The following is a 57671-nucleotide window of genomic DNA, read 5'->3' as shown; positions in this document are numbered from 1 at the left end:
ATTGCCATAATTATATCCCCTTATATTTTTATTCGTTAGCTTCTGTATCAGCTTCTGCCGAAGCTTCTTCCATTTGTTCGCCTTGTTTTCCTTCTAAAATAGCGTTAGCCATTGTTGAAGCGATCAATGATACGGCTCTGATAGCATCGTCATTTCCCGGTATTGGGTAATCGATTTCGTCAGGGTCACAGTTTGTATCAACGATAGCAACGATCGGAATATTAAGCTTTTTAGCTTCAGCTATAGCAATTCTTTCTTTCTTAGGGTCGATTACGAATAATGCTGATGGAAGTTTTTCCATGTGTTTGATACCGCCTAAGAATTTTTCAAGTTTATCTCTTTGGTTTTTAAGTAAAATAACTTCTTTTTTAGGAAGGACATCAAATGTTCCGTCTTGTTCCATTTCGTTTAATTCATGAAGTCTTTTAATTCTTTTTGAAATTGTTTGGAAGTTTGTCAGTGTACCACCTAACCATCTTTGGTTGATGAAGTGACTTCCGCATTTTGTAGCTTCTGTTTTAACAGCATCCTGAGCTTGTTTTTTTGTTCCGATGAATAAGATTTCTCCGCCTTCTTCCGCGATACTTCTTACGAATTTACAAGCGTCATCCACTAAACCTACGGTTTGCTGTAAGTCGATGATGTAGATACCGTTTCTTTCCGTGAAGATGAATTTTTTCATCTTAGGGTTCCATCTTCTTGTTTGATGTCCGAATTGAACACCTGCTTCTAATAATTGTTTCATTTGAATGTAACTCATTCTTTTTCCTCCTTGGTTTTTCCTTGACGTGCTTTATTCTCACCTTTCGGCACCAAAGAATTTCAGGCACATCTGTGATTTTTTGTTAACCTTGTATATAATAGCATAAGAAAATTTTATATTCAAGGAATTTTTAATATTTTTTACCAAAAAACCTTTATTTATCAAGGTTTTCTAATGTTTTGCTTTTATTTATCTTAGTTATTATATTTGCTCTTTTATTATATTTTAAATCAAGTGAAATTTTATGATATATTTCGGTAATATAGTGTTTACAAAAAAATATATAAAATGTAGATTTTTGATTTACGCATCTCTAAGAAATGCGACGAAAAATGCAAAAACAAAAAAGATAGTTGTTATGTTTCAATCCCTGCACCCCTGTGTGGGGTGCGCCCCCGACTTTACAGCATTTTCATGCTGAACTTTTAGTTTCAATCCACGCATCCCGTGTGGGGTGCGACTTAAATCCAATTTGTCCTGAAATATGAGGTACGTTTCAACCCACGCATCATAACACATTGGTACAACTATTTATTATTTAGCAATGTTTTTTTCTTAATTACATTTCAATTTATATACAACATGATATTATTGATGGGACCTCACAATTATTAATTATAAATATAGAGTTTTATTGCAATATTAAAAACCAAATGCGAGCAGTATCTATTAAATATGTAACTTTTCACGACTCAATAAAATGCCGCCGCGATGATATGCAAGTGTAACTTTTGCATCCCTTTTAGCAACTGCTTTAGCCTCCGCGGCTTGAGCGGAGATTTTTTCGTCCTTTTTTATCTTTAAAAAAGGACATATTACCTTTTACTTATCCGTCCTGCGTAAAAATTCAAAGAATGCAAATATAATGGATATGACCGTAAGAACTGCAACTATCAATTCCGATACGTTATTCGCATATTCCGCGCTTGCGGGGCTAATAACGCCCAAAATCAAAAAATATGTACACCACACGACGCCCTGTGCCAATAGAAACAAAACGATGTATTTAAGTATATTTGAAATTTTCTCTAAAATCTTCTTGGTTGCTTCTATTTTTTCTTGTGTATAAGACTTTATTATTTTTGACTTTATCGCTCCTCCTATAAAACCTATTGTGATACCGACGGAAACAGCCAAGCTTAGATTAAAAAGTATGTTCATATGATTTCTTCTTTCTTTTTTTCTTATTCTACCACATTTTGTTGAAAAGCTTTTATATATTTAAAGCATTAATATTATAAGTCTTAAAATTTTTTATTGTTCACAATTATTTGCATTGTCGAAATATGAAAAATAATGTATAATATAACTAAGTTATAATACTTAAGGAAGAAGAGCTGCGAACCCTAAGCTCACATTTTTTAATAATTTGTAAATCCTTTTAAATAGCGGGGTTAAAAAAAGTAATTTTAAATATTATATTTTATTAAGTGTCTGTAATAGGCTATTTGAAAGGATTTGTAGAGTCGCACCTCGTAAGGGGTGCGTGGATTGAAACATACCATTTCCTATATTATTTAATAATTCTTCCCGTCGCACCTCGTAAGGGGTGCGTGGATTAAATAACAATATGTACTTTTGAAAACAAAAGTACCAAAATTTCCGCTCCAGCCGCGGAGGCTAAAGCTGTCGCTAAAAGGGATGCAAAAGTTAAACTTGAATATCATCGCGGCGGCATTTTATTGAGTTGTGAATAGTTACATATTTAATAGATACTGTTCATATTTGATTTTTAACATTGCAATAAAACTTTATGTCCAGAATGAATAAGTATAAAGTCGCACTAATATATTGTGCGTGGGTTGAAACGATTGTTTCACAATTCCCGATACATATGACAAAGTCGCACCTCTCAGGAGATGCATGGATAAAACTAAATTAGTAACACCTTTAAGGTGTTATTTTTATGTTTTGATGATATTGAATTATTTTGATATTTAAATCATTCGTTATCTTTATTTTTACAAACCGGATTAATTTGAATTTATCTTCATATTAAACTTTTATTCTCATAATATTTATTATGAAAAAAAATAAATCTTTAAAAATCATTATTATAATATTAAGTATTATTTTTATGGGGCTTCTTATATTTACATTTGTTTTCGATACGAATACTTTTAACGTAGCCAATATAAGCGATAATCTACCGCCGAATATAAATGAGCTATTAAAAAAGGATTATGGCAAAAGTAATTACCGCTTGTCAAAAGGGGGAGTGAGTATTGATATAGAAAGGGTATTGAATGAAAAGTATTTCATAACATACTCTTGGATGAGCGGAAATCAAAGCTCGTTTTATATAGTCTTCCTTGTTGAAAATGAAAATAAAAACCCTATAAGTAACCACAAAGTCAATAATTTAAAAGTCATCGACAACATGGGTATGGAATATAAGCCTACCGCATTTTTCTTCGACGACTATCCCGTCGATGAACCTTTAAAGTATAAGGAAACTTTGAATGTGAAATTCCTGCCTTTCAACGATAACGTTAAAAGCATAACCGTTACTTTCAATTATGCAGGAAACGATTATAAGTTTAAAAATATCCCAATTTAAAAAGAGCCCTCAGGCTCTTTTTTTGTAAACTAAAAACACCTTTTAAAAAGGTGCTTTCAGTAAAATTAAAATAAACAAAATATAATATTTACAAGTATATTATATGCAAAATTACATCCCTCTATACTGTAAAGCTTCACTAATATGTGAAGAACTTATATTTTCACATCCATCCAAGTCCGCAATAGTCCTTGCGAGCTTGAGTATCCTATGATATCCTCTCGCCGATAAATTTAAATTATCGAAGGCCATTTTCATCAGTTTTTCCTCTTCTTCTCCGATTTTACACCACTTTTCAATCATACTCGGTGTAAGCATTGAGTTGAAGAGTACATTTGTTCCTTTATATCTTTCAAGCTGTATCTCTCTTGCTCTGTTTACTCTTTTCCTTATTTCTTTGCTGCTTTCGGATTTTTTGCTGTTTATCCTCAGCTTTTCATAATCCTGCCTTGGCACTTTTACTTGTATATCTATCCTGTCAAGAAGCGGTCCGGAAATCTTATTTTTATATTTTTCTTTTTGAAAATCCGAACAGGTACATTCTATTTTGCTGTCTCCAAGATATCCGCACGGACACGGATTCATGCTTGCAAGGAGCATAAAGTCCGCAGGATAAGTAAGGGAAGCATATACTCTCGATATATTTACTATCCCATCTTCAAGAGGCTGGCGAAGGACTTCCAAAGCTTTTTTTTGAAACTCCGGAAATTCATCGAGGAACAATACTCCCAGATGAGCAAGGCTCACTTCTCCGGGATTTGGTATCCTTCCGCCTCCTATTAAAGATACGTCGGAAATCGTGTGGTGTGGGCTTCTGAATGGTCTTGAAGCTATCAGCGGCGTATCTTTTTTCAAAAGTCCGGATACCGAATACACTTTCGTTACCTCCAAACTTTCTTCCAGTGTCATTTTGGGTAGGATAGTCGAAAATCTTTTTGCAAGCATCGTTTTCCCGCTTCCCGGAGGACCGACCATGAGCATGTTATGTGCTCCCGCTGCCGCGATCTCCATTGCTCTTTTTACGCTTTCCTGTCCTTTTACATCAGAAAAATCCAAGTCACTTTCTATTTCATGATTTTTTAAAAAGTCGTCTTTATCTGTTGTTATATATTCTAAATCCTTTCTGCCGTTTACATGGTTTATCACTTCCATCAGTTTCTCGGCAGGGTATATTTTCATTTCGTCAATGATTGAGGCTTCTTTTGCGTTCTCTTTGGGCAGTATTATATTGGTTATCCCGTTTTTCTTTGCTTCCATTACCATAGGGAGCACTCCGTCGACTCCGCGAAGGGTTCCGTCCAAAGAAAGTTCTCCGAGGAATAAATACTTATTTAAATCTATCTTTGAGAATATCTGAGTAGATGACATAAGTATCCCCACCGCCATCGGCAGATCGTAGTAGGTCCCTTCTTTTCTTATCCCTGCGGGAGCAAGATTGACTGTTATCTTTCCCATAGGGATTTGAAATGAATTGTTCTTTATTGCGGAAAATACTCTTTCCTTAGATTCTTTTACCGCTATATCTCCAAGTCCCACGACAGAGATAGACGGAAGTGCTTTATTTAATATATCTATTTCTACGCTTACTATTATGCCGTCAATTCCTACGATACTTCCCGAAAATAATTTGCTGAACATTATCTTGACCCCTGTTTGTCCTTTTTTTATATAATAATAGAACATTCGTTCTTCGTCAAGGGGTTAGTCGAAAGTGGTCACTTTTTAGTCACAAACATAGAAAAATGTCGAAAAAAATAGGATAAAAACAAGTAAAAATCTTATAAAAAATAAAAACTCTTACTTAACAAGAGTTTTTAAAGTATATTTATTTTATAGGATTTTTATATATGAATTAAATAATTATAGAGTTTGATATTAAATTTTATATAAGTATCATATTGAATTAATTATGATCTTGATTACACACTTATTTTATATTACTTAAAATTTTATTATAAAAAATAAATCTGAATTTGATTGTTATTTGAAAAGTAATATTTAGATAAAATAGATTTTGATTTGACTTTTATTAAAAAAAATATGAAAGTCATTCTTTATAGTGAAATTATTAAGACATATTATAAACTTATCTTTTACATAAAGGGAAGATAGCTAATTATATTATGATATGTAAAATCCTTTTTATATAAAATAAAAAAGACACCTTAAAGGTGTCTTAAATATATTCTAAATTATTCAGCTACATCTACAACAGTTACGTCTTTATATGTTCCGCATGCTTTACATACTCTGTGTGGAGCCTTTACTTCTCCGCATTTAGGACATACGCTTGCTGTAGGCATTTCAAGTTTATAACTGTTAGCTCTTTTTTTATCTCTTCTTGCTTTTGAAATTTTTCTCTTTGGTACTGCCATGATTATTCACCTCCTAGTTTTCACCTTCGCCCTTTAATAGTTTTTCCAGTGCCGCAAATTTGGGATTTATCTGATTATCCTTACAATTACAGCTTTCTTTGTTTAGGTTTATACCACATTCTGGACAAAGGCCTAAACAATCATCTTTACATAAAACTTTATTTGGCATATTTAATAAAATTTGTTCTTTAACAGTTTCCTCAAGGTCTATACCTTCTTTATCACTGCTCTCGATTTCTTTTATATCATACTGCTTGACTAAAGTAAACTCTTCTTCCTTTTTTATATCGATAAGACATCTGTCGCACTCTCCGGTATAGTAATAATTTACTTTAGCACCGAGTTTTAACATGTCTAAATCGATCAGCACATTTCCCTTAACTTTGATGGGGGAGAATGTAAAGTCATTATAATCAAATCCGTCAAGAGTTTCATCGATCATAATACTTCTATCTTTATCATCCAAGATTTTCTTAAGCCTTATAATCAACTTGATACCTCCTAGCGTCACAGTAAGAATTATTATACTTGTTTAAATAAAATTTGTCAAGATTTTATCTTTAATTCATCTCTAAATTTACTAGCTTAAAATCTCCATTGTTTCTTTGGCTATCATTAGTTCTTCGTTTGTAGGTATTACCATGCAAGTCGTTTTGGAACCTTCTTTTGTGATAATGGTATCTTTACCTCTTACATCGTTTGCTTTTTCATCGAAATCAACGCCGAAATATTCCATATCTTTAAGTATCGCTTCTCTTACCACAGTAGCGTTTTCACCGATACCGCCTGTGAATGCGATAGCGTCAACTCCGTTCATTGCCGCTGTATAAGAACCGATAGTGGTTTTTACTCTGTATACGAAGATATCGAATGCAAGTTTTGCTCTTTCGTTTCCGCTGTCTTTTGCGTCTGTGATATCTCTGAAATCGGAAGATACTCCCGATACACCGAGAAGTCCCGATTCTTTGTTTAAAATATCTTCAACTTCTTTTGGAGACTTGTTTTCTTTTTCGCAAAGGAAAGGTACGATAGAAGGATCTATAGAACCGCTTCTCGTTCCCATTTCAAGTCCGTCAAGAGGCGTAAAGCCCATTGAGTTTTCTATACATTTACCTTTTTTAACAGCCGATACGCTTGCTCCGTTTCCAAGGTGACAAACGATTATCTTCAAATCTTCGATATCTTTACCCAGCATTTTTGCCGCTTTAGCCGAAACGTATTGATGCGAAATACCGTGGAAACCGTATTTTCTTATGCCATACTTTTCATAATATTCATATGGGATAGGATACATGTAAGCTTCTTTAGGTATTGTTCTATGGAATGATGTATCGAATACACAAACCATTTCCTTACCGGGGAATACTTCCTTACATCCGAGAAGTCCCATAACTTGTCCCGGTATATGAAGAGGCGCAAGTTCTGCACATGATTCAAGTCCTTTTATAACTTCATCGTCTGCTTTTATGGAAGTGTTGTATTTTTCTCCTCCGGTAGTTATCCTGTGACCTATGGAAGCTATTTCGTCAAGGCTCTTTATCACTCCGTAATTTTCATCTATCAATGCTTTAACAAGGATTTGTAAAGCTTCTTTATGCGTAGGCATGTCTTCGTTAAATACTACATCGTCTTTTCCCGGTTGCTTATGAGTTAAAACACCTTCACTCATTCCTATTCTTTCAGCTACACCGTTTGCCAAAACATTTTCGTTCTCCATATCGATAAGCTGATATTTCAGAGACGAGCTTCCGCAGTTAATTACAAGAACTTTCATCTATATATTTTCCTCCTAAAATCTGGTTTTAATATTTATTATTAAAATAGTACACTTTATTTTATACCCTTTTATTTGTTTTGTAAATAAAATTTTATTAAGTATTCATCTATATTTCAAATATTTTCATTAAAATCACAAAAACACTAATTACTTTTAAGTTTATATGATAAAATATAATAAATAACGAAAACTCAAGAAAAAAGGAGACAGAATATGAGTACAGTGTTAATAATAATTTTAGTGGTTGTGGCTTTACTTGTTGTTTATTTGATAACATGCTACAACTCATTCGTAAAACTTAACAATAAAATCAAGGAAGCTTATGCGACGATGGATGTGTATCTTAAGAAAAGATATGACCTCATACCAAACCTTGTTGAAACCGTAAAAGGTTATGCAAAACATGAACAGGGGACTTTGGAAAAAGTTATCCAGGCTAGAAACATGGCTATGAATGCGGGAAGCGTAGATGAAAAAGTAGAGGGTGAAAATATTTTGAGCGGAACGCTTAAATCCTTGTTTGCTTTATCTGAAAGTTATCCCGACTTAAAGGCAAACGAGAACTTCGTTTCTCTTCAGGCTGACCTAAATAGAATGGAAGAAGAAATCGCTTCTTCAAGAAAATACTACAATGCTATAGTAAATACTTTCAATACAAAAACCGAAGTATTCCCAAGCAACCTAATTGCAAATATGTTCGGTTTCAGCGTAAAACCACTGTTTGAAGTTGAAAACGAAAATGAAAGACAAAACGTAAAAGTAGAATTTTAATTATTTAAGGGATAAAGAGGGAAAATGAAAAAATTTGGCAAACTTGTATTTGCTTTGATACTTTCATTGTTCTTATTTGTTCCTTTTAGCAGTGTATCTGCAAGAGAATATTTTACTATCGATAACTACGATATCGATATGAAGGTAAACGAAGATAACAGCTATACTGTGAAGGAAACGATAAATGTGGATTTCGGAGAAAATGAAAGGCATGGTCTGTTCAGGACCATACCTACGATTTCTTCCGCTACGAGAACGATAGACGGTAAAGAAGTAAAAAAGACTCATGTGATAAAAGTTAAAGATATAAGCGTAAACAGCGATTATACCAAGGAAAGCGGTCTGGGAGACATATCTCTTCAAATAGGTAATGAAGATGAATATGTTACCGGGAAGCAGACTTATGTGATAGGGTATACTTATGTCGTTGGAAATGACGGGATAAAGGATTTTGATGATGTATATTACAATTTGATAGGTAATGAATGGGATACTACCATAGACAGGGTAGAATTCAAAATACATATGCCTAAGGATTTTGATACCAAGCTCATCAACTTTACATCCGGTCAGTATGGTAATAAAGGAAATAATGTAAAGTATAAAATCAACGGTAATGTAGTAAGCGGATATACGACTTCTAAGCTGTATAACAACGAAAGCCTTACAGTCAGGATAGAACTTCCGGAAGGTTACTTTACAGCCGCACCTTCAAACAATAAATTTTTTGATTTTGTTTTCTTGGGCATAGCGGGTATTATTTTATTATTATCTGTTTTTATATCCATGAAATTCGGAAGAGATGAAAAAATTATAAAGACTGTGGAATTTTATCCTCCGGATAATATGACTCCGGCTGAAGTCGGATATATTGCGGGTAATTCACTCAGTAAAAAAAATCTTACTTCTTTGATAGTTTACTTTGCTTCCAAAGGGTATTTGAAAATCAAAGAATTAGGCGAAGATGAACTTGAATTTATAAAGGTAAAAGATTTGCCGGAGGATGTTAAACCTTTTGAAAGAAGGATTTTCAGCGGTTTATTCAAAGGAGAAAAGGATAAGGTAAAATTATCCGAGCTTAAATACAAATTCAGTGAAACACTTTCAATAGCGAGTGATGACTTAAACTCCGAATTTTCAGGCAAAAAGAGATTAAGCGATAAAAAAGCGACAAAGTTCCAGGTAATACTTGGTATAATGATATCACTGGCGGCATTTATAAATGTATTCTATTTTTCATATCAGGCACTTTATTCCCTTATGGGAAGTCTGGTATTAGGTGCATTCGGACTTGTCGTTTTTGGACTACTCAGCTTATGGATAATAGGTGCTATAGACGGGATGCATAAGGGTGCTACGAATGGCAGAAGGATGAGTATAATAGCCGCAACGGTCATTTTTATCCTTTTAAGTGCTATCTCTGCATTTTTGATTTCGAGATTATCCGACGGCGGGCTTATGTTCTTTATAGCAAATATATTCCTTCTTATCAGTTCTTATTTTGCGGGACTTACGTATAAAAGAAGCAAATATTCGGACAGCGTCATAGGAAAGATCTTAGGTTTTAAAGATTTTCTTATAGTAGCCGAGAAAGAAAAGTTCGAAGCTTTGGTAAATGAAAATCCTTCATATTTTTATGATGTCATGCCATATGCTTTTGTACTTAATATAAGTGATAAATGGATGGATAAATTCAAGGGTATCGAAATCGAAGCACCTGATTGGTATACTCCATACGGACATGATGTATTTTGGGATTATTATATGATGACTCATTTATATCATCATATGTATTTTATGAATGAAACTGCTTCGGCGGTAGAATTCGATAACGACAGCGGCGGCTTCGGCGGAGGTTTCTCCGGCGGTGGCGGATTTTCGGGAGGCGGCTTCGGCGGCGGTGGCGGCGGAAGCTGGTAGAGAAAGATGAATAAGAGAAAAGAAAAAATTCAAGAAAGCGTAATACTGTTAATACTCTTTATAGTTATCGGTGTAGTTTTTTATGTTACTCAGAAGATTTTCAGTAAAAAACTTCCGCCAAATATACTTAACCTGCTGTTACTCGTAACGGTAGGTCTTTTGGTACTGGATCTTGTTATATACTTTATCTGGGGAAAAGACAAAAGAGTCGAAAAAGAAATAACTTCTTATCCTCCGGAGGAAATGGATAGCTTTTTGATAGGTTATTTGAACTGCGGAGAAACGGTAAGCAATCATTTTTCTTCTCTTGTGATCGCTCTCGCAGTCAAAAAATTTATAAAAATAGAAAAGCTTGAAGACGAAACGATACTTTTAACCAAGCTTAAAGATTTGGATAATTCTCTTTCCAAGTATGAAAGACTCATGTACAAGGTCTTATTTAAAGGAGACAGGAACAAAGTAACTACAGAGGAAATATCTAATGATGACGGAAGGTATTTCAGGAAAATGGAAACAGTGGTAGCAAATGAGTTCTTAAGTGAGAAAAATATAGAAACCAAGATGTCCAGAAAGCTTAGAAGATATACCTCTTTTGCTTTTGCCGCTTTGGTAGTTGCGACGATGGTTATCTATTCAAGATTTGCTTATGATACGTCTTCTGCAAGGGTGATATTTACTATACTTCTTATTACTCTTGCGGGATTTATGTATGCACTGTTATCTTACCTTATAGTTGCTTTCCAAACGGGGAAGGAGACTTCTGTCAAATACGGAGCTTTGATAGCTTCAATATTCATACTTTGCGGAAATATCGTATTCCCATATTTTATAATACATTTCAGTAATGTCGGTATCATGTTCATGTGTCAGCTAAATCTGCTTCTTTTATGTGTTATAGTAAACGGATTTATTTTTAAAAGAAGTGATTATTTGAATTCCGTACTTGGAAAAGTCATGGGTTTCAGGCATACCATAGAGCAGTTTGACAAAGAAGGGATAAGTAAGCTTTATCAAAGGGATAACGATTATTTCTACGATATGCTTCCTTATATATATTCTTTGGATCTATCTATAGTTCTCTTTGACGGTAACGACGATAAATTCGATATACCTTATTTTTATGATACATGTGAGAGTAAGAAGTATATATCATTCAATGATTTTAACGGGGATATAGATATCCTTGATAATGCAATACTTAATTCATATTAAAATAAAAAGACGACTTCAAGCCGTCTTTTTTTATTCCCTTATTTTCGGGGCACTACGCCTGCCTTCGGCAGATTCCGCGCCCCGAAGCCTAAATCATTCAATAAATAAAAAAATATTTTTACCTATATGTACACCTAATCAAAAAGGTGTTTTTTTAGCGGATTTGATTTGTTATAATAAACAAAAGAATTTAATTCTTTAAAACTGTTCCCCCGATAATTCCAAATACTTTGATTGTATTTTGGAACTATCATTAATTTATAAGGTAAATTAAAACGCCAAAAAAGATTCTTTTGAGGGTCTTTTTTGGTTTAAACGCGGTTTTTATATATTATATATTTTTGATTGCTTAAAATAATCGTTCATTATATTTCTTTCTTATTTGTTCACTATTTGTTTCCAAGTGTTTATCCGGGGCGCGGAATCTGCGTGAGCAGGCGTAGTGCCCCACGTGATATAAATAAAAAAAGACACTATGTCCGAGTGTCTTTTTTAGTTATTATTTTAGTTTCTTTGCATTTTCATTATTATATTTTTCTATTCTGTCGCAGAATTCTTTTCCCGCATTATAATTCATTTCGTTTACTCTGTAGTTCCTTGCGATAGTTTCTATTATTACCGCCATATTTCTGCCCGGTCTTACAGGGACCGTCAATTTGTCGAGTACGGTACCTAGTATTTCTTCCTTTTGATATTCGGTGCCGAGTCTTTCGTAATGTTCTTTATCGTTCCAGTGAACGAGCCTTACGACAAGCTCTACGTCTACGTTGTCTTTGACCGCTCCCATTCCGAACAATGCCTTTACATCAATTATACCGACCCCTCTTATTTCCATGAAATACTGAAGTACTTCGGGGCATGAACCTTCCAGAGTAGTATCGTTTATCTTCTTTACTTCCACCAAATCGTCGCTTACGAGCCTGTGCCCTCTTTGTACCAGCTCAAGGGCTATCTCGCTTTTACCAATCCCGCTTTCTCCTTCAAGGAGTATGCCTACACCCAAAACTTCAACGAGTACTCCGTGAAGCTGCATCTTTGGAGCAAAGAGTTCTTCCAAAAAAGCAACGCTTTTGTTTATGGTCAGGTTAGTATTAAAACAGCTTCTTATAAGTATAACGTGTTCTTCTCTCGCTATTTTAACAAAATCTTCGTATTCTTTTACTCCGTTGGTGAGTACGACGCAGGGTATATCGTGCTTAAAAAGCGCTCTTATCCTGTTTTCTCTCACTTGAGGTGTAAGGTGCTTTAAATAAGCACTTTCCGTATTGCCTACTATTTGTACTCTGTCATTGTCGAAGTATTCGAAAAACCCGGTAAGCTGTATCCCCGGACGCGTTACATAAGGGGTATTTAACCTTATGTTTTTTCTGAAATCGCTGTACAGGATCTCTCCTTCCAGAAAACTGCAGAATTCTTCTAAAGATGCTCTCTTCATTATTCCTTACCTAACATAAATTTATTTATTACATATGCAACTCCGTCTTCATCATTGCTCGGAGCTATGTAGTCCGCCGCTTCCAACGTTTCTTTGTGTGAATTTTTCATCGCTACTCCAAGAGCGGCATATTCTATCATCGGTATATCATTGAGTCCGTCTCCTATACCTATGGTGTCCTTATGTTCTATATCAAAAGCCTTTGCAACGTGTTTTATCGCTTCAGCTTTATTTGCGTCTTTGTGGGTGAATTCAAGGAGGAAAGGCTGGCTTGTTGCACACATTGCATTGTTATCCACTGTTTTTAATAAATTCCTTGCATAAGCCACATGGTCATCCATATTTTCCACCTCATCCTGCCACAACACTTTCGTTATCCTCTCGTCGAATATTTCCATGTGTTCGGGGATTATTATAACGTCTTCCCTCGCTACATTTGCCATTGATAAATAGTGTTCGGTGAATTTATTGAATTCATTGAATGCAAGCTTATTGTCGAATGTCCATGCTATGACACCCACATTCCTCTTTACACCTTCGTTATATGCAAGTATTGCGTCCTCTTTATCTATTGCCTTTTCGTATAGTATCTCTCCGCTTTTCCCTTTTATGACAAGTGCTCCGTTAAAACATGCAAGAGGCAGGTCCAAATCTATTTCATTTGTAATATCCTGTAGAGGAAGAGGTCCTCTTCCCGAGCATGGAAGTATCACGCAGCCTTTGTCGTAAGCTTCGTAAATAGCCTTTTTGGTAGTATCCGTAAGTTCTCTTTTTGAGTTTATAAGTGTTCCGTCGATATCTGTAGCAAGTAATTTATACATATGTTCTCTCTTTCTTTATTTATTTTATGTTTTTATTTTCGATATAATAAAGTATCATACAACCTATCAGGTAACATAATATATCTTTTATATCAAAATTGGTTCCTATAAGTATCCTAAAAAATTTAATATCACCAAGACCAAGTATATCTACAATATTTATTCCCTGAAGTATTTCTATTATCACAGAGAATATGAATATATAAAAAGGAAGGTTTTTATTTTTCTTTGGAAATAACGTTTTATATAAAAAGTATAAAACGAACACCACCAGCATATCTCCTACGTATGGTCTTATAAAGTCATCATTAACGAAAACAGCTATAAAAACCTCTGCTGATATTATAATTATTGCTGAAATGAGATATTTTATTCTATCGCTTGTTTTATTCATTATAAAATACTTTCTTTCGTTTTCTATATTTTATATTATTTAAATTCTTTTTACAAGTGGGTTATTGTAAAGTTTAACTAAAGGATATTATCCTATGATTTTATGGTAGAATATTATATAAAGGAAGTGAGAATATGAATATAATTGATTTGACTAATGTTATCGAAACCGATATGACGGTTTATCCCTCAGACCCTGAGGTAAAAGTGGAAGAGGTACTTATCCACAGTAAAGACCATTGTCATGTGGATAAGCTAACAATGGGTACTCACACCGGAACTCATATAGATGTTCCTTTTCATTTTAATAATAATGGTAAGACCATAACCGATTATGGTGTGGAAAGTTTCATAGGCAGGGGAGCATTAATAGATGTAAGCTATAAAAAGAATAACGAAGTGATATTTATAGACGATTTGGAACCTTTCGGGGAAGCCATTTTAAAAAGCGACTTTGCGGTTATAAAGACAGGTTATGATGAGTATTTTAACAGTGAAAAGTATATTTCTCATCCTTATTTATCAAAAGAAGCGGCAGTGTATTTAAAAAGCATGGGGATAAAGCTTGTGGGTATAGATACTTTCAGTCTGGACTCTACATATAATAACGATAATTTCGACGCACATGATATATTTTTAAGTAATGATATATTGATCGTTGAAAACCTTGCAAATTTGGATAAGCTGGATATTAATAAAAATTATATATTCCACTTCGTTCCTTTAAAAATAAAGAACGGTGACGGTTCTCCCGTAAGAGCCTATGCCGCAGAGGTTTAAATATCCGATTATAAAATTATAATGACAATTATAAATGATATAAATATTTATGAAATATGTAATAAGAGTATAAAAATATATCGGGTATATTAATAATAGCGTGAAAAGATATATCCGATACATCATTTACATCATTATTCAATGACCGTCACTGATTTTTTATGATAACAGTAAGGATCAAATGCACTTATCCACAGTGAAGACAGGTGTATTGTGGATAAGCTGATAATGAGTACGTATGTGGGAACATGTAGATATTCCTTTTCATTTTGAAAATCAGTACTTAATATAAATGTTCCTTTTGTTTTAATAAAAATGATTAATAAAAAAGCTATCAATGATTTGACTTTGATAAAGCATACGATGATAATAGAATAAAACTAGGGATAGTATTAATTGATTTTTATAAAATATATTGAATTTATTATAAGTATGATATTAGTTTATATCTAACAAAATGTTTTTGGTGATATGGTAAATTGTTTGATTTAAGTATTTTTAGGAGTAAATAATGGAGATAATAAAAGCAGATATAAATGATTTTGGAAGAGTAAAAAATATAACTCATGATACTATAAAGGAAATTTATCCAAGGTATTATCCCAAAGGTGCGGTGGATTTTTTCCTTTCTCATCACAGTAAAGATAATATAACCGAGGATTTGAATAATGGTAGGGTATATCTCATTAAAGAAAATGGTGAATATATCGCTACCGTTACGATAAACGACAATGAAATAAACAGATTTTTTGTGCTTCCTCATTTTCAGGGTATGGGTTACGGGAGCATGATTTTAGATTTTGTGGAAAGAAAAATATTAGAAAAATTTGACAGTGTACATATAGACGCTTCTTTTCCCGCTGTGAGCCTTTACTTAAAAAGAGGATATGAATATACATCTTATCATAAATTAAAGACCGAGAACGGGGATTACCTTTGCTACAGCGAAATGCAATTAAAAAACAATAATCGGGAATATAAAATGAGAAGAAAAGACAATGAAATAACCGATATAAATTTGATTGATGAAATAATATGTAAATGCGACTGCATAAGGATTGCTCTAAATGATAAAGATAGACCATATATCGTGCCTCTTAATTTTGGGTATGAAGTAAGAGACAGTAAAAGATATTTTTATTGTCACGGAGCAAAAGAGGGCAGGAAAATAGATTTGATAAAAGAGAATAAATATGCGGGATTTGAGCTGGATACCAATCACAAGCTTCATGAAAACAGTAGCCCCTGCGGGTATTCTTTCGGGTACCAAAGTATCATAGGTACGGGAAAGATTTCTATTATTGAAAATGAAAAAGAAAAAATACATGGGCTTAAGATTATAATGAAACATAATTCGGGGAAAGAAGACCGGGACTTTGATAAAAAAATGATAGAGGCGGTATCTGTGATTAAAATAATAGTTGAAGAACTGTCCTGCAAAGAACATGAGTAAAGTATAGGTTTATTAAAATCATTATATAAAGGAGGATTTAATGGATTATAAGAGAGAATACGAAAAATGGCTAAACAGCAGTGTATTGGACGAAGCTTCAAAAGAAGAGCTTATAAATATAAAAGATGACGAAGAGGAAAAAGAATATAGGTTTTCCAAGCTTATGGATTTCGGTACGGCGGGGCTTAGAGGGATAATGGGAGCCGGTGTAAATATGATGAATGGTTATACCATAAAGCACACGACTTATTCTCTCGGCAAAGTGATTTTGGATATGGGAGAGGACGCAGTGAATAAAGGTGTTGTCATAAGTTTCGACCCCAGAAATCATTCAAGGGAATTTGCTCTTGCCGCCGCACTTACTCTATGTAATATGGGTATAAAAACATACCTCTTTGATGATATAAGACCAACTCCCGAGCTTTCATTTGCCATAAGAGAACTTAAAGCCATCTCAGGTATAAATATCACTGCTTCTCATAATACGAAGGAATACAACGGCTATAAGGTATACTGGGAAGATGGAGCTCAAATGCCTCCGGATATGGCGGATAAAGTGCATGAAAATATGAAGGATACAGATGTATTACGTGATATCATTACCATGGATAAAGATATTGCCTTAAATAAAGGCTTACTTAATATCATCGGAAAAGAAATAGATAATGCTTATGTTGAAAGAGTATTAGGTGAAAGCGAATATACCAAATACACAAAAAAATACTCCGATGATTTTAAACTTGTATACACTCCGTTCCACGGCTGCGGTTATAAGCTCGTACCTTTGGTGTTAGAAAAAATCGGACTTAAAAATCTTATCTTGGTGGAAAGTCAAATGGTCCTTGACGGAAATTTCCCTACGGTCAAATCTCCCAACCCGGAAAATGCGGAGGGTTTTTACGAAGCGATAAAAACGGCAAAGAAAAACGATGCGGATTTGATAATAGGTACGGACCCCGACTGCGACAGGGTAGGGGTAATGGCTAAGAATAAACATGGAGAGTATGAAATCATTACCGGAAATCAGGTGGGAGCATTGATACTTAGTTATATTATAAAAGCCAAAAAGGAAAAAGGCGAGTTTGAAGATAACTTTGCGGTCACAAAAAGTATAGTTACCACAAATATCGTAGATGAAATATGTAAAAAAAATAATGTAAAATTATACGATGTACTTACCGGATTTAAATTTGTCGGTAAGAAGATAAAAGAAATAGAACATGAAAACAAATATAAATTCTTATACGGATTTGAAGAAAGCATAGGGTATCTTAAAGGAAGCTATGCCAGAGATAAAGACGGGGTAGTCACTTCCATGATAATCGCTGAAATGGCGTGTTATTATTTGGATAAAGGAATGGATCTGTTCGACGCTTTAGAACTTATGTTTAAAGAGTACGGATACTACGACGAACTTACCGAAAGCGTTTATATGCAGGGGCTTGACGGAGCAGAGCGAATGAAAGAGACAGGGGAACGTTTAAGAGAAGAACCGCCTAACGATTTTGCGGGGACGAAAGTCATAAAGTTAAGAGATTATTTAAACCATACCGTAAAAGATATATTTACAGGGGAAGTTACTAAGCTTGATGAAGTTAGTTCGGACGTGTTATTTTATGAGCTTGAAGACGGCTGTGACGTTATTTACCGTCCCAGCGGTACGGAACCCAAGGTAAAGCTTTATATCTTATCCAATGGAAAAGATATAAAAGAAGCGAAAGAAAAATCAAAGAAATATATAAAGGCAATAAAAGCATTGATTTAAAACTCCTTAAAGGGAGTTTTTTGTATTTATTTTAGATATTTATAAAAAGGTATTGACTCTCACGCTGCGTGATAATGTATTATATATCTAAAGATGATATATATGTCGACAGAAGATATTCTATCTTAATTAAGTAAAAGGAGGGAAGTATTATATGAGGACGGTTAAAGAGGTCGCGGATTTAACGGGAGTAAGCGTCAGGACTCTTCAGTACTACGATGAAATAGGGGTGTTCAAACCGACCAAAGTCACTAAAGCGGGATATAGGCTCTACGACGATGAAGCACTGAGTACTCTTCAGCAGATTTTATTTTTTAAAGAGCTGGATTTTTCCCTAAAGGATATAAAACATATAATGAATGATAAAGATTTTGATAAAATAGAAATCTTTAAAAAGCAGAAAGAGCTTATCAAAATAAAGAGAAACAGGCTTAACAGACTTCTCGGTTTACTTGATAAACTTGAAAAAGGAGAAAAGGATATGAGTTTCGATGAATTTGATTTAAGCGAATATATTGCTCTCTTGGAGAAATTCAAAAGTGAAAATAACGAAGAGGTAATCAAAAATTGGGGAAGCATAGAGAATTTCGATAAATTTATCGAAAAGGTTAGGGAAGATGAAATAAATGTAGCAAAAAATGCAGTTAAGTATTACGGGAGTACTAAAAAATATACCGAGGCTATAAAGAAGAATTTAGATAATTTTACTGAGAATATGGAGATGATAAAGGATAAGGGGTATGTAGAGGAAAACGAACGCCTTATGAATTTACTATTAAGTGATTTGACTTTGGACGTAAAATCATATGAAGTTCAAAATATCATCGAAGATATTTTAAAGCTAATGCCTGATATGGATATGGGAGAAAATTACTTTGATATAATGATAGACGGATATCTTAATAATCAAAATATCATAGAAGCGGTGGATAAAAAATACGGTGCCGGAGCTTCTAAATTTATGGGGGAAGCTTATAAATATTATTTTGATAACATAGATAATAAAAGTTAATATGAATATTAGAAAATTTATTATTGTTTTTTATTAAAAACGGGTACTGTGATTTTATTAAAATAAAATAGTTTGTTATTTATATGGAAGACGTGTTTAAGGCGTCTTCTTTTTTTGTGTCGGGGCGCGGAATCTGCGTCAGCAGGCGTAGTGCCCCGATAGTCAGACATTCGCTTTTAATAAAAGTATCATATTAATTTTTAAATATAGATAAATTTAATTAAGTTTTTTAATTCTTTGTCTATATGAAATAATCCCTTTTTAAATAATGATGCATGATGTATGTCATTCTAATTTCAATGTTATTGATTTTTTATAGGTTTTACTTTTAAAAAAGAATTTAAAATCTATTTATTTTGTATATCAAATGTGTTTTTATTATTTATGTATATCTGATTTCATAAAATATCATATTTTTAATCATATTAATGAATACAAATACATAAAATTTATTTTAGTTTATTTTCTTTATAACAAAAAATGATAAATTGTACATGCTCTTTTAACTATAATTTTTTTAAGATAAAGGAGGCATATTATGTTTTTTAATATAAAAGTCGATGAAATCATAAAAATGTTACATAGTGATGATAAAAACGGACTTACCAGTGCAGAAGCAAAAAAACGTCTTGAGATGTACGGAGAAAATGTTCTCGCAGAGGAGAAAAGACATACTTTCCTTGAAATATTTTTAACTCAGTTTCAGGATTTTTTGATACTTGTTCTTCTCGTTGCCAGTGCGGTGTCTTTTTTTATCGGACAAGCCAGCGATGCGATAATGATATTATTCGTAGTTACTCTTAATGCTTTGATAGCATCTTTTCAGGAGTATCGTGCGGATAACGAGCTGGAAGCTTTAAAGGAACTGAGCGTAAATGAAGCAAAGGTATATCGTGACGGTCAAATCATAAAAGTTCCTTTTCCCGAAGTCGTTGTGGGGGATATAGTCTTTGCGGAAAGCGGAGATTTGATTGCCGCAGACGGAAGGATAATAGAATGTTCGAATCTTCAGGTGGACGAGTCTTCTCTTACCGGAGAAAGCGTATCGGTGGATAAAGACAGCTCTTTGATAGAAGATAAGGATGTACCTTTGGCGGACAGAAAAAATATGGTCTATTCTTCGGGTATAGTCACATACGGGAAATGTACATATATAGTTACGGCAAGCGGAATGGACAGCGAAATCGGTAAAGTTGCGAAGATGTTATCTACCGAAGAAGAAACTATGACTCCTTTGGCAGAAAAGACAAACGAAATAGGAAAAGTCCTTTCTATCGGCTGTCTAGTGATATGTGCTCTTATCTTTGTTTTAGGTTTTATGCATGGAAACAAAGCTCTGGATATGTTTATGACGAGCATATCTCTTGCCGTTGCGGCTATTCCCGAGGGGCTTCCTACGGTCATAACCATAGTTCTATCCATTGGTATAACCAGGTTAAGTAAAAAGGGTGCGATAGTAAGAAAGATGCACGCCGTTGAAACGCTGGGAAGTGCCAATGTGATTTGTTCTGATAAGACAGGTACTCTTACAATGAATAAAATGAGCGTGGAAAAGGTTTATATAACGAATAGGCTGATAAATAAAGATGAATTTTCCACCAATAAAAGTATCGCTTATAAAATGCTTGTAAATATAGCATATGACTGCAACGACTCGAATATAAATTACGATAAAGACGGAAAAGAAGTAAGGATAGGGGATACGACGGAAGTAGCTTTGATAGAACTTGCAAAGAAGAGCGGCATAAACAGAAATAAAAAAGAGAGATTTATGGAGCTTCCTTTTGACTCTTCAAGAAAGATGATGAGCAGCGTATATAAAGAGGAGGGCAAGTATATCGTATACACCAAAGGTGCCAGCGATGTTTTGATTGAAAAATGTTCTCATTATGTTTGTGAAGATAAAATAAAAAAACTAAGTGAGATGGATAAGATAGGTTTTTATAATCAAGTAAATGAGCTTTCTTCAAAGGCTTACAGAGTTTTGGCTTATGCTTATAAAGTCGTTGATAATATGCCGAGTGAAAATGAAATAGAAAATGATTTGATTTTTGTCGGTCTTACCGCAATGATAGACCCTCCGAGAGAAGAAGTATTGGATTCCATAAATGAATGTAAAAAAGCGGGTATAAAAACAGTTATGATAACCGGAGACCATAAACTCACCGCAGAGGCTATCGCAAAGGACCTCGGAATATTATCCGAAGGCGAAGAATGTATAACAGGACTTGAACTCGAAAAGCTGACGGACGAGGAACTTGCTGATAGGATAGGAAATATATCCGTCTATGCAAGGGTTTCTCCAAAGGATAAAGTTAGGATAGTAAAAGCCTTTCAAAATACAAATAATGTAGTTGCAATGAGCGGAGACGGCGTAAACGACGCTCCCGCACTCAAGAGAGCGGATATCGGGTGTGCAATGGGGATAACGGGCACTGATGTAGCCAAAAATGCTTCAGACATGATTTTATGCGACGATAATTTTTCTACCATTGTAATGGCTGTGAAAGAGGGGAGGAAGGTGTTTAGGAATATAAAGAAAGCCATGCATTTCCTTATTTCATGTAATATAGGAGAGATAATGACATTGTTCCTTGCAACACTATTAAACTTTCCTATGCCCCTCCTCCCGATACATTTACTTTGGGTGAACTTGGTCACAGACTCACTTCCAGCTCTTGCTCTCGGGGTGGATGAAAATAACATTGATGTCATGACTCAAAAACCCGCCAGTAAAAGCGAAAATATATTTACTTTCGGTTTTAGTGTGAGAGTGCTTTTTGAGGGTCTTTTGATTGGTGCAGTTACCTTGGTCGGTTTCTGGTACGGATGTACATATTATTCTCTCAGCGAAGGAAGGACATTTGCTTTTCTGATACTATGTTTATCTCAGCTTTTTCATACATTCAATGTAAGAGCCATGAAAGAAAGTATATTTGACGACAGTCCTCTTAAGAATAAGACTTTGATAATCGCCAATATAGTATCCGCAATGCTTGCCATATTTGTTGTTCTCATTCCCGTACTGAGAAATATATTTGTGCTTACACCTCTCGGAACATCTAAATGGGACTTTGTACTCACTCTATCTTTAGTTCCTCTTGTAAGCTCAGAAATAGTTAAGCTTGCTAAAGGTTTGTTTATCAAAGATAACAGTTTACTTGCACAAGTAAAAAAATCAGCATGATACAAAAAAAGACGACTATTAGCCGTCTTTTTTATTTTCTTTATTCTCGGGGCACTACGCCTGCTCGCGCAGATTCCGCGCCCCTAACTTTCTTCTATCATATCGTTTTTAAAGTATCAGCATTTCCAAGATTTTTGTATCTCTTCCAATATTTCCACAGAGTGCAAAGTCATATCTTTTGTCATTATATCGCTTTCTGTCATTCCTTTTTCTATGCATTCGTTAAAGTGCTTTACTTCATATGTCATTTCACATGTCATCGGATAAGAGACTTCTTTTTCTTCTCTGTCGTCGTAGTAGTGTATAGTCATTTTGTCCGCTCTGTAGAAGTTATCCATTTCTATGTATCCTTCGCTGCCGTAGATAAATAACTTGTTTAGTAACTTTACATATCCCGAAATCTTGCTTGTTGCCAGTGCTTCGTTACCTATTTTGAAGTTTAGTATACACTCTTTATCTCCGCCGAACTCTTCACTTTTAAGCCTCATTCCGGAGTATAATGAAATTGGTTTGTTGAAAATATATTCAAGGTATTCTATGCAGTATACCGCATTCGTGAAGAACACTCCGCCTCCCTTTGATAAATCAAGGGTCCACGCATTGTAGTCTCCCGGGAATGATGTTGCAAAATCCAGCAGTCCCACATCTCCTATTTCCTTATTTTTGATTATGTCCTTTACCATGTTTGTTATAGGAAGGAAAATTTCCTTTTGCGCTTCAACGAGGAACAGTCCCTTTTCCTTTGCAAGGTCGAATAACTCTATTGCTTCTTCCTTTTTTAGTACCATAGGTTTTTCGCATACTACATGCTTTCCCGCATTCAAAGCGTCTTTTATATTTTGATAATGAAGGAAGTTTATCGTTGCGATATAAATAACGTCGATGTCCTTATCTTCATATAATTCTTCGTAGCTTCCGTAGTATTTTTCGATGTTTAACTCTTCCGCCTTTTGTTTTGCTTTCGCTTCTCCTCTCGAAGCTATCGCCGTGACTTCTCCGTTTCCGCTTTCTCTTACCCCTTTTACAAATCTCGGAACAATGGATGCTGTACTTAAAATCCCATATTTTATCATAACCGTTCTCCTAAAATAAAAATATAGGTATATTATACACTACTTTAAAAAATTACTAAAGTATAATTGAATTTAAATCGGCATGGGTTTATAATGTTATAATAAAAAATAAAAAGGAATGATAAATATGATTATAGCATTTACGGGAGCGGGCATATCAAAGCAAAGCAATATCCCTACTTTTATGGAAAGACCGGAAGTAAGAGAAAAATTGTTCAGATCCTTTGCAATTTCCAACCCCAAGGAATATAATGAAACGATAAAAGAATTAAAAAACAATATGAACGGTGCAAAACCCAATGATGCACATTATGCACTTTACGAATACAAAATACCTATCATAACTATGAATATCGACGGGCTTCATAGATTGGCAGGCAGCGAACCTTTGGAACTTCACGGAGGACTTCCGGATGACGATGAAATGGATATAGCTTATACACTCTACAATAAGCCTGTCTTGTACGGAGACCCCGCACCGAATTATCAAAAGGCATACGAACTTGTGGATAGTATGAAAAAGGGTGATGTATTTCTTGTGATAGGTGCTTCCATGCATACCGCTATCGCAGGGGACCTTAGAATGGTCGCAAAAAGCAGGGGAGCAAAAATCATTGAAATTCAGGAAGACGCACAAAAAAATGTAAGAAAAATTTTGGAAGAATTAAATAGTAAAAAATAGTATCTTGGGAAAGAATATTATTATATTGTTTTTCGGGGAGGTATAAAATGAAAGATGATTATTTACAAGGTATCTTTATGGCAAATAAAAAGCTTGGTATTTTAGGCTGCAGTCAGGATATCTTCGTTCAGCTTGAAAAATATAACGATGAGTTTTTGGAAGATGTTTTGAATGCACTTGTCAAATATACTATGATAGAGACAAACGGTGTGATAAATAAATTTGCGAGATATGATACTTGTCTGGGCAATATCACTATCTACACAAAAAAAGGATATGATGACGAGATATATACCAATATATTATTTTCTGGAGAGGTTTTATAGTATATGAAGTATATAAAGACCAGGTGGAATATACCATATTACAACATGGCTTTTGAAAATTACGTAATGAACAATGATGTCTTTAAGGATGATTACGTATTTTTCTACATACATTCTCCTTCCATAATCGTAGGTAAACACCAAAATACCATAGAAGAGATAAATTCCAAATACGTAAAGGACAACGATATCATCGTTGCAAGACGTAATACCGGAGGAGGAGCGGTATATCACGATGAAGGAAACCTCAATTTTTCTTTCATAACCACAAAGAAAGAAGACGAGAATGAAATCGACTTTAAGAAATACACCCTTCCTATCATAAATGCACTTAAAAAACTCGGCGTAGATGCCTATCTCAGCGGAAGAAACGATATCTTGGTAGACGGCAAAAAAATAAGCGGCAATGCTCAGGGGCTCAATAAGAATAAAGTTCTTCATCACGGTACTTTGATGTTTAATGTAGATGTAGAGGCTCTTGTCAATTCTCTTAACGTAAGTCAAATGAAGATAGAGTCGAAGGCGATAAAATCGGTCAAGAGCAGGGTACTTAATATCAAAGATGTCCTGGATATAAAAATGGATATTTATCAGTTCAAAGATTTTATTTTAGATGAAATATTCAGCGAAATGGATATGGAAGAATACAGTCTTACAGATGAAGATTATAAAAATATCGAAAAGCTGGTAAAAGACAAGTACGGTACTTGGGAATTCAACTATGGATATTCTCCCAAATTCTCCATAAAGAACAAAAAGAAATTTGAAAGTTCCGGGCTTATCGAAGTAATGCTGGATGTCAAAAGCGGTATTATAGAAGATATCAAATTAAGCGGGGATTATTTTTCCGTTAAAGAAACCGACGAACTTGAAGATAAGATAAAAGGGCTTCATTACAAAGAAGATGATATAGGCTCTCTTCTCGAAACTATTAAGCTCGATGATTATATAACAAATATAAAAAATGAGGAATTCATATCATTGCTCTTCGATTAAAAGGCTATTCATATAGTCTTTTTTATTTGCAAAAAATATAAATTAAAATTTAATATTTTCTTAATAGAAATTATATTGTATTAAATATCATAAGCTTTATAATTTAAATCATAAAGAAGAAAATGATAAATTCTATATAAGAGATTAAAATAATAATTTTTAATTATTCGTTAAATCAAATTTAATAAAGTTTTAACCTATATAAATGATAATCATAATAAATAGTCAGTTTATTATTTTATTTTATAAATAATATATATATTTTCCATCCATAATGATTTTTTTGATTTTGAAACATATACATTAAGGTAAACAAGCTTTTAAGAAAAATTTAAATTATTGAGCATAAAGTCAATTTTTTCTGCAAATTATGACAAATTTATGATATTATAAGGTAGGATAACAATGTTGGAGGAACGTTACATGAAAATCAGACTAAAAAATGAGGACGATAGAGTAAAGGTATGCAAGGCTGGATTTAGTTTTACCACGCTTATTTTCGGACCTTTCGTACCTTTATACAGAGCTGACTTTTTATGGACGGGGATAATGTTCGTATTCCATGTCGTTTTGAATTATATAGTAAGTAAATTACCTATAATAACATCGTCTCGTACTCTTTACGGATTTTTGGGCGTCACTTTCATTTCAAATATCGTCTTTGCTCTTATTTATAATAGGATATTTATTAAAAATACTCTTTTGGAAGGGTATATGGGGTACGATAAAGAAGACGAGGAAAATCTTATAAAAAAACATTTCTCCGTTACAGCGGAACAAATAGAAGCTTATAAAAATAAAAAACAGGAACGTCTAAATAAAAAAGAAGAAAAAAGAGCTTTAAAAGAAGCAAAAGAGAAAGATAATAAAGAAAAGAAAAAAGAAAATAAAGAACTTAAAAATAAAGAAAAATCAGATACCAAGAAAAAGAAAAACGAACCCCAAAAAGAAATTTCGGACATCGTAAATGAAGAGATTTCTCAAACCGAAGGAGAGCTTATCCTACAAACAGATGATAAAGCAAAATCCAAGAAAAAAAGCAGAAAGAAAAAGAAATCAAAGGAAGATGATTTAGAAGCCGTAAAAGAAGATATCCATAGTAAAGAGACGATCATTTCTGAAAGCATAGATGAAGAAAAAGCAAGTGAAAAAGTAGCCGGTGATAAAGCTGAATTATATATTTCTATTTCAAAAGAAGAGAATAATACTTTAGATGATACTAAAACATCTGAAATAACTACCGGTAAAGCAGCAGATATAACAAAAGAAAATGAGGAAGCCTTGCCTCAGGAAGCATAAAAGTAAGAAGCAGTAGGATAAACTGCTTCTTTTTTATTAAAAGTATGTAAAAGATTACATCTTTGTGATATAATCTATATATACATATTTTTATAGGAGGAATTTAATATGAAACAATTAAGTAAAATGAAGGCGATCTGTTTATTTTTGTGCATGACCTTCTTTTTTTCTTGTATGGGAGGGACAAGCTCTTTTGCAAAGGAAAGCTATGATAATAAGGCTATACAAAAAAATGCAGATGTTCAAGTATCTAAAATCAAAGCTGAAAAATCGAAGAAATCCGAAAGCAAAAAAAATATATCTGCGATCGAAAGCGGTTTTAGGTATATAGTGAATAACAACTGTGCTACCGTAACTGCATATGTCGGTTCTTCAAACAGTATAAGTATCCCAAATACTTTAGGCGGTTATCCGGTAAAGTTTATTGATAACTCATTTGAAGTCGAAAGGGAAGATTTATATGTAAAAAGTCTTTCACTGCCTAAAAATTTAGAATATATAGACTCTAGTATATTGGGTGATCTTTATGGTCTTACAAATATTACCGTAGACTCCGGTAACCAAAGATATATATCTAAAGGCGGAGTTTTATACACAAAAGATATGAAAAGCTTGGTGGGTATAGCTTTCAATAAGAAAGTGACCACTTTTAATGTTCCGTCGGGAGTTGAAAATATTGAAAGCTTTAATAATTTTCATATAAAAGTTTTGAATATCCCATCATCCGTAAAATATCTGCCTTATGAAAATGAAGAAGATTATTTTACTTTTTATGACAGTCTTCAAAAGATAAATGTAAGTTCTTCAAATAAGTATTATTATTCTTACGGCGGAGTACTATATAATAAATCCAAGACTTACCTAATAATGTATCCTGACTCAAAGAAAGATAAGTCTTATAAGATACCTAATAGTGTAAATAAGTTATCCTATTTTTCCAATGATTATCTGGAAAATATTACATTGCCTGATAATTTGTCAAAGGGATATAATGAAGTTTTTGATAGTTTTGAAAATTTAAAATCCATATCGGTATCAAAAAAATCTAAAAATTATTATTCCAAAAGCGGAGTTCTATTTAACAAAGAAAAAGATACGCTTCTTTATTATCCGTCAAATAAAAGATCGAAGAAGTATACTATCCCAAATAGTGTAAAAAAAGTTGCCGAGGGCTCTATATCTAATATTTATTTACAGGAGTTGGTAATAAGCAGGAATGTAACTAAAATCGGGGATGAAAACTTGAGCGAAGGAAATTTAAAGAAAGTGACAGTATTGAGTCCTAATGTCAATTATGGATATATGTGTTTCGACGAGAACAGAGGAAAAATCAAATTTTACGGACTGTTAAACTCAACAACTCAAAAATTTGCAAAAAATAATAAGTTTTTCTTCAAAGCAATTAAATTGAAATATCCTACGGTAAAAGTAAAAAGCACTAAAAAGAAAACAGCTATCATAAGTTATAAAAAGGTAAGCGGTGCTAACAAATATAATATCTACAGGAAAACCACAAAGGGCAAATATAAGCTTATTAAGACCACAAATAAATCGAGCTATAAAGATAAAGGGCTTAAATCAAAAAAGACTTATTATTATAAGGTAAAAGCTATAGGAAGTAAACTTAAATCGGATACTTCAAAAGCAGTCAAAGTAAAAATCAAATAACACGATTAAAATTACATATTTTAGAGGAGATAATTGAAATGAAAAAGAAATTTATAAAGAGCTGTTCGCTTCTTTTAGTATTCTTAATGCTCGTTTTGTCTGTGGGATCGGGAACTAATATCCTTGCGAATACAAAAGATAATGTTGATATAAAAGAGAGCATAAAAATAATCAAATCAGAAAAAGGCAGCAAAAAAACTAAAAAATCAACAGAGACGAAAAAGGGAAAATCTAATATAAAAGGTACTTTGGGTATTGAAAATGATTTTAAATATTTTATAAACAGTGACGGAGTTACTGTTACCGCATATGTCGGAACATCGAACAGTATAGTTATTCCAAAAATTTTAGGAGGATACCCTGTAAAATACATAGACGGAATGTTTAAGTCTCAGCGTCATGGTGTTAAAATAAAATCCATATCCATACCTCAAAGTGTAGAATATATAAATTCAGGTATGTTTTACCAGCTTGACAGTTTATCTTCAATCAAAGTAGATAATAGTAATTCAAAATATTCGGTAAAGGAGGGTGTACTATACTCAAAAGATTTAAAAACAATGGTTGGTATACCTCAAAAGCTCAAAATTTCTAATTACTCTGTTCCCGAAGGAGTAGAAAATATCGAAAGTTTTTATAATGATTATATTAAGGCTTTAAATATGTCTTCTAGTGTAAAAAATATCCCAAGTTTTGACGATTATGATTATTCGTTTGGAGAGAACCTACAAAAAATCAATGTGTCATCAGGAAATAAAAAATATTCTTCTCGAAACGGAGTACTTTATAATAAAGCAAAAACTATATTGATAGCATATCCTTATGATAAAAGGGATAAAACATATGTAATGCCTTCGACAGTTAAAAAAATTTCCGATATCTCAAGTGATTATTTGCAGAAAGTAACATTATCAAAGAGTCTATTGGAGGACGAATATTACTTCTTACTTTTTATGGAAGACTTAAAATCAGTTTCTGTCCAAAAAGGAAGTAAAGTATATTCATCTAAAGACGGGGTATTATTCAATAAGAAAAAAACTATATTATTGTGCTATCCAATAAATAAGAAATCGAAGAAATACACTGTTCCGAACAGCGTAAAAATAATCGATGATTCTGCTTGTGAAAGCAATATATATTTAAGAGAACTTACTATCGGCAGGAATGTTTCAAAAATGAGGTCTTATAACTTTGTATATAACAAATTGAAAAAGATCGTTATAAACAGTCCTAATATAAAATTCGGAGATTTATGCTTCTATTATAATAAAGGCAGCATGAAGATGTACGGTTTATACAATTCCACCGCTCAGAAATATGCTAAAAAACATGGAATAAAATTCAAAGCAATTAAGCTAAAATACCCTACTGTTAAAGTTAAAAGCACTAAAAAGAAAACAGCGGTGGTAAGTTATAAAAAAGTAAGCGGTGCCGACAAATATAAGATTTACAGAAAAACAGCCAAAGGGAAATATAAACTGATAAAAACCACAAATAAATCAAGCTATAAAGACACAAAACTTAAATCAAAGAAGACTTATTATTATAAAGTAAAAGCAGTGGGTAAGAAACTTAGATCCGATGCTTCAAATGCCGTTATGGTAAAAGTCAAATAGTTTATTAAAAGAGATGTATTATACATCTCTTTTTTATTGTAAATAATCATATAAAAGAATATAATTGGTTTAATAAATTTTAAAGGAAATATATTATGGATATCAAAGATAAAATATCATCCCAAAGAGAGTTTTTCAACAGCGGTAAGACTTTGGACATCGATTATAGAATAGAACTTTTGAAATCATTGAGAAGCGGGATAATAGAAATGGAAGAAGAAATATCTTGTGCACTTAAAAGAGATTTGGGGAAGAGTTCTTTTGAAAGCTATATGTGTGAGATAGGTCTTGTTTTGAGTGAAATCAACTATATGATCAAGCACATAAAAAAATTCTCTAAAAAAGAAAGAGTAAAAACTCCTCTGGCTCAGTTTAAAAGCAAAAGCTACAAGATAAAATCTCCTTATGGGCTTGTACTTATAATGAGTCCGTGGAACTATCCTTTTATGCTAACCATATCTCCTCTTGTAGATGCTATCAGTGCGGGAAACATTTGTGTGGTAAAGCCAAGTGCTTATTCAAAGTATACTTCCGAAATAATCAAGAAGCTGTTGGAAAATTATCTTCCTAAAGAGGTTGTTACCGTAGCTTTGGGGGGAAGAGACGTGAACGGTTATTTGCTGAATATAAAATTCGATTATATTTTCTTTACCGGAAGTGTAAATGTAGGGAAGCTGGTAATGGAAAAGGCAAGTAAAAATTTGACACCCGTGACTTTGGAGCTTGGAGGGAAAAGCCCTTGTATAGTCGATAGTAATACCGACCTTAAGCTTGCCGCTAAGAGGATAGTCTTCGGTAAATATCTGAACCTCGGGCAGACATGTGTCGCTCCAGATTATGTTATTGTAAATGAGGATATCAAGGGGGAATTTATAAAATATTTAAAGGATGAAATCATCAGTCAGTTTGGTAAAGACCCTATCGGTAATTCTGATTATGGCAAAATAATAAACGAGAAGCACTTTGCCAGACTTAAGGGACTGATTAAAAATGAAGATATCATCATAGGCGGGTACTGCGACGATTATAAGCTTAAGATAGAGCCGACCATTCTAGATAATATAACAATGGAAAGTCCTTGTATGAAAGAAGAAATATTCGGTCCCATACTTCCTGTAATGACATTCAAATATAGAGAAGATATCATTGATATAATAAAAATAAATCCTACGCCTCTTGCACTATATATTTTTACGAATGATGAAACTTTAAAAAATCATATATTGAATAACGTGAGTTTCGGCGGAGGATGTGTAAATGATACTATAATTCATCTTGCTACTGAACAAATGGGATTTGGCGGGGTAGGTACAAGCGGTATGGGAAGTTACCACGGGAAAAGCGGGTTTGATACTTTTACTCATGAAAAAAGTATTGTGGAAAAGAGTAATTTTATTGATTTACCGATGAGGTATCAGCCTTATACTAAAAAGAATGAAAAATTACTAAGGAAGTTTTTGAAATAAAAAGACCTTTAAGAGCTTTTTTATTTACGGGGCGCGGAATCTGCGCAGCAGGCGTAGTGCCCCGTATTATAGTCACTTTAAATATTTAATAGTCCCTTTGCCAGTTCATAATCAATGACAAGAACATCTGCTAAATTTCCGTTAAGTGCGGCTTTTACGCTATACTTCTTATATTCACCGCTTACCATTATGACTTTTGTAGGAATATTTTTAAAGTCTTCATAAGATATCCCAATAGTCCTGTTTTTTAGGCTCGTGCTGCATTCTTCTCCGTTTTTATTTATAAGCCTTAGTCCGACATCTGCATATACTTTATGCTCATCAAATTCTTTAAGCTCTTCTTCGTTAAAATAATTTTCACTACATAGATAAGAATCTTTGTTTGGATAGAAGGAACCTATTCCCGATACTGCAATATTCACGTGTTTGAATTTATCGAATACTTCGCTGTTATCGATTCTGTGTATAAGCATGTCTGCTTCGTATTCTGTTTTGGCATGTCCGGGAGCCTTGATGCAGTAGTTTTTCCCTCCGAAAGACATTGCCATCCTTTTTGTTAGAGTATCAACGTTAAAGTCTCTATGTATCTGAGAAAGGCTTCCGTGAAGAGTTACAAACTGAGTATCTGTTTTTTTGCAGGGATTGAAGAAATTTATCATATGATACATGGTCCTCCCGAATGTGATACCCAAGATATCATTATCTTTTATTACTCTTTGTATGTACTGAGCACCTTCAAAGGCTACGAGCTGTTTTATATCGTCCTTATTCGGTTCGTAACTTTCTTCCATCCACCTTGCTATTATTACTTCTTTAAGTCCGTATTTGTCTTTAATAATATCTTCAAGGTCAGAAACTTCAAGTACTCTTTCATCAACTACAAATGAAACCATTTTTTCTTTCTTTGCATTGTTTAAAAGTCTTGAAACCGTTGAAACGGAAATATTGAACTTTTTGGCTATTTTACTTTGAGAATAACCCATTTCATAATATAGATATGTAGTCCTCATCATAAGAGAATTTGACTGTCTGTATACTTTTGGATCCATATACACTCCTTAAATTATCTTTATATATATTATTATAAATCTATTAAATAATATTTCAAGAAAGCAATTGTAAAAATATTCTTTTTATTATTTGATTATTAATCTGTAAATAATGTTTTTGCTAAAATTTTCCAAGAAATCCTATAAATAAAGCAAATTTACGGATAATATACATTTAACCATATTAATTTCTTAGTGCAAAAAATTTCACTCTACTGCAAAAATTTTCTATATTGTGATAATTAAAAAAGGATAATATACTAGAGTCATAGAAAAGATATGTAATTTTAGGAGGAACAAAATTATGTCAAATGTAAAAATGACTTATGACCCAACAATGTTCGAATTATCTGATAACATTGATAGAGATAACTTTATTATCGCTACATATGCTTATCAAGGAAAAACAACGACAAATGCACTTAAACAATCATTCGCTCTTGCAGTAGAGCAATCAACGGGAACATGGCTTCCTGTACCCGAAGAAACTCCGGAAGTAAGAAAAGAACACGTAGCCAGAGTTTGCGGAATATATGAAGTTCCTAATCATTCTTGGTGCATACCTGATGATACAAAGGAAAGAGCATGGATAATCCAAATCGGATTCCCTGTTGCAAACTTCTCAGTTCAATTTGCTATGTTACTTACAGCGACTGTCGGTAACATTTCCGGAGGCGGTAAACTTAAACTCGTAGATATTTCATTCCCTAAATGCTGGCTTGAAGCATTTGACGGACCTAAATACGGTGTTGAAGGTGTCAGAGAACTTCTTGGTGTAAAAGAAAGACCTTTGGTTAACAACATGATTAAACCTTGCTGTGGACTTACTCCTGAAGTAACAGCTGATATCGCATATGAAGTAGCACTCGGCGGTGTTGACTTAATCAAAGACGATGAACTTATCGCAAATGCTGCATATTCAAAGATCGAAGACAGAGTAAGTGCAGTAATGGACGCATTAAAAAGAGCTGATGATAAAAAAGGTGAAAAAACTATCTATACATTTAATATCACAGATACACCTGACCAAGCTAAGAGAAATGCAGAAAAGGCAATAAAAGCAGGAGCTAACGGTTTAATGCTCAACTGCTGGACATTAGGACTTGATGCCTGCAGAGACATCATTAAAGAATTTGATGTACCGTTCTTATTCCATCCGGACTTGACAGGTTCATTGTATGTATCTCATGATTATGGTTTATCTACTGAATTGATCCAAGCTAAATTACCTAGACTTGCGGGTTTCGATATGGGTATCGTACTTAGCCCATACGGAAAATTCCCAATGATAGAAGATAAATTCCAACAAGTTTGTATGACTCACTTGGCTCCATATCATAATATCAAGCGTTCACTTCCAATGCCTGGCGGCGGAACGACTCAAGGTCATATTGAAGAAGTTATGACTAAATTCGGTACAGACGTAGTAATCGCAGCAGGCGGAGCTGTTATCGGACATCCTGACGGAGCAGTTGCAGGCGGTAAAGCATTCAGACAAGGTATCGATATCGTTATGAACGGCGGACACTTAAATGATGAAGAAACCGTAAAACAATATCCGGAACTTAAAGCTGCTCTTGATGCATTCGGATTATACGAAGAAGAAAAACATGGTATTTTTGATTTAAAAGAATAAAAATCATTGACTTATAATGTTTACCTAAAGAACCTCACATTTGTGAGGTTCTTTTTTATCATATATATTTTAATATTTTCGGGGCACTACGCCTGCCTTCGGCAGATTTCGCGCCCCGAAACAAAAAAGAACCATTAATATAGGTTCTTTTTTTATTAAAATATCAAAGCGTATATTATAGGTATCAAAAGCCCGGGCAGCATATTAAGTACTTTTATTTCTTTTATCTTCATCAAATCCAGCCCTATACATACTACCATTGCATATCCCACCAAACATATATTGTTTACAAGTGCATCGGATAGATAAGGAGATAAATATATTCCAAGAAGAGTTATTGAACCCTGATAAACTCCCACACTTACACTGGAGAAAAACACCCCAAATCCCAGAGTGGCTGTAAATAAAATTGCAATTACTCCGTCAAGTATGGACTTTGTATATAAAATAGTAGGGTCATTAAGAAGTCCGTCATTTAGTGCTCCGACAATCGCCATAGCTCCCGTACAAAATAAAACAGAAGCGGGGATAAATCCGTCAGAAAATCCTCCAATGTCTAATTTTTTTTCAAAACTTTTTATCACTTTAGTTATTTTTGTATCGATATCTAAAAGTTCCCCGACCAGCGTACCTATTACAAGACTTATTACCAAGAGAAGTCCGCTGTTTGACTGAAGCGTACCATTTTTATTTATTGTTATACTGGAAGTAATAATTCCCAAAATCCCTACTATAATAGTAGAAAGCCCCAATACATTTTTTATACTGAGTTCAATTTTGTCATCAACTATTTTTTTACCTACCATACCAATACTGCTGCCTATCAGTATCGCTATTATATTTACAATTGTCCCCATATCATGCTCCTTAAAAATTACATATGTATATATTACTATTATTTAATGAAATTTTCAATAAAAGACTTTACCAGGGCTCACCAAAGAAGGTCATTTCACATACTATAATGTGAATAATAATTTTAGGAGGGATTATATATTGAAAAAACTTATAGCACTGGCTATCAGTGCGCTGATGTGTCTTACATGTTTTGTTGGCTGCGGAAAAAGTGAAGACCTTACAAAGGTCAAAGTGAGTGAAGTCGCTCGTTCTCTTTTCTACGCTCCGCAGTATGCGGCAATAAACAAAGGTTACTTCAAAGATGAAGGACTCGATATCGAACTTACCACCGCTCAAGGTGCAGACAAAGTTACGGCGGCTGTTTTAAGCGGAGACAGTGATATCGGATTCTGCGGACCGGAAGCTACTATTTATGTCAAACAGGGCGGAGAAAAAGATTATCCTGTAAACTTTGCTCAAATAACAAAGAGAGACGGTTCTTTCTTGGTTGGAAGAAAAGATGATGCCAAATCATTCAAATATTCCGATTTAAAAGGAAAACATATCATTGCAGGCAGAGCAGGCGGTGTACCTGAAATGACTCTTGAATATGTTTTGAAGAAAAACGGTCTTGACCTCAAAAAAGATGTAAAAATGGATACTTCTATTCAGTTTGCTGCAATGGCAGGTACATTCGTCGGAGGTACGGGAGATTATGTAGCATTATTCGAACCTAGCGCAACGGAAGTTGAAGCTAATAAACAAGGTTATGTACTTAAATCAATCGGAGAAGAAAGCGGTGAAGTCCCATATACTGTTTACAACGCTAAAAAGAGTTTCATAAAGGATAACCCTGAGATTATCCAGAAATTTACAAATGCGGTTCAAAAAGGACTTGATTACGTTCAAACTGCAAGCAGCGAAGAAATAGCCGATCAAATCAAAGATTTCTTCCCTGATAACGATAAAGAAACACTGGTTAAAGTAATAGACAGATATAAAGACATAGATGCTTGGAAAGATACTCCGGTACTCACAAAAGATTCTTTTGACAGACTTCAGGAAATCATGAGCGAAGCGGGTCAATTGGATAAAAAAGCGGATTATAAAGATTTAGTAAACACTACATTTGCACAAAAAGCAAAATAGATTATAAGGAGTAGATATTATGAGAAAGCCTATAGTAGAAATTAATGATTTAGTTAAGAATTTTCATACTAAAAAAAGTGTAGTTACGGCAGTAGAAGGGTTTTCTCTAGATGTATATGAAGGTGAGTTTATCGCACTCGTAGGACCTAGCGGGTGCGGAAAAAGTACAATTCTATCAATGCTTTCAGGATTGATCGAACCAAGCGGGGGCTACTTTGAATATAAAAAAGAAGATCCCAGTATTGGATATATGCTTCAGCAAGACCAGCTTTTTTCCTTTAGGACTATATTAGACAATGCTCTTTTGGGGCTTGAAATAAGGGGTAAGGGGAAAATAGATGATGAAGACAGAGAATATGTTTTGGGGCTTTTAAATATGTATGGGCTTGAAAGTTTCATGCATGCATACCCAAGGCAGCTATCCGGAGGGATGAGACAAAGAGTAGCTTTAATCAGAACACTTGCACTTAAACCAGATATACTATTATTAGATGAACCATTCTCGGCACTCGATTATCAGACAAGGCTTGCGGTAAGTGAGGATATAAGCCTCGCAATAAGAAAAAGCCATAAGACCGCTATCCTAGTCACTCATGATTTATCGGAGGCAATATCTTTGGCAGACAGGGTTATCGTAGTTTCTTCGAGACCTGCAAAAGTCAAAAATATATATGATATCAACCTTTCAATCGATTCTTTATCGCCCGTCGAAAGACGTAAGGCTAAAGAGTTTTCGGATTATTATGATAAGATTTGGAGGGATTTAGATGTGCATATATAATGAATTAAAAGAGAAAGAACATGAGCAGTTCCTAAGAAAACAGAAAAAGGAAAGGTTCATAGTTAGTTTTTCTAGGATAGGTATCCTGGTTTTATTTCTTGTTTTATGGGAAGCAGCAGCCAGACTTGGATGGATCAATCAATTTATTACTTCCTCTCCAAGCAGAGTATTTGAAACTATAGTGGATTTAATAAAGACCCACAGTCTATATAACCACTTATTCGTAACGACATTCGAAACCGTCGCCGGATTTACTCTCGGAACGGTGTTCGGGACCATAATAGCAATGATGCTATGGTGGAGCGAAAGGCTCGCAAAGATTTTGGATCCTTATTTGGTAGTGCTCAATGCACTTCCTAAAGTAGCTCTCGGTCCTGTTATAATCGTATGGGCAGGAGCAGGAATGGGTTCTATTTTGATTATGACCCTTGCAATTTCCATAGTTGCTACAATAATAGGAGTATATTCCGGATTTATGCAGGCAAGCGAAGAAAAGATAATTTTACTGAGGACATTCAATGCCAGTAAAATGCAGATTTTCACCAAAGCAGTTTTTCCTTCAAGCATAAAAAATATTATTAATGCTTTGAAGATAAATGTCGGTCTTTCATGGGTTGGCGTTATAATGGGTGAATTCCTTGTCAGCAAAGCGGGGCTCGGATATTTGATAGTATACGGTTCTCAGGTATTCAATCTTGACCTGGTAATGGCAGGAGTCGTTATATTATCTGTGGTTGCGGGACTTATGTATTTCCTAGTTTCATATTTGGAGAAAAAAGTTGTGAAATATGATTAAAAATATATTGAAAAATTTTCATGTTTCGTATATAATGTTAATAACTTAATACAAGTTTTGGAAGAGATTATAAGAGAAACCATAACACGAGCACATTGTAAATGTGTTATTATGTTATGGTTTTTTTATATAATATACAGTAATTATATAAAGAGAGGTACATATAATATGGCTAATGTTACAATACTTGGCGCCGGTGCAATGGGCAGTGCCCTAACCACACCGCTTAGAAAGAACGGACACGATGTAAATTTATGGGGGACTCATCTTGATACTAAAATCATAGACCAGCTGAAAAAAGACGGGACTCATATTAAGCACAAATGCAAACTTGCTCAGGGGATAAATTATTTCTATAATGAAGAACTTGAGGAGGCTATGAAAGATGCCGACCTTGTTATCATGGGGATAACCAGTGACGGGCTTGCAAGTGTATTTAAAAAAGCTATACCTTATTTAAAAGAAGGTATGGTAGTGGGAAGTGTGGCAAAAGGGTTTGAATATGATTTAAAAGATAAGGATAAAGTAATAATCCTTCCAGATATATTGGAAGAGCTGCTTCCAAAAAATTTAGCAGGTAAAATTCCTTTCGTCTTTGTCGGGGGACCTTGTAAGGCTGTTGAAGTCGTTTGGGAATGTCCTAACTCAGTGGATTATGCAAGTAAGGACTTAGAAGCTGCAAAATATATGAGAAGCCTTCTGGTAACGGATAAATACAATGTAGGTATATCAAGCGATGTCATAGGACTTGAAATCTGTGCGGCAATGAAGAATGCTTATTCTATAGGACTGGGTATGGCAGAAGGTTTTAAAGAGCTTGACGGAAAGCTTAACAATAACTGTAAAGCGGCACTGTTTACTTTTGCGGTAGCTGAAATGGGTGTTCTTACAAAAGCAATGGGCGGAAGCTATTCTTCCGTTATCGGTCAGCCGGGAGTAGGGGATTTGGAAATCACATGTGAAGCGGGAAGAAACAGGATACTCGGAGAAGTGTGCGGGGGCGGAATGCCGGGAACGAAAGCCATAAAGAAAATGCGAGACGAAGATATAACCGTTGAAGGTTACAATGCAATAAAATTTGCATGGCAGCTAATTCCTCAGCTGGAAGAAAAGGGTGTTTTAAACAGAAGTAAACTTCCGTTCCTTCAAGCTCTTTATGAAATACTTTTTGAAGATAAAAACGCATATGACACAATAGTTAAAGTCATGAATAAATGTACCGGATTTGATTACGAATAAAAGGAGAGATTAGATGAAAAAAATAGCAGTAGGAGCCGATGCTGTCGGTTTACTATTAAAAGATGAAATAGTATCTTATTTGAAAGATGAAGGATACGAAGTTACGGACCTTGGTGTAAAAGATGAAAGCGACAAGACTTTCTATGCTAATATTGCCGAAAAGGTTGCTTTGGCTGTAAGGGACGAAGATTACGACAGAGGTCTTTTGTTCTGCGGTACAGGGATTGGTATGAGTATTGCCGCAAATAAAGTTCCGGGAGTATTCGCTACTGTTTGTCATGACCCATATTCTGCGGAAAGGGCAAGCTTAAGCAACAATGCTAAAATTATTACTATGGGATACAGGGTAATAGGAAAAGAAACCGCAAAGGTTGTTTTGAAACACTGGCTTGATAATGACTTTGTAGAGGGCTGTAAGAGTCAAAGCAATGTGGATGAAGTAACAAAGCTTGACGAAAAATATAAAGGCTGATTATTTCCAAATAATTATATATGTTTACCATTTTTCCATAAAAGGACCGCTTCAATATAAAGCGGTCCTTTTACATTTTTATATATCTTCGTATTCATTGAATATTGGGCTGTCAAAGAATTCTGATAATGGGATATTTAAGCCTAGACAAATATGATACACCGTTTTCAAACCCGGATTTTGACTCTTGCCTTTCTTTATACTGTAAATAGTTGATGGCGGCATACCACAAATATTTGCCATCGAATTGATAGTCATATGATTTTCCTCACATAATTCTTTGATTCTGTCTGTTACTGCTTTCCTTAAATTCATGAATAAATCCTCCTTAAAAATAATATTGATATCGAAGTTTGTATGTACATTTCTGGGATTGGAGGATATAAAAATATATCTATAATAATAGTATTTTTTACGACAGAATGTGTGTGATATATCGCAAACTTAACAAATTATTACTATTTTTTTAAGAAAAATCAATTTATAATCTATTTTATTTCTAAATATTCGGTTAAATTTGTATTTTGGTTTCATTTACGGTATTATTAATGATATTTTTAAAAAAATAAATATAGAGAGAAACAAAATGAAAAAGAAGTTGACCATTGGGATTATTTGTACGGTAGTCTGTGAAACGATATTCGGACTCAGTTATTTATTTACGAAACATATAACGTTATCTTTTTCTCCTCTTGATGTTTTAAGCTGGAGATTTATGATTGCCTTTATCGGCATAAACCTATGCTTATTATTTAAGATAATAAAAGTAGATTTTAAGGGTAAAGATCTAAAACCTATATTAATGACCGCCTTGTTTTGTCCTGTCCTTTATTTTACTTCTGAGACTTTCGGTATAGATCTTACTACCGCTTGTGAAAGCGGGACGATAATAGCGAGCATACCTATTGTTACCTTATTATGTTCAGCACTTATTTTAAAGGAAAAACCAAGTAAAAACCAGATAGTCGGTATAGGTATTACTTTCACCGGCGTCATCATTACCGTTATAGTAAAAGGTTTGGATGCTTCCTTTGACATCTTCGGTTACATAATGCTTTTTATGGCTGTTTTGTCTTACAGCCTATACTCTGTATTTTGCAAAAAAGCATCTAATTTTACAAGTATCGAAAAGACTTACATAATGATAACCATGGGTTTTGTTTTCTTTGGTCTTATCAGCACGGGTGAGCATTTGTTAAAAGGTACTTTTAATGAATTCATAATGTTTCCTTTTTATAGTCGTGATTTTTTGATTACAGTATTATATTTGGGGCTTGGTGCTTCAATAATCGCATTTCTCCTTTCCAATACCGCTATCGAATTTCTCGGTACCAATAAGACTGCTTCTTTCGTCGGGCTTTCTACCGTCGTTTCTATTTTAAGCGGTATAGTTATACTCTCCGAAAGTTTTACATTTCTTCAGCTCATTGGCAGCATTTTGGTCCTCTTAGGTTTATATGTTTCCAATATGAAACTAAAACAAAAAAAAGAGGCATAACGCCTCTTATTATTTTACCGCTTCTTTTTTACTGATAAAATCTTTTATTGTTTCTTTTGACGCTATTTCCAAAGAAAAATCCAAGTCTTTGTTTTTTACGTCAATACCTTTTTTATCGGCTATATCAATGATTATTTCCTGAGTCATCCAAGGGTTTTTAATGAATACCGGTCCCAAAGCATTTGTGTAAATAAGATTGTTTCTTCTTGCTCCTTCTTTATGTTCTCTGTCATTTCCGTATCCGTAAGTGACATTTCCGAAGGGAGTTATATCTGTATTAAATTTTATATTTATGGAATTTATCTGACAAGATATTATTTCCATTTCCTGTCCGTTTATGTCTGCATTGAATGTAAGATCATCTCCGTATATAGAGCTTCTTTCCTCTGCTGTCATATCGAAGATACCGAGACCTTCTTTTTTGTTTCCGTTTTCGAATACTATATCTTTTGCCAGTATCGCTCCCGTAGTCCCGATAGTAAATAAGTACTTATTATCTTCTATATACTTTTCAAGCTCATCTCTTTGTTTACTAAACGCATTTATGATAGTATCCATTACTTTCAGTTCGCCGGGAGATAAAAGGATTATATCAAATTTGTCGAAGTCTATTTTTTCACTGATACTGTCTATCCTTGTAGTTATTAGTTCGATACCCATTTCTCCTGCTATTTTTTCAAAAGCAAGGACGTTCCCTCTGTCGCCGTGTAGGTTTAATATATCCGGATATAGGTAAGCTAAATTTATTTCTTTTCCCATTTTTCTCTCCTATAAATTGTTTTTCTTAACGTAGTTTTTGATGTCTATAAATGTTTCAAGCCATGTTATCAAGTATACATTTTTACATCCCGCTTTATCCACTTCTTCAAGTATCTTTTCAACATTATCCGTGTTTAAAACAGCTATATTTTCTTTATCAACACCTTCGTATACAAATCTGTTTGCCGTATCGTAGCATACGTATTTAGAAAAGGCGATGTATTTTTTTATATTTGAATTTACCAGTTCATGAAAGTTACAATCGTAAGCATAAAATGTATTTGTATAGTGAGGCGGTTCGTCTTTGATTATGCAAAGTCCCAAAATGAAAGTCTTTTCCTCTTTGTCATTTGCCACCACGTCTATTGCAGACTGAAGAGTTTCGGGATTTTCCTGCTTTATCCTTATATATTTAAGCTCTTTATCTTTGTATTTTATAGTCTCAATTCTTCCGCCTATATTTATAAAGGTGTTGAAAGAATGCTGCATTTGTTCTTTTGTAATCCCCAGTGTATCTCCGAGAGCGATAACAAGCGCATAGTTATACATCATGAAAGGAACGTTGTAAGGCATTTTGAATGTTGTCCCGTCGTACGTGAAAGTTGCGTTTTCGAAATCCACATCTTTCATTTGATATTTAGGTGAATTTTCACTTTTAAATCCGCAGTTTGTGCAGTTAAAATCACCTACGTTGTCTACGTTATAATAATTGAAATTGATTTTATGGTTGCATTTAGGACAAGGCATCGTGACCCCAAGTCTGTCTTCATCCACAACAGACCTTACATTTTTATCTACGCTGTAGTAAGTGATCGTATCGGCACTGTCTTCAAAAGATTTGCTTCTCGGTTCTTCGTTATTTAGGTATAAATGCATATCCTCTTTGACTACATCTTTTATCTTCCTTAAGATAAAGTCGGGGTCCGCATTCCTGTGTACCTGGTCTTTTTGAAGATTTGTTATCACCAAGTGTTTTGCAGGGATAACTCTGTGTATATTTTTAAGAGACCTTTCATCTATTTCAAATACGAAGTATTCGGGTTTAAGCTTTCCTGTTATTGTGGAATTTTTAATAAGTGTCGTCGTTATACCCGCAATCAGGTTTGCTCCTTCCAGGTTTGAAGCGACACTGAAATCATTTGATTTAAGTACGTGATGTATCAAATTCGTCGTGGTGGATTTTCCGTTGGTCCCCGTTACGAAAATCACCTTATCATAATCTATATTTTTAAATCCCAGCGGGAATTTTTTATTAAGTTTCAAAGCGATTTTTCCCGGTAAATCGGTTCCCCTGCTTTTATCAATAATGTTTATTAAGAATATTATTAATTTTGATATTATCATATCGATGTAAAACATATTACTTACCTCTTTTTTTAATATTTATCATGGTAAAATATTGTATCATAACTGTAAAAAAAAGTATAGTCATAATTAATTTGTCTGAAAATTTTAATATTTACTGTTGAGTTACCACGAATAAATGCTTACATTTAGTTTCGTGCTGAAAATAAAAATAAGTATTTTTACGTTTTAAAGCTTATTTTCTTTGACAAAAGAAACTTTATAAAGTATAATTACGGTATAGAAATATAAAAAGGAAAAGGACATTATATGAACAAGTTAGAATATACATTATCAAACATATTTTTACATTTCTTTTATTATCTTTTTTACCTAATACCCGTAAATAACAGGAAGATAACATTTTCCACTCCGAGAAATACAAAACCGGACGGAAATATAAAATATATATATAGGGCACTTAGAGACAAAAGAGACGATTTAAAGTTTGTTTTTTTATTTGATAAATACGATTATTCACTCAAAGGAAAGATTTTATACCTTTTAAGACTTGTAAAGGGTGTATATCATCTTGCGACTTCAAGAGTATTTATAGTAGATAATGCTTATTTTCCCGTTCATGTAATAAAACATAAAAAAAGAACCGTAGTAATTCAGGTTTGGCATGCTGCCGGAGCGATGAAAAAATTCGGTAATGATGTTGAAATCGAAGAAGAAGCCGTTGAAGATAAGTTCAGACATAAAAATTATGACTACTGTATCATGGGAAGTGATTTTTCAAAGAAACATTATGCCACTGCATTCGGTATGGACGAAGAAAAGGTCTTGGTGCTTGGAAGTGCCAGAACGGATCTATTCTTCAAAGAAGATGTTTTAAACAGAGTCAGAAATGAATTTTACGAAAAATATCCTGATCTTAAGAGTAAAAAAATCATTCTCTATGCTCCTACCTTCAGAGGCAGAGGAAACGAAAAAGATACGAAGCTTCATTTGAACGTCGAAAAAATGAAAAAAGAGCTTGAAGGTTTGGGATATGTCTTTTTATATAAACCTCATTTGAATGCTAAATCCGAAGATAATAAAGATGATGATTTCATAAAGTATTTGGATAAGGAAGATGTTTTAAATAAGGTAATGCCTGTATGTGATATATTCATTACGGATTATTCTTCTGCGGTAATAGAGTATTCCATATTAAAAAAACCTCTTATACTTTATGTATACGATTTGGAAGAATATATCGATTCTCCCGGATTTTATCAGGATTTTAAAACTGAGATGATAGGAGAGCAGGTAAAAAAGACAGACGATGTGATAAAGATTATAAAAGAAAATGATTTTGATTTAAGCGGTTATGATAAATTTATAAATACTCATTATAAATATTTGGACGGAAACAGTTCCGATAGGATAGCAGATTATATTATTAAAAACTTTATAGATAAAAAATAGTAAACAACTATTTGAAATAACTTTATTATGAGGAGGTAAAGTATGGCAACCGGTGTTATTATGCCCAGACAGGGGCAGTCAGTCGAAAGCTGTATTATCACAAAATGGAACGTGAAAAAAGGTGACAGCGTAAATGAAGGAGATGTTTTATTTGAATATGAAACGGATAAAGCTGCCTTTGAAGAAGAAGCTAAAGTGAGCGGTACGGTTTTGGAAATTTTAGCTGAAGAGGGGGACGACGTACCTTGTTTAGACACAGTATGTGTGATCGGCAATGAAGGAGAGGACATCAGTGAATTTTTAAGTGCTTCATCGGGAAGTGAAGAGGAAAACGAAGCAAATGAAGAAGTTAAGGAAGAAAAAGAAGAAGTAGCTATAGTATCTACCGGCAGGGGAGATGAAGAAAAAATTTCTCCGAGAGCAAAGATGATGGCGGAAGAAAAAAATCTTGATTTGTCTAAAGCAGTACCTACGGGACCTGACGGCAGGATAATAGAACGAGATGTTTTAACTCTTGCTAAAAACGGATTTAAGATAGTAAAAGGTGAAGATAAAAAAGAGGTTTGTGACGCCGTCGATGTAAACGTTGCAAATAATGCAGAAATTGCTGAATATGAAGATATCAAACATTCCAACGTAAGAAAAGTTATCGCAAAATCAATGCATGCTTCGCTTACAAGTATGGCTCAGCTTACTTTCAACAGGTCCTTTGACGCAACGGCTATGATGTCTTACAGGAAGTCATTAAAGAAAAGCAGTGAAGCGATGGGGCTTGTGAATATAACTATCAACGATATCATAATGTATGCAGTTTCTAGGACTTTACTCGATCATAAGAGTTTCAACGCCCATTATGATGATGAAAAATTAAGAGTGTTTAATGATGTAAACTTAGGTATGGCTGTGGATACACCTAGGGGACTTCTCGTTCCGACTATATTTGGTGCAAACAATATGTCATTAAACGAGATATCTATAAGAGCCAAAGAACTCGGTTCTATGGCGGGAGAAGGAAAGATAAGTCCCGATTTGCTTACGGGAGCAAGCTTTACGGTAAGTAATCTCGGTTCGTTCGGTATAGAAAGTTTTACACCTATAGTAAATCCTCCGCAAACGGGTATACTCGGTGTATGCGGACTTACGGATAAGGTAAAAGTGGTGGATGGAAATATCGTTGCTTATAAATCCATGAACTTATCACTTACTTGTGACCACAGAGCCGTTGACGGAGCCGATGCTGCAAGGTTACTCAAAGACTTATGCGAAAACTTGGAAAACTTTAGTGCATTACTTGCAAAATAGGAGGAAATATTTTTATGTATGATGTAATCGTTATTGGTGCAGGTCCGGGCGGATACCTCGCTGCCGAAAGAGCTGCTGAGGGCGGAAAGAAAACTCTTTTGATAGAAAAGGAACATATCGGCGGTGTATGTCTAAACGAAGGATGTATACCCACAAAGACCTTATTATATTCAGCCAAGCTATATGACGGAGCTCTTCACGGGGAAAAGTACGGAGTCAAAGCTGAGAAAATAAGTATAGACCACGAAGCAGTGGTTAAAAGAAAAGATAAAGTGATAAAGACTTTGGTCGGTGGAGTATCAGTGGCTCTTAAATCCAAAAAAGTAGAAGTAATAATGGGAAGTGCCGTAATAAAAGGCAAAAAGGACGGCAAAGTACAAGTCGAAGTAAACGGAGAAATAAAGGAAAGTACATATCTTATAATCGCCAGCGGTTCGGACAGTGTAAAACCTCCTATACTGGGAGTGGCAGAAGGGCTTGAAAGCGGATTTGTACTTACCAATAAGGAAGTTTTGAAGCTTGAAGTTCCTCCTAAAAAATTCGTAGTGATAGGCGGAGGAGTTATAGGTCTTGAAATGGCAAGTTATTTCAACAGTATCGGAAGTAAAGTAACCGTAGTTGAAATGCTCGATAAAATTGCGGGACCGACCGATTCTAAAGTTTCTGAAATCTTAAAGAAAGAATACGAAAAAAAAGGTATTACATTTAATTTAAGTTCAAGAGTGATTAAGCTTGATAATGAATACGTATATTTTGAAAAGGACGGAAAAGAAGAAAAAGTAAATGCGGATAAAGTACTTCTTTCAATAGGAAGAAGAGCAAATACCGCAGGTCTCGGGCTTGAAAGTTTAAATATATATATAGAACGCGGATGTATAAAAGTAGACGAAAAACAGGAAACGAATGCGGCAAACGTTTATGCAGTGGGCGACTGTGTAGGCGGGATAATGCTTGCTCATACGGCTTACAGAGAAGCTGAAGTTGCTGTAAATAACATCCTCGGCAAAAAGGACAGGATGAAGTATAACGCAGTGCCGAGCGTAATATATACAAATCCCGAAATAGCCTCTGTGGGAGAGAGCGAAGAAAGCGCAAAAGAAAAGGGAATGGATGTAATAGTTCGAGAACTTCCTATGCAGTATTCGGGAAGATATGTTGCGGAAAACGAAGGCGGCAGCGGTATCATAAGAATAGTCGTAGATAAGAAATGGAATACGCTTGTGGGTGTACATATGATAGCAAATTATGCAAGCGAACTCATACTCGGCGCCGTGACTATGGTAGAAAGCCAGATGAGTATAGATGAAATCAAGAAGATAATATTCCCTCATCCAAGCGTAGGCGAAATTATAAGAGAAGCGATATTTACTTTATAAGGAGAGTTAAAAATGACTAAAAGCATATTTGTAGACCCTAATGAAATGAGAAAAAAGGGCGAAATAAAGTTTGAAAATATAAAAGTTAACGAGTATCAAAAGAAAGTTAAAGATGTTACAGATGAATTCTCTAAAGATGATTTTAAGAGGATTTACAGAGATATGTGGTACATAAGAGAGTTTGAAACGATGCTCAATTTAATAAAGACCACGAACAGCTATGAGGGTATGGAATATAATAACCCGGGACCAGCTCATCTTGCAATAGGTCAGGAAGCGGCTTATGTAGGTCAGGCTTACGACCTTACAATAGACGATTTTTCTTTCGGTTCTCACCGTGCCCACGGAGAAGTTTTGGCTAAAGGTCTTTCCGCAATAGAAAAATTAAGCGATGAAGAACTTATTAAAATCATGGAAGAATTCGATGAAGGAAAGATATATAAGATAATAAAAGAAAATACGGATATTGATGACGTAAAAGAAATAGCAAGAGACTTTTATCTCTATGGTTTCCTTGCTGAAATATTTGCAAAAGAAACGGGATTTTCAAAAGGTCTCGGCGGTTCGATGCATGCTTACTTCCTGCCTTTCGGACTTTATCCCAACAATGCCATAGTAGGAGGTTCCGCTCCTATAGCTACCGGTGCGGCACTATTTAAAAGAGCCAACAAGAAAAAAGGTATAGTAATTTCCAACTGCGGAGACGGAGCAATCGGCTGCGGTCCCGTATATGAATCCATGAACTTTGCGAGTATGGATCAGCTAAGAGCTTTATGGGAAGACGGATATAACGGCGGACTTCCTATAATATACAATGTATTCAACAACAGCTACGGAATGGGCGGTCAGACCAAAGGCGAAACCATGGCTTATGATATGGTGGCAAGGCTTGGTGCGGGAGTTACTCCTAACCAAATGCACGCAGAAAGAGTAGACGGATATAATCCTCTTGCAGTAATAGACGCGTACAGAAGAAAGAGAAAGATAGTGGAAGACGGCGAAGGTCCCGTTCTGCTTGAAGTGATTACATACAGGTTTACCGGACATTCTCCTTCAGACGCTTCTACTTACAGGACAAAAGAAGAAGTTGCCGCTTGGGAAGCTCAGGATTCAATAATCGATTTCGGAAATCAAATGATCGAAGCAGGTATATGCGACGAAAAGGATTTAAAAGATATCGAACTAAAAGTAAGAGAAGATATCAAAAAAGCCGTTAAACTTTCCATCGACCCTGAAATCTCTCCTAGAATGGATCTTGATAATCATCCGGAACTTATGGAAAACATCATGTTCAGCGATGAAAAAATAGTAAACAGAGATGAAAGCAGGACTCCGGAGGTAAATCTTGAAGATAATCCTAGAGTAAATGCTATATCAAGAAAAGTAAGGTCTGCTTATGATAAAGACGGAAAAGCTGTGTCCAAGAATAAGACATTCCAAATCAGAGACGGATTATTCGAAGCCATACTGGAAGGATACAAAAACGACTCTACATTAATAGCATACGGAGAAGAGTGCCGTGACTGGGGCGGAGCATTTGCCGTATACAGAGGTCTTACGGAAGCTCTCCCTTATCACAGACTGTTCAACTCTCCTATTTCGGAAGCAGCCATAGCCGGCACCGCGGTAGGTTACGCAATGGCGGGAGGAAGAGTCATAGCTGAACTTATGTATGCTGATTTCATCGGAAGATGCGGAGACGAAGTATTCAATCAAATGGCTAAATGGCATGCCATGAGTGCGGGGGTACTTAAGATACCAGTAATATTAAGGCTTCCTGTAGGTAATAAATACGGTGCTCAGCATTCTCAGGACTGGAGCGGACTTTGTACGCATATACCGGGACTTAAAGTGGTTTATCCTAACACACCTTATGATGCAAAGGGGCTTATGAATGCGGCTCTTAGAGGAACCGACCCTGTAATATTCGTTGAAAGTCAAAAGATGTACGATAAAGGCGAAGAATTTGAAGCAGAAGTTCCCGAAGGATATTATGAAGTTGAATTCGGCGAACCTAGTATAAAGAGAAAAGGAACCGATGTGACTATACTTACGATAGGACCTACATTATATACCGCAATAGAAGCTGCTGATAAACTCAGTGAATATGGTATAAGCGCGGAAGTAATTGACGCAAGAAGTCTCGTTCCTTTCAACTATGAAGTCGTTATTGAATCCGTTAAGAAGACGGGTAAAATAATCCTTGCTTCCGATGCGGTAACGAGAGGTTCACATCTTCAGGATATGGCAAGCAACATAACCAGGCTTGCATTCGATTACTTAGACGGACCTCCTGTAGTAGTGGGAGCTAAGAACTGGATAACACCTGCGCATGAACTCGACCATACATTCTTCCCTCAGCCTGAGTGGATAGTAGACGCATTTCATGAAAATATAATGCCAATACCCGGATATTCACCATCTCATAACTTCACTGATACAGAACTTATCAGAGAAAGCAAACTCGGCGTATAATACTAAATAATTTTATTTATCCCTTCCTTTATAATATGAGGAGGGGATGTTCATATTTCGGGGCACTACGCCTGCTAACGCAGATTCCGCGCCCCTTACTTCTCTTTTAACATCGAATTTATATTTTATTCTTTATTTTACATAAAATTAAAAACCTAAAAACATTGAAAAAAATTGTGATATATTGTAAAATTTAGCGTATTTCTTTTATTATAAAACACACTATGTGACACATGTTATATTAAAATTTATTTAAGAGAAATTGTCTAATTTATAACAGGATTTTATAGTTTTTTATATAAAAAAGTATAAAAAGACTAATTACTTTTTATAAAAATGTGGTATTATTAAATAATACATAAAAAGTTATAAAATTTTTAATATTATTACATGATTTGGAGTAAAAGATGATAAAAAGAGTATTTATAGGTAAAAAAGATGGATTTGACACTTCAGGTGCAAATTTGCTGTCAGACTTAAAAGTAAATCTTAATATATCGGGTTTAGTCAAACTCAGTATATTCAATCGTTATGACTTACTTGCGGACAGTGAGGAACATTTTGATAACCTTGTTAAAAATGTTCTAAGCGAAGTAAATGTAGATGATGTATTTATTGATGAACTACCTAGTTTTGACGGAGCTAAGATTTTCGGTGTTGAATATCTTCCCGGACAGTACGACCAAAGAGCAGATTCTGCAGAACAATGTGCAAATCTTATAATGTCAAATAAAGATTTAAAAATCAAAAATGCAAGGATATATGTACTTGAGGGAGATATAACAGACAAAGACTTAGATGAAATAAAGAATTATCTTATAAATCCAGTTGATTCAAGGGAAGTTGACGTAAACAGTAAGATAGATTTAAGCGAAGAAGAAGTAGAAGTTAAAAAGACTCCGATAATAGAAGGATTTACAGACGGAGATGAATATTATTTAAATAACCTTTTGAATGAAATGGGTCTTGCCATGGATATAAATGACCTAAAACTCATTCAGGAATACTTCAAAAACGACGAAAAGAGAAATCCGACTTTGACGGAAATCAGAGTTCTTGATACATACTGGTCGGATCACTGCCGACATACTACTTTCTCAACTCATTTAAATGATATTCAAATCGAAGAAGGCGGAGTAAACGATGAAATAAGATCGGTTTATGATGAATACTTATCCCTTAGAGATAAATTATATGCTGGAAAAAATAAACCTGTTACACTAATGGATATGGCTGTGATAGGTACAAAAGAAATAAAGGACAGAGGACTTGTTCCCGACCTTGAAGAAAGCGACGAAATCAACGCATGCAGTATTAGAGCCAAAGTTGATGTTGACGGTAAAGACGAAAAATACCTAATCATGTTCAAGAACGAAACACATAATCACCCTACGGAAATAGAGCCTTTCGGGGGTGCCGCAACTTGTCTCGGCGGGGCTATCAGAGACCCGCTTTCCGGAAGAGCTTATGTTTACCAGTCTATGAGAGTAACGGGAAGTGCGGATCCTACCGTTCCTTACGATAAGACTTTAAAGGGTAAACTTTCTCAAAGAAAGATAACTACAGGGGCATGCCACGGTTTTTCTTCTTACGGAAACCAAATAGGACTTCAAACAGGACAAGTCAAAGAATATTATCATCCGAATTATGTAGCAAAGAGAATGGAAGTCGGGGCTGTTATAGCTGCGGCTAAAGAAGAAAACGTAAAAAGACTTACTTCCGACCCGGGAGACGTTATAATCCTCGTTGGAGGAAGAACGGGACGAGACGGTATCGGCGGCGCCAGCGGTTCATCAAAAGAACATACCGAGAAATCAGTACTTACTGCCGGAAGTGAAGTTCAAAAGGGTAATCCTATAGAAGAAAGAAAACTTCAAAGACTGTTTAGGACAGATGAAGTTGCGAAGATGATAAAAAAATGTAACGACTTCGGAGCAGGCGGCGTAAGTGTTGCAGTAGGAGAGCTTGCAGACAGTTTGAATATAAATCTCGACAGTGTTCTTAAAAAATATGACGGACTGGACGCTACGGAAATCGCAATAAGCGAGTCTCAGGAAAGAATGGCTGTCGTAATCGCAAAAGAAGATAAAGATAAATTTATCGAAGCCGCTAAAAAGGAAAACCTTGAAGCGGTACAGGTCGCTACGGTTACGGACGACGGAAATATCGTAATGACAAAAGACGGCGAAGAAGTACTTAAAATCAAGAGAAGCTTTGTGGATACTAACGGAGCAAGCAAGAATGCTTCGATAAAAGTTGGAAAAACTTCCGATGAAATAACTTCTTTAGCTGATAAAAACAAATCTCATAAAGAAAACTTTATAAACATACTCACAAATCACAATGTTTGTTCTCAAAAGGGTCTTGTCGAATATTTTGACAACACTATCGGAGCAAACAATGTTTTGATGCCTTACGGCGGTAAATATATGCTAAGCGAAGTGGACGGAATGGTTTCAAAAGTTCCTCTTGAAAAGGGCGATACCACTACGGCTACGGTTATGACCAACGGTTTCGACCCTGAGCTTTTAAGTGAAAATCCATATATAGGTGCGGTTTATGCGGTGCTTTCTTCTGTATCGAAAGCTGTAAGCATTGGTGCCGATTATAAGAAACTCAGACTTTCATTCCAGGAATATTTTGAAAGACTAAGAAAAGACCCAACAAGATGGGCTAAACCTTTCATAGCACTTCTCGGTGCTTTAAAAGTTCAGCTTGAACTTAATACTCCCGCAATAGGCGGGAAAGACAGTATGTCGGGTTCATTCGAAGATATAGACGTCCCTCCTACACTTATTTCATTTGCGGTCGGTGTCGTGGATGCAAATAAAGTCGTAAGCAGTGATTTTAAAAATGCAGGTAATAATGTATATGTAATAAAAATAGATAAAACCGAAAACAATACTCCAAACTACGACAGCGTGAGAAGTGCCTTTGATTTGGTTCATAAGTTGATAGATGAGGGAAAAGTCAAAGCAAGCAAATCCGTTACCGTCGGAGGAGCATGCGAAGCTGTATCAAAGATGTGCTTCGGTAATAAAATAGGTTTTGAATTCACAGATAGTGATTATGATATTTATGCTAAAAACTACGGTGACATAATAATCGAAACAAGCGAAAAATTAAGTGACAAGAATGCTGTTTTACTGGGTAAAACAATAGAAGAAAGAATTATCAGGGTAGGAAATGAAGAATTAGACCTTGATAACTTGATAGAAAAATGGGAAAATCCTCTAACCGGTGTATTCCCAATCGACAGCGGTGTTGAAACAGAAGCTAAAGAAATCAAATATACAAAGGGAAGCATAATCACAAGAAAGACGAGTATTGCTTCTCCGAAAGTCCTCGTTCCCGTATTCCCGGGTAACAACTGTGAATACGATACGGCAAAAGCTTTTAATGAAGCAGGGGCTGAAAGCGATATATTCGTATTTAAAAATAAAACTCAAAATGATATCGAAGATTCCGTAAAAGAACTTGAAAGAAGAATAAAAAGCTCACAAATGATAGCTCTTCCGGGAGGTTTCTCTGCGGGAGACGAGCCTGACGGTTCGGCTAAATTCATTGTAAGCGTATTTAAAAACGAGAGAATAAAAGACGCGGTAATGGAGCTTCTTAAAAACCGCGACGGGCTTATGCTCGGTATCTGTAACGGCTTCCAAGCTCTTATAAAGACGGGTCTTGTTCCTTACGGAGAAATAAGGGATTTGGACGAAACAAGCCCTACCCTTACATTCAACTTAACGAATAGACATATTGCGAATATTTCTTATATAAAAGTAGCTTCAAACTTATCTCCGTGGTTCAAAAACGTAAATGTAGGCGATACTTTTATAAATCCTATCTCACACGGAGAAGGAAGGTTTGTATGTAACGATGAAGTACTAAAAACGCTTATAGATAACGGACAGGTTGCAACTCAGTACGTAGACGCAGACGGAAACTTATCCTCTTCTCCTAGAGTAAACCAGAACGGAAGCGTGTGTGCCGTTGAAGGTATAACATCTCCCGACGGAAGGATTTTAGGTAAAATGGGACATAGTGAAAGAAAAGGTACAAACCTTTATAAAAATATATATGGTGAAATGGAACAAAACATATTCTATAGCGGTGTTGAATATTTTAAGTAAAAGGAGAGAAAAATGGGTAAAGTAGCAGTTATTATGGGAAGCGACTCCGATCTTGGAGTAGTTGAAAAAGGTTTAAAAGTATTAAAGAATTTCGGTGTTGAATATGAAGCGAGAGTCATCTCCGCACATAGGACTCCGAAACAGGCAGAAGATTTTGCGAGGAATGCAAAGGAAAACGGATTTGATGTTATCATTGCGGCGGCAGGTAAAGCCGCACATCTAGGCGGTGTCTTGGCGGCGATGACCACACTTCCGGTTATCGGTATACCGATAAAGACATCGTTGATGGGCGGTATGGATTCACTTCTCAGCATAGTTCAAATGCCTAAAGGTATCCCTGTTGCAACGGTAGCGGTGGACGGTGCCGAAAATGCGGCTCTTTTAGCTATTCAAATGATCGCCCTAAAAGATAAAGACTTGGAAAAGAAGCTTGAAGATTACAAAGTAACAATGGAAAAAGAAGTTGTTGAAAAAGACAGAAAGTTACAAGAAAGAATTTAAGGAGAGTATTTAAAATGGAAAAATTAGAAATGTTATACGAAGGAAAAGCTAAAAAAGTATTCAAGACCGACAAGAAAGATGAATATATCATTGAATATAAAGATGATGCAACAGCATTCAACGGGAAGAAAAAAGATACTATTTCAAATAAAGGTGTAGTAAATAATAAAATGACAAGTATCATATTCGGTATGCTTGAAGAAAAAGGTGTCCCTACACACTTTATTAAAATGCTTGACGATACACATCAGCTTGTAAAAGCAGTTGAAATCGTGCCTGTTGAAGTAATCATAAGAAATGTTGCTGCGGGTTCTATCTGTAAAAACCTTGGTCTCACAGAAGGAATGGAGCTTGACCCTACAGTATTCGAATTCTGTTATAAAGAAGATAAATACGACGATCCTTTAATCAATGACTATCATGTACTTGCAATGGGTCTTGCTACAAAAGAAGAAATCGAAACTATCAAAGATTATACTTTTAAAATCAATGAACTTCTAAAAGAATTCTTTATGAAGAGCAACCTAAAACTTATCGATTTTAAAATCGAATTCGGAAGATATAACGGACAAATCGTTTTAGCTGACGAAATCTCTCCTGATACTTGCAGACTTTGGGATAAAGATACAAACAGAAAAATGGACAAAGACAGATTTAGAAGAGACCTTGGTGATGTTGAAGAAACATATAAAGAAGTTTTGGACAGAATAAGTAAATAATTGGTTTTAATCTTTAATACTTATAAAAAATAAGGAGAAATAACTTTGTATCAATCAGATAAATTTAAAGATGAATGCGGTGTAATGGGTGTACTTCAGGATACCCCCGAAAATACTGCGGCATATGTATATTTGGGACTTTACGCTCTTCAGCACAGAGGACAGGAAAGCTGCGGTATAGCAGTAAACAACGATACCGAAATCACTCAGCACAGAGGAATGGGGCTTGTTGGAGATGTATTCACATCCGAAGAGTTAAGGAAGCAAAAAGGCGATATTGCCATAGGGCATGTAAGGTATTCCACGGCAGGGGACAGCGATATCAAAAACGCTCAGCCTCTTACGGTAAACTGCAAAGACTGGCAGATAGCCCTTGCTCATAACGGCAACCTTGTAAATGCCGACGCAATAAAAAATATGCTTCAGGACGACGGTGTAATATTCATGACCAGTTCGGATACCGAAGTTATCGCAAACTTGATTGCGAGAAACTATAAATTCGGTATAGTAGAGGCTCTTAAAAGAGTAGGACAAATAGTTAAAGGTGCATATGCTCTCGTCCTTACTATGGGTGATATGCTTATCGGCGTGAGGGATCCTTACGGACTAAGACCCTTATGCTTAGGTCAGCTTGATAACGGCGGTTACGCTCTAGCCAGTGAATCTTGTGCCCTCGACGCTATAAACGCAAAGTTTGTAAGAGACGTTGAACCGGGAGAAATAATCGTTATAAGCGATAAGAATATAGAAAGCTACAAAATTGAAAGCTGGGCTAAACCGAGAAGATGTATATTCGAACTCGTGTACTTTGCAAGACCGGACAGTTTGATCGACGGCGATGAAGTTCATGAATCCAGAGCCAGAGCTGGAAAACTCCTTGCAAAGGTAGACGAAGGCAAGATAAATGCGGATGTTGTAATGGCGGTTCCCGACAGCGGAGTTTCCGCTGCGATAGGATATGCGGAAGAGTCCGGTATTCCTTACGGTGTAGGTCTTATCAAAAACAGATATATCGGAAGGACTTTTATTCAGCCTACTCAGTCTATGCGTGAAGAAGGTGTCGATATAAAGCTAAATGTTTTAAGGTCAAACGTTGAAGGAAAAAGCGTAGTTTTGATAGACGACTCTATAGTCAGAGGTACTACTTCAAAGAGGATAGTCGATAAACTTAAAAAAGCCGGTGCGAAAGAAGTCCACTTCAGAGTTGCTTCTCCTCCGACATCTTATAGCTGTTTCTTCGGTATAGATACACCGAACAGAGATAAGCTCATTTCTTCCAAACTATCTATGGAAGAAATCAAAGATTTTATAGGTGCGGATTCTTTATATTATTTAACGATAGATGAACTTAAGCAAACGGTTGCCGATTTTGATAAAGGTTACTGTATGGCATGTTTCAACGGAGATTATCCTATGGAAGTGCCTTTTAAAGAAGAACAGGTAAGGAGCAGTAAATAAAGTGGAAAAATTAACATATAAAAACAGCGGTGTGGATAAAGAAGCCGGTTATGAAAGTGTTGAACTTATAAAAAAACACGTTAAGGAAACGTTCAGTGAATATGTACTTACCGGTCTTGGAAGCTTCGGAGGAGCGGTTGAGCTTCCCGAAGGATATAAAAAACCGGTACTTATAAGCGGTACCGACGGTGTAGGTACAAAACTCGTGCTTGCTCATAAGCAGGATATTCACGATACTGTGGGTATCGACCTTGTGGCAATGTGTGTCAACGATATTTTATGTCACGGTGCAAGACCTTTATTCTTCCTTGATTATATAGCCTGCGGGAAAAACTTCCCCGAAAAAATCGAAGCTATAGTCAAAGGTGTAAGCGAAGGCTGCAAACAGGGTGAATGCGCATTGGTAGGTGGTGAAACCGCGGAAATGCCGGGAATGTATAAAGAAGAAGATTATGACCTTGCGGGTTTTTGCGTAGGTGTTGTGGACAAGGATAAATTTATCTCGGGCAAAAATATAAAAGCCGGTGATAAAATCATCGGACTTCCTTCCAGCGGTCCTCACAGCAACGGATATTCGCTATTAAGAAAGCTCTTCTTTGATATAAAAGGCTATGAAGTGGATACTTACGTTGAAAGTCTCGGCACTACCATAGGAAAAGCACTTTTGACTCCTACAAAGATTTATGTAAAGAGTATACTTCCTTTGCTTGATAAAGTAGATATCAAAGGTATGTGTCATATCACAGGCGGTGGATTTGTCGAAAATATCCCTCGTGTCATCCCAGAGGGTCTTTGTGCTAAAATAGATACCAAAAAAGTAGATGTACTTCCTATATTTGATTTGATATCAAAAGAAGGCGAAATCGACAGAAAAGAAATGTTCTCCACTTTCAATATGGGTATCGGGTTTGCGGTAGTAGTTGATGACGAAGATGTCGATAAAACTGTTAAAGAACTTGAAAGTTTAGGTGAAAAACCGGTTGTATTCGGAGAAGTGACCAAAGGCGAGGAGAAGATCGAATTATGTCTTTAAAGAAAATCGCTGTTTTGATAAGCGGAGGCGGAAGTAATCTTCAAGCCGTAATAGATAAAGTACATAAAAAAGACGGGATCATAGATGTTGTGATTTCCGATGAAGATGACGCGTACGGACTAACAAGAGCCAAAAATGCAGATATCGATACTTTGGTTATAAATAATAAAAGCTATCCAACTAGAGAAGAATTTGCGGATAAAATAAAAGAGGAACTGTTAAAAAGAAATATCGACTTAATAGTTCTTGCAGGATTTATGAAAATCCTTCCTCCTTCATTTGCCAAAACATTTAAAAATAAGATAATCAATGTACACCCTTCTTTGATACCTTCTTTCTGCGGTAAGGGGTATT

At 35.0% G+C, this 57671-nt stretch carries 49 protein-coding genes (2 of these 49 running past the window's edge); 33 read left to right on the top strand and 16 right to left on the bottom strand.

The features are described 5' to 3' along the window. From tsf to Q0516_RS09850, 3 genes are all read right to left on the bottom strand, one after another. Nucleotides 1–8 carry the beginning of a translation elongation factor Ts gene (gene tsf, locus Q0516_RS09860; protein ID WP_294465412.1) on the bottom strand. The gene continues 916 nt to the left of window position 1, outside the view, so the window shows 8 of its 924 coding nt (coding positions 1–8); the start codon lies at nt 6–8; its stop codon lies beyond the left edge, outside the window. A gap of 20 nt (nt 9–28) precedes the next feature. Further along, complete coding sequence (rpsB, locus tag Q0516_RS09855) at nt 29–760, bottom strand: 30S ribosomal protein S2 (protein WP_257479793.1); 732 nt, start codon at nt 758–760, stop codon at nt 29–31. An 825-nt stretch (nt 761–1585) separates the two neighbouring features. After that, nucleotides 1586–1924: a transporter gene (locus Q0516_RS09850; protein WP_294465409.1), complete on the bottom strand. Its 339-nt coding sequence runs from the start codon at nt 1922–1924 to the stop codon at nt 1586–1588. 862 nt (nt 1925–2786) lie between these two features. Between Q0516_RS09850 and Q0516_RS09845 the strand changes: the two genes are divergently transcribed. Continuing rightward, nucleotides 2787–3323: a hypothetical protein gene (locus Q0516_RS09845; protein ID WP_294465407.1), complete on the top strand. Its 537-nt coding sequence runs from the start codon at nt 2787–2789 to the stop codon at nt 3321–3323. Nucleotides 3324–3434: 111 nt separating this feature from the next. Here Q0516_RS09845 and Q0516_RS09840 read toward each other — a convergent pair whose 3' ends face one another. The 4 genes from Q0516_RS09840 to Q0516_RS09825 all read right to left on the bottom strand — a co-directional run bounded on the left by Q0516_RS09840 (nt 3435) and on the right by Q0516_RS09825 (nt 7472). Next, nucleotides 3435–4961: a YifB family Mg chelatase-like AAA ATPase gene (locus tag Q0516_RS09840; RefSeq protein WP_294465404.1), complete on the bottom strand. Its 1527-nt coding sequence runs from the start codon at nt 4959–4961 to the stop codon at nt 3435–3437. A gap of 554 nt (nt 4962–5515) precedes the next feature. Further along, nucleotides 5516–5698 (bottom strand): 50S ribosomal protein L32, encoded by a 183-nt coding sequence (rpmF, locus tag Q0516_RS09835; protein ID WP_007049712.1) that lies wholly within the window; start codon nt 5696–5698, stop codon nt 5516–5518. Nucleotides 5699–5711: 13 nt separating this feature from the next. Continuing rightward, the gene (locus Q0516_RS09830) at nt 5712–6188 is read right to left on the bottom strand and encodes a DUF177 domain-containing protein (protein WP_294465401.1); all 477 of its coding nucleotides are present in this window, start codon (nt 6186–6188) and stop codon (nt 5712–5714) included. 90 nt (nt 6189–6278) lie between these two features. Continuing rightward, nucleotides 6279–7472 (bottom strand): acetate kinase, encoded by a 1194-nt coding sequence (locus Q0516_RS09825; protein ID WP_294465400.1) that lies wholly within the window; start codon nt 7470–7472, stop codon nt 6279–6281. A 216-nt stretch (nt 7473–7688) separates the two neighbouring features. On the opposite strand from Q0516_RS09825, the gene Q0516_RS09820 reads away from it, so the two are divergent. Genes Q0516_RS09820 through Q0516_RS09810 form a run of 3 tightly spaced genes read left to right on the top strand, consistent with a single transcriptional unit; the run spans nt 7689 to nt 11378 of the window. Beyond that, entirely contained in the window at nt 7689–8246 is a 558-nt protein-coding gene (locus Q0516_RS09820; protein WP_294465398.1) for a LemA family protein, read from the top strand. Between the two features lie 24 nt (nt 8247–8270). Continuing rightward, entirely contained in the window at nt 8271–10166 is a 1896-nt protein-coding gene (locus Q0516_RS09815) for a DUF2207 domain-containing protein (protein WP_294465396.1), read from the top strand. A gap of 6 nt (nt 10167–10172) precedes the next feature. After that, on the top strand, nt 10173–11378 hold the full coding sequence (locus Q0516_RS09810; protein ID WP_257480474.1) for a DUF2207 domain-containing protein: 1206 nt from the start codon (nt 10173–10175) through the stop codon (nt 11376–11378). 499 nt (nt 11379–11877) lie between these two features. On the opposite strand, the gene hprK is transcribed toward Q0516_RS09810, so the two are convergent. From hprK to Q0516_RS09795, 3 genes are read right to left on the bottom strand one after another with little or no spacing between them, the layout of a single operon-like run. Beyond that, the gene (hprK, locus tag Q0516_RS09805) at nt 11878–12813 is read right to left on the bottom strand and encodes an HPr(Ser) kinase/phosphatase (protein WP_257480477.1); all 936 of its coding nucleotides are present in this window, start codon (nt 12811–12813) and stop codon (nt 11878–11880) included. Next, nucleotides 12813–13634 (bottom strand): Cof-type HAD-IIB family hydrolase, encoded by an 822-nt coding sequence (locus Q0516_RS09800; RefSeq protein ID WP_294465386.1) that lies wholly within the window; start codon nt 13632–13634, stop codon nt 12813–12815. The genes hprK and Q0516_RS09800 overlap by 1 nt, the downstream gene beginning before the upstream one ends. Before the next feature lie 19 nt (nt 13635–13653). After that, a complete protein-coding gene (locus Q0516_RS09795; protein WP_294465381.1) occupies nt 13654–14028 on the bottom strand; it encodes a DUF2809 domain-containing protein in 375 nt (124 codons plus the stop codon). A gap of 134 nt (nt 14029–14162) precedes the next feature. Here Q0516_RS09795 and Q0516_RS09790 point away from each other — a divergent pair, with 134 nt between their 5' ends. The 5 genes from Q0516_RS09790 to Q0516_RS09770 all read left to right on the top strand — a co-directional run bounded on the left by Q0516_RS09790 (nt 14163) and on the right by Q0516_RS09770 (nt 22224). After that, a complete protein-coding gene (locus Q0516_RS09790) occupies nt 14163–14807 on the top strand; it encodes a cyclase family protein (protein WP_294465377.1) in 645 nt (214 codons plus the stop codon). Between the two features lie 511 nt (nt 14808–15318). Beyond that, nucleotides 15319–16260 (top strand): GNAT family N-acetyltransferase, encoded by a 942-nt coding sequence (locus Q0516_RS09785; protein ID WP_294465373.1) that lies wholly within the window; start codon nt 15319–15321, stop codon nt 16258–16260. Nucleotides 16261–16300: 40 nt separating this feature from the next. Beyond that, nucleotides 16301–18025, top strand: coding sequence for a phospho-sugar mutase (locus Q0516_RS09780; protein ID WP_294465369.1), 1725 nt, complete (start codon nt 16301–16303; stop codon nt 18023–18025). 154 nt (nt 18026–18179) lie between these two features. Further along, entirely contained in the window at nt 18180–19037 is an 858-nt protein-coding gene (locus Q0516_RS09775; protein ID WP_294465366.1) for a MerR family transcriptional regulator, read from the top strand. 538 nt (nt 19038–19575) lie between these two features. Continuing rightward, nucleotides 19576–22224, top strand: a complete 2649-nt coding sequence (locus Q0516_RS09770; RefSeq protein ID WP_294465364.1) for a calcium-translocating P-type ATPase, PMCA-type — start codon at nt 19576–19578, stop codon at nt 22222–22224. 116 nt (nt 22225–22340) lie between these two features. Here Q0516_RS09770 and Q0516_RS09765 read toward each other — a convergent pair whose 3' ends face one another. Beyond that, complete coding sequence (locus Q0516_RS09765) at nt 22341–23297, bottom strand: Gfo/Idh/MocA family oxidoreductase (protein ID WP_257480954.1); 957 nt, start codon at nt 23295–23297, stop codon at nt 22341–22343. Nucleotides 23298–23415: 118 nt separating this feature from the next. On the opposite strand from Q0516_RS09765, the gene Q0516_RS09760 reads away from it, so the two are divergent. From Q0516_RS09760 to Q0516_RS09730, 7 genes are all read left to right on the top strand, one after another. After that, nucleotides 23416–23979 carry a Sir2 family NAD-dependent protein deacetylase gene (locus Q0516_RS09760; RefSeq protein ID WP_299237735.1) on the top strand — a complete coding sequence of 188 codons (564 nt, stop codon included), beginning with the start codon at nt 23416–23418 and terminating at the stop codon, nt 23977–23979. A 47-nt stretch (nt 23980–24026) separates the two neighbouring features. Further along, on the top strand, nt 24027–24305 hold the full coding sequence (locus Q0516_RS09755) for a heme NO-binding domain-containing protein (RefSeq protein WP_257480956.1): 279 nt from the start codon (nt 24027–24029) through the stop codon (nt 24303–24305). Between the two features lie 3 nt (nt 24306–24308). Then, nucleotides 24309–25301, top strand: a complete 993-nt coding sequence (locus Q0516_RS09750) for a lipoate--protein ligase (protein WP_294465351.1) — start codon at nt 24309–24311, stop codon at nt 25299–25301. Between the two features lie 423 nt (nt 25302–25724). After that, nucleotides 25725–26600: a hypothetical protein gene (locus tag Q0516_RS09745; RefSeq protein WP_294465347.1), complete on the top strand. Its 876-nt coding sequence runs from the start codon at nt 25725–25727 to the stop codon at nt 26598–26600. 108 nt (nt 26601–26708) lie between these two features. Beyond that, nucleotides 26709–28268: a leucine-rich repeat protein gene (locus Q0516_RS09740; protein ID WP_294465345.1), complete on the top strand. Its 1560-nt coding sequence runs from the start codon at nt 26709–26711 to the stop codon at nt 28266–28268. Nucleotides 28269–28306: 38 nt separating this feature from the next. Beyond that, nucleotides 28307–29884, top strand: coding sequence for a leucine-rich repeat protein (locus Q0516_RS09735; protein ID WP_294465341.1), 1578 nt, complete (start codon nt 28307–28309; stop codon nt 29882–29884). Between the two features lie 95 nt (nt 29885–29979). Continuing rightward, nucleotides 29980–31350, top strand: coding sequence for an aldehyde dehydrogenase (locus Q0516_RS09730; RefSeq protein WP_294465337.1), 1371 nt, complete (start codon nt 29980–29982; stop codon nt 31348–31350). 77 nt (nt 31351–31427) lie between these two features. On the opposite strand, the gene Q0516_RS09725 is transcribed toward Q0516_RS09730, so the two are convergent. Then, complete coding sequence (locus Q0516_RS09725) at nt 31428–32399, bottom strand: sugar-binding transcriptional regulator (protein WP_257480795.1); 972 nt, start codon at nt 32397–32399, stop codon at nt 31428–31430. 304 nt (nt 32400–32703) lie between these two features. Between Q0516_RS09725 and Q0516_RS09720 the strand changes: the two genes are divergently transcribed. Beyond that, the gene (locus Q0516_RS09720; RefSeq protein WP_117532474.1) at nt 32704–34035 is read left to right on the top strand and encodes a RuBisCO large subunit C-terminal-like domain-containing protein; all 1332 of its coding nucleotides are present in this window, start codon (nt 32704–32706) and stop codon (nt 34033–34035) included. A 155-nt stretch (nt 34036–34190) separates the two neighbouring features. On the opposite strand, the gene Q0516_RS09715 is transcribed toward Q0516_RS09720, so the two are convergent. Beyond that, nucleotides 34191–34892, bottom strand: coding sequence for a DUF554 domain-containing protein (locus tag Q0516_RS09715; protein ID WP_257480517.1), 702 nt, complete (start codon nt 34890–34892; stop codon nt 34191–34193). 175 nt (nt 34893–35067) lie between these two features. On the opposite strand from Q0516_RS09715, the gene Q0516_RS09710 reads away from it, so the two are divergent. From Q0516_RS09710 to Q0516_RS09690, 5 genes are all read left to right on the top strand, one after another. Next, a complete protein-coding gene (locus Q0516_RS09710; protein ID WP_257480572.1) occupies nt 35068–36021 on the top strand; it encodes an ABC transporter substrate-binding protein in 954 nt (317 codons plus the stop codon). A 19-nt stretch (nt 36022–36040) separates the two neighbouring features. After that, nucleotides 36041–36802, top strand: coding sequence for an ABC transporter ATP-binding protein (locus Q0516_RS09705; protein ID WP_294465322.1), 762 nt, complete (start codon nt 36041–36043; stop codon nt 36800–36802). Beyond that, nucleotides 36789–37598, top strand: coding sequence for an ABC transporter permease (locus Q0516_RS09700; RefSeq protein WP_257480519.1), 810 nt, complete (start codon nt 36789–36791; stop codon nt 37596–37598). The genes Q0516_RS09705 and Q0516_RS09700 overlap by 14 nt, the downstream gene beginning before the upstream one ends. A gap of 168 nt (nt 37599–37766) precedes the next feature. Next, the gene (locus Q0516_RS09695; protein WP_294465316.1) at nt 37767–38837 is read left to right on the top strand and encodes a 2-dehydropantoate 2-reductase N-terminal domain-containing protein; all 1071 of its coding nucleotides are present in this window, start codon (nt 37767–37769) and stop codon (nt 38835–38837) included. Nucleotides 38838–38850: 13 nt separating this feature from the next. Further along, nucleotides 38851–39309 (top strand): RpiB/LacA/LacB family sugar-phosphate isomerase, encoded by a 459-nt coding sequence (locus Q0516_RS09690; RefSeq protein WP_294465313.1) that lies wholly within the window; start codon nt 38851–38853, stop codon nt 39307–39309. Nucleotides 39310–39387: 78 nt separating this feature from the next. Here the strand turns inward: Q0516_RS09690 and Q0516_RS09685 are convergent, their stop codons facing one another. Next, a complete protein-coding gene (locus Q0516_RS09685) occupies nt 39388–39624 on the bottom strand; it encodes a helix-turn-helix transcriptional regulator (RefSeq protein WP_257480521.1) in 237 nt (78 codons plus the stop codon). A gap of 271 nt (nt 39625–39895) precedes the next feature. Here Q0516_RS09685 and Q0516_RS09680 point away from each other — a divergent pair, with 271 nt between their 5' ends. After that, entirely contained in the window at nt 39896–40807 is a 912-nt protein-coding gene (locus tag Q0516_RS09680) for a DMT family transporter (RefSeq protein ID WP_294465310.1), read from the top strand. A gap of 9 nt (nt 40808–40816) precedes the next feature. On the opposite strand, the gene Q0516_RS09675 is transcribed toward Q0516_RS09680, so the two are convergent. Next, nucleotides 40817–41566 carry a hypothetical protein gene (locus Q0516_RS09675; RefSeq protein WP_294465307.1) on the bottom strand — a complete coding sequence of 250 codons (750 nt, stop codon included), beginning with the start codon at nt 41564–41566 and terminating at the stop codon, nt 40817–40819. A gap of 9 nt (nt 41567–41575) precedes the next feature. Beyond that, nucleotides 41576–42925: a Mur ligase family protein gene (locus Q0516_RS09670; RefSeq protein ID WP_294465303.1), complete on the bottom strand. Its 1350-nt coding sequence runs from the start codon at nt 42923–42925 to the stop codon at nt 41576–41578. A 255-nt stretch (nt 42926–43180) separates the two neighbouring features. Here Q0516_RS09670 and Q0516_RS09665 point away from each other — a divergent pair, with 255 nt between their 5' ends. The 10 genes from Q0516_RS09665 to purN all read left to right on the top strand — a co-directional run. Further along, nucleotides 43181–44323, top strand: coding sequence for a CDP-glycerol glycerophosphotransferase family protein (locus Q0516_RS09665; RefSeq protein ID WP_294465300.1), 1143 nt, complete (start codon nt 43181–43183; stop codon nt 44321–44323). A 42-nt stretch (nt 44324–44365) separates the two neighbouring features. After that, a complete protein-coding gene (locus Q0516_RS09660) occupies nt 44366–45625 on the top strand; it encodes a dihydrolipoamide acetyltransferase family protein (RefSeq protein WP_294465296.1) in 1260 nt (419 codons plus the stop codon). A 14-nt stretch (nt 45626–45639) separates the two neighbouring features. Further along, on the top strand, nt 45640–47001 hold the full coding sequence (lpdA, locus tag Q0516_RS09655; protein WP_294465294.1) for a dihydrolipoyl dehydrogenase: 1362 nt from the start codon (nt 45640–45642) through the stop codon (nt 46999–47001). A 12-nt stretch (nt 47002–47013) separates the two neighbouring features. Next, nucleotides 47014–49476 (top strand): thiamine pyrophosphate-dependent enzyme, encoded by a 2463-nt coding sequence (locus tag Q0516_RS09650; RefSeq protein WP_294465291.1) that lies wholly within the window; start codon nt 47014–47016, stop codon nt 49474–49476. A 407-nt stretch (nt 49477–49883) separates the two neighbouring features. Next, the gene (locus Q0516_RS09645) at nt 49884–53606 is read left to right on the top strand and encodes a phosphoribosylformylglycinamidine synthase (protein ID WP_294465290.1); all 3723 of its coding nucleotides are present in this window, start codon (nt 49884–49886) and stop codon (nt 53604–53606) included. A 12-nt stretch (nt 53607–53618) separates the two neighbouring features. Then, a complete protein-coding gene (gene purE / locus Q0516_RS09640) occupies nt 53619–54107 on the top strand; it encodes a 5-(carboxyamino)imidazole ribonucleotide mutase (protein ID WP_294465287.1) in 489 nt (162 codons plus the stop codon). Between the two features lie 14 nt (nt 54108–54121). Continuing rightward, a complete protein-coding gene (gene purC, locus Q0516_RS09635; protein ID WP_294465283.1) occupies nt 54122–54826 on the top strand; it encodes a phosphoribosylaminoimidazolesuccinocarboxamide synthase in 705 nt (234 codons plus the stop codon). Nucleotides 54827–54910: 84 nt separating this feature from the next. Further along, nucleotides 54911–56284 (top strand): amidophosphoribosyltransferase, encoded by a 1374-nt coding sequence (gene purF, locus Q0516_RS09630; protein ID WP_242648114.1) that lies wholly within the window; start codon nt 54911–54913, stop codon nt 56282–56284. A 1-nt stretch (nt 56285) separates the two neighbouring features. Beyond that, nucleotides 56286–57317, top strand: coding sequence for a phosphoribosylformylglycinamidine cyclo-ligase (purM, locus tag Q0516_RS09625; RefSeq protein ID WP_294465281.1), 1032 nt, complete (start codon nt 56286–56288; stop codon nt 57315–57317). Beyond that, on the top strand, nt 57308–57671 hold the 5' portion of the coding sequence (gene purN / locus Q0516_RS09620) for a phosphoribosylglycinamide formyltransferase (RefSeq protein WP_294465278.1). The gene runs 257 nt beyond the window's last position; the window shows 364 of its 621 coding nt (coding positions 1–364); the start codon lies at nt 57308–57310; its stop codon lies off the right edge, out of view. The genes purM and purN overlap by 10 nt, the downstream gene beginning before the upstream one ends.

It is taken from the genome of uncultured Anaerofustis sp., from assembly GCF_938029165.1.
Lineage (GTDB): Bacteria > Bacillota > Clostridia > Eubacteriales > Anaerofustaceae > Anaerofustis.
This window is presented reverse-complemented; position numbering and strand designations above follow the sequence as displayed.

Bases quoted from the DNA above. Each gene is read 5' to 3' on its own strand.
- Q0516_RS09720 (WP_117532474.1), top strand. From the start codon at position 32,704: ATGTCAAATGTAAAAATGACTTATGACCCAACAATGTTCGAATTATCT.
- Q0516_RS09850 (WP_294465409.1), bottom strand. From the start codon at position 1,924: ATGAACATACTTTTTAATCTAAGCTTGGCTGTTTCCGTCGGTATCACA.
- Q0516_RS09840 (WP_294465404.1), bottom strand. From the start codon at position 4,961: ATGTTCAGCAAATTATTTTCGGGAAGTATCGTAGGAATTGACGGCATA.
- Q0516_RS09790 (WP_294465377.1), top strand. From the start codon at position 14,163: ATGAATATAATTGATTTGACTAATGTTATCGAAACCGATATGACGGTT.
- Q0516_RS09660 (WP_294465296.1), top strand. From the start codon at position 44,366: ATGGCAACCGGTGTTATTATGCCCAGACAGGGGCAGTCAGTCGAAAGC.
- Q0516_RS09725 (WP_257480795.1), bottom strand. From the start codon at position 32,399: ATGGATCCAAAAGTATACAGACAGTCAAATTCTCTTATGATGAGGACT.
- rpsB (WP_257479793.1), bottom strand. From the start codon at position 760: ATGAGTTACATTCAAATGAAACAATTATTAGAAGCAGGTGTTCAATTC.
- Q0516_RS09715 (WP_257480517.1), bottom strand. From the start codon at position 34,892: ATGGGGACAATTGTAAATATAATAGCGATACTGATAGGCAGCAGTATT.
- Q0516_RS09705 (WP_294465322.1), top strand. From the start codon at position 36,041: ATGAGAAAGCCTATAGTAGAAATTAATGATTTAGTTAAGAATTTTCAT.
- Q0516_RS09735 (WP_294465341.1), top strand. From the start codon at position 28,307: ATGAAAAAGAAATTTATAAAGAGCTGTTCGCTTCTTTTAGTATTCTTA.
- Q0516_RS09815 (WP_294465396.1), top strand. From the start codon at position 8,271: ATGAAAAAATTTGGCAAACTTGTATTTGCTTTGATACTTTCATTGTTC.
- Q0516_RS09730 (WP_294465337.1), top strand. From the start codon at position 29,980: ATGGATATCAAAGATAAAATATCATCCCAAAGAGAGTTTTTCAACAGC.
- Q0516_RS09665 (WP_294465300.1), top strand. From the start codon at position 43,181: ATGAACAAGTTAGAATATACATTATCAAACATATTTTTACATTTCTTT.
- Q0516_RS09775 (WP_294465366.1), top strand. From the start codon at position 18,180: ATGAGGACGGTTAAAGAGGTCGCGGATTTAACGGGAGTAAGCGTCAGG.
- Q0516_RS09680 (WP_294465310.1), top strand. From the start codon at position 39,896: ATGAAAAAGAAGTTGACCATTGGGATTATTTGTACGGTAGTCTGTGAA.
- Q0516_RS09695 (WP_294465316.1), top strand. From the start codon at position 37,767: ATGGCTAATGTTACAATACTTGGCGCCGGTGCAATGGGCAGTGCCCTA.
- Q0516_RS09700 (WP_257480519.1), top strand. From the start codon at position 36,789: ATGTGCATATATAATGAATTAAAAGAGAAAGAACATGAGCAGTTCCTA.
- hprK (WP_257480477.1), bottom strand. From the start codon at position 12,813: ATGAAGAGAGCATCTTTAGAAGAATTCTGCAGTTTTCTGGAAGGAGAG.
- Q0516_RS09780 (WP_294465369.1), top strand. From the start codon at position 16,301: ATGGATTATAAGAGAGAATACGAAAAATGGCTAAACAGCAGTGTATTG.
- purC (WP_294465283.1), top strand. From the start codon at position 54,122: ATGGAAAAATTAGAAATGTTATACGAAGGAAAAGCTAAAAAAGTATTC.
- Q0516_RS09760 (WP_299237735.1), top strand. From the start codon at position 23,416: ATGATAAATATGATTATAGCATTTACGGGAGCGGGCATATCAAAGCAA.
- Q0516_RS09740 (WP_294465345.1), top strand. From the start codon at position 26,709: ATGAAACAATTAAGTAAAATGAAGGCGATCTGTTTATTTTTGTGCATG.
- Q0516_RS09650 (WP_294465291.1), top strand. From the start codon at position 47,014: ATGACTAAAAGCATATTTGTAGACCCTAATGAAATGAGAAAAAAGGGC.
- rpmF (WP_007049712.1), bottom strand. From the start codon at position 5,698: ATGGCAGTACCAAAGAGAAAAATTTCAAAAGCAAGAAGAGATAAAAAA.
- Q0516_RS09745 (WP_294465347.1), top strand. From the start codon at position 25,725: ATGAAAATCAGACTAAAAAATGAGGACGATAGAGTAAAGGTATGCAAG.
- Q0516_RS09800 (WP_294465386.1), bottom strand. From the start codon at position 13,634: ATGTATAAATTACTTGCTACAGATATCGACGGAACACTTATAAACTCA.
- purF (WP_242648114.1), top strand. From the start codon at position 54,911: ATGGGTGTACTTCAGGATACCCCCGAAAATACTGCGGCATATGTATAT.
- Q0516_RS09710 (WP_257480572.1), top strand. From the start codon at position 35,068: ATGTGTCTTACATGTTTTGTTGGCTGCGGAAAAAGTGAAGACCTTACA.
- Q0516_RS09795 (WP_294465381.1), bottom strand. From the start codon at position 14,028: ATGAATAAAACAAGCGATAGAATAAAATATCTCATTTCAGCAATAATT.
- Q0516_RS09825 (WP_294465400.1), bottom strand. From the start codon at position 7,472: ATGAAAGTTCTTGTAATTAACTGCGGAAGCTCGTCTCTGAAATATCAG.
- purE (WP_294465287.1), top strand. From the start codon at position 53,619: ATGGGTAAAGTAGCAGTTATTATGGGAAGCGACTCCGATCTTGGAGTA.
- Q0516_RS09685 (WP_257480521.1), bottom strand. From the start codon at position 39,624: ATGAATTTAAGGAAAGCAGTAACAGACAGAATCAAAGAATTATGTGAG.
- Q0516_RS09670 (WP_294465303.1), bottom strand. From the start codon at position 42,925: ATGTTTTACATCGATATGATAATATCAAAATTAATAATATTCTTAATA.
- Q0516_RS09645 (WP_294465290.1), top strand. From the start codon at position 49,884: ATGATAAAAAGAGTATTTATAGGTAAAAAAGATGGATTTGACACTTCA.
- Q0516_RS09750 (WP_294465351.1), top strand. From the start codon at position 24,309: ATGAAGTATATAAAGACCAGGTGGAATATACCATATTACAACATGGCT.
- Q0516_RS09810 (WP_257480474.1), top strand. From the start codon at position 10,173: ATGAATAAGAGAAAAGAAAAAATTCAAGAAAGCGTAATACTGTTAATA.
- Q0516_RS09675 (WP_294465307.1), bottom strand. From the start codon at position 41,566: ATGGGAAAAGAAATAAATTTAGCTTACCTATATCCGGATATATTAAAC.
- lpdA (WP_294465294.1), top strand. From the start codon at position 45,640: ATGTATGATGTAATCGTTATTGGTGCAGGTCCGGGCGGATACCTCGCT.
- Q0516_RS09770 (WP_294465364.1), top strand. From the start codon at position 19,576: ATGTTTTTTAATATAAAAGTCGATGAAATCATAAAAATGTTACATAGT.
- Q0516_RS09755 (WP_257480956.1), top strand. From the start codon at position 24,027: ATGAAAGATGATTATTTACAAGGTATCTTTATGGCAAATAAAAAGCTT.
- Q0516_RS09690 (WP_294465313.1), top strand. From the start codon at position 38,851: ATGAAAAAAATAGCAGTAGGAGCCGATGCTGTCGGTTTACTATTAAAA.
- Q0516_RS09785 (WP_294465373.1), top strand. From the start codon at position 15,319: ATGGAGATAATAAAAGCAGATATAAATGATTTTGGAAGAGTAAAAAAT.
- Q0516_RS09845 (WP_294465407.1), top strand. From the start codon at position 2,787: ATGAAAAAAAATAAATCTTTAAAAATCATTATTATAATATTAAGTATT.
- Q0516_RS09820 (WP_294465398.1), top strand. From the start codon at position 7,689: ATGAGTACAGTGTTAATAATAATTTTAGTGGTTGTGGCTTTACTTGTT.
- Q0516_RS09765 (WP_257480954.1), bottom strand. From the start codon at position 23,297: ATGATAAAATATGGGATTTTAAGTACAGCATCCATTGTTCCGAGATTT.